The organism is Ferruginibacter paludis, assembly GCF_030409685.1.
Classification (GTDB): Bacteria; Bacteroidota; Bacteroidia; order Chitinophagales; family Chitinophagaceae; genus Ferruginibacter; species Ferruginibacter paludis.
In genome coordinates this window covers 173,015-230,685 of sequence record NZ_JAUFQJ010000013.1, presented here as the reverse complement: position 1 = coordinate 230,685, position 57,671 = coordinate 173,015, and the positions used below count along the sequence as shown (strand labels likewise).

Here is a 57,671-nt window from a genome sequence, read left to right as displayed (position 1 = left end):
GTAATTCATTTCAAAACCTCCACTAAGAAAAAACTGTCTTTTTAATTTCCAGTCTACGAAACTTCTTAACCCAACACCCTGGTGTGTTAAATGAATGTGTTCAATAGTTCCTAAGCCCGCCAGATAACTTGCGCCAATGCCGGCCGAGCTTTTCTCGTTAATCTGGAAACCAAGATTAAATCCAATATTTTCCTTAGCTGGCAGGTATGCATTGGCACCGATTGATTGCATGTCAACACTAAATTCAAGCCGCTGCTTAAATGTTTTTGTTTTGGTATTATCGGCTTTAAAGTCAGGTATTTCAGCATCACTGCTACTGCCACCTGCTTTTAGTACTTTGTCTTTGAGCTTGCTTAATTCACTATGAGCTGCCTGAAGTTGCCCGGTGATCTGCGACATTGCATTAGGCCCTCCGGCGGCAATCTGGTTTTGTATTAGGGCACTAACACTTGAACTTGTTTGCAGACCCGCAATGCTGGCGGCACTTCCGTTACTTGCAGCAGGAGCGCCAAACAAACCAGCGAGCATTGAATTTTGTTGTACAAAGGCTTGAAAGGCTGGTATTTTATTCAACATAGTCAAAGCGGCTTGTTCAGCTTTTTGACTATCTTTAAAAAGCTCTTTGAAGTTTTTTAAAGTTTGGAGATAATAATAAGTCTCCTGATTTATCTTACCCAGGTACTTATTGTTGCCCAGGTATTGAAAACACTCGCTGATAATTTGTCTTTTCCTTTCTTTAATTATTTGCTGCAATGCCTCTGATCGGTCCTCTTCTTCATTTAAAGAAGCAATTTTTATACTAGCGGAATCAAGTACATTGCTCAACTTACCATTGAGTTTTGATTTCTGATCCTGTAAATATTTTACGTTTGTAGTTAAGTGATCGCGATAGCTATCATACGCAGTTGGGTACTGAGAAACGACAGCTTCGCCGGCCTTCAATTTCTGCAGCATAGATGTAAAAGTCAACTGATTATTGCCAAATAATTTTTCTGCGGCAGTGGGGTTGGCTTTTTGCAATAATGTACGTATTTTATTTTCCCAACGGCTGAGCTTAGTGAGTGTTTTTTCTGTTTTATTGGTTACCTGGTTAGTGTACCTGTCTATCTTTTTATCAATACCAGTGATGTATTTCGTGGGAATGCGATTAAGATTATCAATAGCGCTGTCAGCAGCGGTTTGAGCCATGGACAAATGGCTTAACAGCAAGGTGAAAATACAGAGGTATAATTGCAGCTTAGGCATGTAATGTATGGGACAAAAATTAATTTAAATTGGCTAAATCAATGATATTGGATATTACTAAGTACAAAAGAAATTACAACGGGCCGGCACTGCGCAGATTTACAAAAACCGATTGCATTTTTTCATTCTCTCTGTCGCAAAAAGTTACTACATCAATCATTTTTTTCAACTCAAAGATATTCGTGCAAAATATCCCACAATCAAAATCAGAATATTTACACCACCACAATAAGCCCTTTCACGTAATTATTATCAAAAAAATTTAGCAACCGCTGGAATTTCAATTACTGATTTGGCATAGGATTAACCTTCCCGAAAATGGGGTTAGAAAATAAAAAGATTGAATTAGATTGGAAGTAAATCTGTAGCTTGAAAAAGAGTATTTTTTCGAAATGGCAATGCGTCAGGATATTGGACTATGCGAAATGGCCACCGTTTTTTAAAACAAGCCTTAGATCTTATATCCATGTTAAACGTAGTATATTTTTTTAAATCTTGTTGCCCTTCCCAATACTTCGTTAACGGCAAAAAACATTAAACCCTTTATGAATAAGGATTACATCCGAAAAAAAAGATTTCAACTTCATAAAATTGGGTATTTATACGCAATTAAAATACCGTATTTTCCACATGGTTTACTTTTTTCTTTCTACACGGCAAGCCGGGCCGTTGTGCTGATTCTTGTTTGTAAGCATCGATCTTGAAAATGTGCTTTTGGGGATTATTTCAGATTTTTTTATAAACAACTAAAGCAATTTAGTTATATTGATATCATTGTTTCTACTCGAATTGGACGATCACATTCTTTGCACGACAATTAAAAAAGGATAGTAATTCATTTGTAAATTTATAAATGCCAATTAAAAATCGTGATTTTTCGATACTTTGAATTTTGAATTGTCTTTATGAAAAATAAATTTTGTCTGATTTACTGCTTGCTGATTTATTTCAATGCAAGTGCGACTACCTATATTGTTATCAGCAATGCTGATAGTGGTCCTGGCAGTTTAAGGGAAGCTATGACCTTTTGCAACAGCAACGGCATTATTGGGAGAGATTCCATCGCTTTTGCAATACCATCCACCACAATTACTGCGAGAACAATCACTTTACTTTCAGCTCTTCCTAAACTTAGTTCCAATATGGTTATTTATGGAGCTTCTCAGCCCGGGAGTTCCATTGGAGTTAGTGACGCGAAAGTTGTGCTTTTACTTACAAACAACGGTGTGAATTTTAGCTTTCTTGACGCAACTGACTGTAGTGACGTTGGCATTTACGGTATTGCAATGGTAAGTACGTTTGCCAATGATTTTGTTTCACCGGTAACCGCTATCACCTACTTGAGGTGCCACAATCTTCAGATCGGTAAGGCTGGTGCAGGAAATTATATTTTGGGATGCGCAAGAGCGCTCTATTGCAATACAGGAGCATATTATAATTTCACTTACAGCGATACAAGCCGGCAACTTACTTTGCAAAGCAACATAATTGGTCTTGACGAAGAAGGAGGTTTTAGCAATACGTACCAGTCTCAAACAGTACCGCCTATTTATTTACCGATATACATTATAAGCACCGCTGACATACTTTTTGGAGGCGATAAGCCTGGCGAGGGCAATACCATTGCCATGAGCGTGAACCTACCCTACCCCAACTATTCTGTAACTGGAAATAACGTAATTATTGAAACCTGCAGGGATGCTGATAATGGATATTTAGTGATGAAAAATAATAAATTTGGTACCAAAAAAGATGGTTCCTGGCCTCCACCAACTGGTCCGATGCCAATCTTCATTTACATACCCAACAATTTTTATACTGACTACGAATTTAAATTTATAAACAATGTTTTGCAAGGGCAGCTGCTATTAAATGACCTTGGCAAATATTTTTACATACAAGGCAACACTATTTTTGCTCCCTATGTTAATACAGTTTATGATGCATCAATTACCTTGACAAATAATTATGGTGGAGGAATAGTGGGTGGTGATTCAGCTTATCAAACTAACACCATCTACAATAACTATACGGACCCTATTTATTACTTTAATAACTATGCAACTTTTGTAGCCTCGATAAGAGTTGATGCCGCATCTCAAACAACTATTAGAAATAATGTTACCTATTGCAACAGGTTCGCAGGATCGAGTATAATCAGCTATAATTACAATGGCTCAATCAATCCGAATTGTTGGGTTCGCATTGATTCAATGAATACAAATATTGTAAAAGGAAAAGCGAGCCCGAATAGCAGAATAGACGTGTATTTAGATGATGACTGTCTTGCTTGCGAAGGAAAAAAATTCCTGGGATTTACATTGTCAAATCCAGACAGTAGCTGGCAGTATACCGGGACATTTAGCGGCACTGTAGTCGCTACCGCAACATCAGGCTCTGGGCAAACTTCTGAATTTTCTACACCAGGTATTACAGATTACTACGTTAAGGTTAAGCAACCGAATTGCAGTAAGAAAAATGGATCAATAAAAGGGCTGTTAGTCTCTGGTAATACAAATGTAAAATGGCATTTACTTAAGCAAGTAAATGGCGTATGGAAAGACTCTTTGTATGCAACCACTGTAGATCTTGATAGTGCCGGCCCTGGGATCTATATTTTTGATGCCTGGATTGGAAATACCTGCAGGGGTGATTTTAAGCGATATGACCTATATGACCTAACGCCAAAATTGAATACATCTCTGGTTAGTTTGCAAAATCCGACTTGTGGCCAGAGTAATGGCTTTGTAAAGAACATCACTATCAATACCTATCAGGACATAAAAATCTCCTGGATAGATGCTTCCGGCACAGTAGTTGGAGATCAGCTTGACTTGATAGATGTGTTCACCGGTCAATATAAATTGATCGTTAAGGATACCGTTTCCGGGTGTTCAGATTCTACCGGCTTTTACACGCTTATTAATCAGTCCGGCCCTTCGATAAATACTATTAACATTGCAATAAAACCTTCCACCTGTGGCAAGAATAATGGAAGCATTACGGGAATTGTTGCTATTAATGTTTCCGGCACACCTTTTTATCAATGGATAGATTCACTAAACAATCCTGTAGGTAACACTCCTAACCTCTCGGGTATTTATAAAGGGAAGTATGCACTCAAATTCAAAGACCAAAGTAGTTGCGATACAATTCAAACACCATACTTTACGGTTACTGATAATGGAGATATCCTTATTGACACAGCAAGTGAATTAATAATTGCCAGCAAATGCAGTGCTAACACTGGAAGCATCCAGCAAATAAAAGTCACAAACGGAGAAGTTTTCACCTGGAAAAACACTGCCACAAACACCCTGACGGGTAACGCTTTAGACATATTTTCGCAACCTCCGGGCAATTACGAATTAAGCGTTAGCAATCATTATGGATGTTCAGCAACTTCACCACAGATTGCTATTCCACCTTCCAATTTTTTACCTATTGGAGTAACTGCATACACTTCGAAAGATGGCTTATGCCTTCGGAATAATGGATCAATCACAATCAATAATTTTAGTTCAAGTAGTTCCATGTATACATTCAATTGGATTGATAGTGTTTCCGGAATTGCTGCAGGCACCGGCACTTCTGTTAGTAATTTAGCAGCAGGAACTTACCAACTTTTTGCGACCGACAGCAATGGTTGTACCAACAAAATTTTTAGCGATTCAATCAAAGTGTTACCTGTACCTGTCTTTGATTATTCACAGGAGCAAATAACAAACGATGTATGCAACCTGCACCAGGGCAGTATCGCATCTATAAAAATAAACGGGCTTACAGGACCTTCGACCTATACCTGGCAAGATCAGAATAATAATATTGTCGGAAACACATTACAGTTATCAAATATTGGGGCAGGGAATTATATCTTAGAAGTACATGACGCCGGTGTATGTACGTTTCATTCCAATCCTATCATGATAGTTAATGCTGATTCAGCTTTAGCACTGCCGCAGTATGACTCACTCGTCATTCCAAGGTACTCAAGTGCCAATATCGTTTTAAAAAATCCAACGGTAGGGTCTTATCAGCTAATGGCCAACTTATCCGGACAACAGATATTGCAACAAAATAGCAGTGGTAATTTTAATGTTGCCAACATTGCGGCAGATACAAGTTTTTACGTTTTGGTGACCAACGGCACTTGCTCCAGTTCCATAGCGAGGGTATTTATTAAAGTGGTCGATAAATCTTTTATAGTGGTCCCAACTGCGTTTACTCCGAATAATGACGGCAAAAATGATTTTCTGTCGGCAAAATCAATCGGCTACATACAACTAGACTTTTTCAGGGTATTTAACAAATGGGGAGAATTGGTTTTTGAAACTCATCAACTTAATAATGGATGGAATGGACGATATAAAAGTCGGGTACAAAATACGGGAAGTTATATATGGTTTGCAGAAGGTAGGGATATCAATGGAAATGTTGTTTCAGCTAAAGGTATGACTACTTTGATAAGATAATACAAAGTGAGGTCTTACGATCCATTCCTTCCATAATTCATTTTCTTACCTATTGACTATATAAACCGATATTTTTGGATTCTAGTGTTACACAGAGTCATTTGTCAATCTCGTACGCCCAATACATCCGAAATTCAATCTGACAGTTAAATTGAATAATCGATCTATCTCGCCCCTTTAGATAGGTCAATTGTGCTATCGTAGCGAAAATCCTTAAAGGTTTAATCAAATCCCCCACCCCACCAAACTTGCTGTTTAAGAAAAAGTTGGAACCTAATAAACCTTTGAAAACCAGCTAAAACCTGGAGCGGCAGAAAAATCAACATGCTCATTCAATTTTTTACTGTAAATGTGGAATTAACCGGTACAAAAATTGATGTTTTTTTAGTAATTGATGTCCCCCTCATGACAAAAGCAGCCAATACTGATAGAGAAAGGATAGTTAATATTCTAACGGATTCTTTTGAAGACAACAAGAGCGTTAACTACATTATAAATCAGGATGATAAAAGAAAGCTGCGAATAAAACGCCTGATGGAATATTCTTTCGAAGTGTGCAAAATGTTCGGTGAGGTATTTATAACAGATGATAAAAAAGGTTGTGCCCTACTTATATATCCAGAAAAAAAGAAAACTACTTTAAAATCAATCTTACTGGATATTAAATTTATTACTACTTGTTTAGGTTTGGGCAATATAAAAAAAGCTATGAAGCGGGAGGCTGCAATTCATAAAGCTCATCCCGATGGTCTCCTATATTACTTATGGTTTATCGGCGTTGCGCAGAATGAGCAACATAGGGGAATTGGAAGCGACCTGATGAACAATATCATTACTGAAGCAGAAAAGCTTAACAGAACGCTGTGTTTGGAAACTTCGACGCTCAAAAATATTCCCTGGTACGAAAAATTTGGCTTGACAATTTATAAACAATTTGATTTTGGATATACGCTGTTCTGTATGAAAAAAGACTAAAACAATACATCAATATGCTTATACCCGGCACCCAAATGCATATTGTCACATTCATTTTTGTGTCCATAGAAATTGTTATCCTTTTCTATCTACTGATTTACAGGCTAGCCCGACCTGATGATACTACAGCCTATTTAAACATCGTTCTTATATTTCTTCTCCTGATGTATAATATCACTGGTGGATTGCTTCCTGATGAGAATTTACCAGGTTCATTTTTTTTGCAAAATGTGATTGCATATGCGACAGGATTTATTACTCCATGCTTTTTTCCATATTATGTTCACAAAGCGTTTGCATTGGAAAAAATGCGTTTCCATGCATTTAAAGGAGTCTATTTATTTCTTATTCTTCCTTACTTTTTGTTTGTAGTGGTTTTTGCAATAACGGAAAAATTGGAGGATGCAAAAGATTTATTGGCCCTACCAGTTGTTTATGCATTGTGGGTGATTATTTCAATGATAAAAGCGATCCGTTATAAATACAAAAAGGACTTCAGTTCGAGGGAATCCAAAGAAGAAATGACTGTATTACTAATAAGCCTAACTCCATGGGTAATGCTACCAGTAATTGACTTTTTCAATATGGGACAGGGTACAGAGGCATGTATAACAAACATCGGTTTTTTATCTTTATTCGCGTTGCAAATGAAAAGGCACATTCATGAAATGCGTGCAGAACATAACCGATTGGTAGAATCACAAAAAGAGCTGCAAAACTGGAACAGCAACTTAACAAATGAAGTTACGAAGAGAACAAAAGAACTGGAAATTATTAATCAACAACGAACAAACACCCTGGTCAACCTGGCCCACGAAACCAAAACACCTCTTACTTTAATTAATAACTACTTGGAAGAATACATTCAAAAAACAACTCCGTCTGAAGAATTGAATATTGTAAAACGGAACATCAATAAATTATCATCTGATATTGTTAACCTGTTTGACATAGAAAAATTCAATAAAGGATTTGCGGTGTACAATCATAACCAACTTTGCAACTTTAGCGACATACTAAAGGATAGCATGGCGCTGTTTGAAAAGTATGCAATAGACCTAGAGATTAAAATTGAAGTTTCGATTCACCAGGGAATTATAATACAGGCCGATCCGCTTTCTATAAATAGGATCATTAACAACCTGATTGAAAATGCAATGAAATTTTCAGAAGCAAATGATACTATTGAGATCGCTCTATCTAAGAATGATGACGGAGACATTCAATTCATTGTAAGCGATAGAGGCATCGGTATTCCGTTGAACATGCAGGCGAAAATATTTGAACCATATTACCAGCTCAATAGTCAAAAAGCCAACACACAGGGCATGGGGCTTGGATTGCCAATTGTAAAAAAAGTAGTAGAAGAGTTGAACGGTAAAATTTATATTAACAGTAATCCCCAAAAAGCAAGAGGTACAAAAATAAAGATTTCATTAAAAGCTTATAAGAATACCAATAGTGAACCACTGAATGCAGCAATTGTAAAGGCGCCATCAATACAGTTGCCGTTGTTAACGCCGACTGACAAGGTAGTTGACAAAGAGAGGTTTACGGTTTTAGTTATTGAAGACAATATTGCAATGATCAATTATCTCACCAATAAGTTGAGCGAAAAGTATAATGTCCTGGTTGCTATGAATGGAAGTGATGGGCTTAGGAAGTTAAAAGAAGTTAAAGTAGTACCAGATCTGATTGTAACAGACATTATGATGGACAAGATTGATGGTTATGAATTCGCGAAAATCATTTCAAAAAGTGAGCAGTTTGCTCACATCCCCATTATATTTCTTTCGGCGAAGGCTGCGCTCAAAGACAAATTACAAGGATTGAAATTAGGGGCAATTGACTATGTTCCAAAACCCTTTTCAATTGCAGAATTTCTGTACAAGGTTGATTCTATTCTAACATATGCAGGAAAGCAAAAACGCTCCATTCTGAATATGACGTTTGACCGAGTCAGTTCAAACGGTACATCGCATCAAAAAATCCAGGTAAGTAGTTTTGAGCTGAACTGTGATTTGTACAACCTTACTGCCCGGGAAAGAGATATTGCCAAACTCATTTGCCAGGGACAAAAGTACAAAGACATTGGCGGAGCTCTGTTTATTGCCGAAAGGACAGTTACCAAACATGCGCAAAATATATTTGAGAAGCTGCAGGTTTCAAACAAAATAGAATTGATTAATAAACTGGAATATTCACAAACTGCCTGACTTTTAGAATGGCGAGAAAATTGTTGATTGAGCTTTAATAACTTATACAAAGCATACTCATTTATGCGTAAGAAAATAGTATCAATTGCTTATACTAAATTTTGAATAAAGGCGTAGACTTTGATGGACACGGGAAAAGGCCACGGCTCCCGTAAATGAAAAATACTCCCGCTAAACAAATACCTATACTCTTCAGCCAATGGAAGATCAATGGTGAGAGTGAATTGAGAATCAATTCGCCCTCCATCATTTTAGATAAATGGACGGGTTTGCTTAACGGCAAACTTAATCCCAACATTATTGACTTAAGTACAATAACAGCCGGATTTGTAAAACAAATGATTTATGATTCTGAAACTGACCATGAAACGCTCAGGGCACTATTGATTGAAGACTTAACAGGCAAAACGACTTTTAGGGACAAGGAGCAATATGTAAAGCTTCACCAGTCCTTTTTAATCAGGCTATTGGATCTTATTTTTCAAAATAGGATGGGCTGCAGTAATGAGGGAAATCTTTCCGCCCTCTATGACGGTATTTGCAACCATTTGCAGTGTACCCTTGATTTTATGGAAGAATTCTTTGGTAATTATTTCGACCTAAACGAAAAAATACCGGAACCGTATTTTACAATAGCAAAAGAGGATTTAAGGAAGCAACTGAAGCGTTTCAAAATAGCTGCATCAAAACAAAGCGCTATAGATAGTGCATTATTCAACCACATCGCAAATTGTATTAATCAGGTAATTAATAAAGATGTTGAGTTTATTACTTATCGCCAACTCAATTACTTTAAAATTTTGATGAATGAACTGCTTACACTAAAAACGAAGCTATCATCGAAAACTATTAGTGACACGTTGTTTTTTCTAAATTTCAATGAACCCAATTTTATTATGTCTGAATATTCCCGGCTACAACAGTTGATCGAAAATGAAGTAACAAACAACGCCAAAATTGAAGTCTTGCGCTTTGAACAAAAAATAATTAATCAACAGAGTGTAAAGTTGCATTGCTGCTTCAGTCAGGATATGCCTTCTTTGAAAGAGCAGATGAATGGCTGGATCATCGAAGAAATAAGATATTTGGAGTCTATGCCCTTGCCTGCCGCTATATCAGAAACAGTACAAGAAAATGAAAACAAAATTCATACGTCCTTGTCAGTCGCAAAACTTGCAATCATTATACGTTTACTGGTAATTGACAAAATTATTATTAATAGAACGGTGGCCCCAATGCTTCGGGTGGTTGCCAAAACGGTTACGACATTGCAAAAAGATGAAATTTCATTTGGCAGCCTGGAAACAAAATATCATGCGCCTGATAAAAATACCGTTAATGCGGTGAAGGATATGTTATTTAAATGGATTCATATTTTAGACAAGTTGTGACTTACTGAATTTTAAAAAAAATCAAAAGATTATTACTTTTTAGAAAATTCCATAATTCCTGGTAATTATGATAGGTGAAATGCTGGTGCGTTAGCAACACACTTGCAGGCCAAAATAATATATCCTTTAAAGTTCTAAAATCGTTCCGTTGTGCCATTTGCTTAAACAGCTCAGATAGCGCGAGTTCCCTGATGGGAATTATTAGTATTGCGGCAGATGTAATTGAATGTTGCATGGAAAAAATCTTTGGTTTATTTATCGTTGCGGCCTTATTAGACCGCAATATTAATGCCTGATTTATCCATCTTGCTCCGAAATGAGCAGGGGAAGCAATAACGCAAATCTTAAAAAGCTTGGAGTGCATATTAAAAGACTTAGGGAATCAAAAAACCTAAGCCTGCGGGAGCTATCTTATGAATGCGATCTTGATAATAGCAAAATCTCGAAAATTGAACAAGGACAGATAAATATTACATTCTCCACTATTCTACAATTGGCCAAAGCATTGGGTATAACTCCCTCCCAACTTCTCCAGACCGATTTTGACTAATTTCTAAAACTTACTGGCTTCATTTTCAACATTCTTAGGGAGGTTGTCCTACCTCGTTTACCCACCTTCAGGCCTCTTTTGGAAAAATATTTGCAACTAATTTACTGACGACTTCTTTGCAGTGAAATTGATTTGTGAACAAGAAAAAATAAGAGTTATGTTTAGTTCAATTACCTGGGGACAATATTTAATTGGTATTGCTCTCCTTTTACTTTTTTATTACGTCTTTGTTGCCTTTAAGTATTATAAGTGGGAAATTCTTGGCGTCATAGGAATCAAAAAGATTGATGGCAGTTCAGTTGCCATTCCCTCAATGGCCGAATTTAAATCTTCAATGGAAGGTGAAAAACACGAAAAATACCTGCCCAAGAACGAACAAGCAGTCGACATCTCGCCACTAATTCAATCCTTCAGGGATGAGATAAAAGGTTATCTACAGGATGCTGTTCCGTGGATTGAAAAACAAGATTTACTTGACGCTTTGAAATCAATTACATCAAAGTATCCGGCACTAAAAACAGCAGATTGTTTAACTGAAATTTCCACCATAATTCTTTTTGAAGTCAATAATACTTACCCTGATATCATTGAGCCAAATGATATTGAAAATCTCTGGCAGTGATATGAAAAACTATGCTTCATTGTGCGGTGTGGATTGATTATTATGTGGGGTTGGGCACGGTGGAGCATTCTTTTAAATCTTCATCATTAAAAATATGAGCGTATGAAAAGTGTGAGAGAAAAAAACAAAATCTGGCGACTACTGACTATAGGAGTAACAGGTATTTTAATGTTGTTATCATTTTGTGCCGCTGCACAAGATGGGAATGCTGGTATCAATGAAGCAAACACCAAAGTGCGAAGTTATTTTGCTTCAGGTATGAATTTGATGTACGCGGTGGGTGCGATAGTAGGTCTTATCGGTGCAGTCAAGGTGTACCAGAAATGGAACAGCGGCGATCATGACACCGGAAAAGTCGCTGCTGCCTGGTTTGGCAGTTGCGTTTTCTTAGTAATAGTGGCAACTGTTATCCGGTCATTCTTTGGTGTGTAAAACGATTTATCATGAGCAACAGTATCTATCAAATCAACAAGGGCATAAACAAGTCCATCGAGTTTAAAGGACTAAAAGCGCAGTACATCTGGCACCTTGGCGGTGGGCTTGTTGTGTTGCTCATTTTCTTTGCCATCATCTATATTATTGGCCTGAATATTTTCTTTTGCCTTGCACTTATCGTAAGCTTGGCAACAGCCCTGTTCATGTATGTTTATAAACTGAGCCGAACGTATGGGGAACATGGCCTAATGAAAAAGGTAGCAAAGAAGGCAGTGCCAAACGTCATTAAAAGCTATTCCATAACTCTTTTAAGAAAGCAACTACAGCATGAAAAACTTGTTTGATATACTACCAATATACGGTGTTGAACACAATTCCATTTTATCAAAAATGGGCGACATCACAATTGGCTTCAAGGTTGAATTGCCTGAGTTATTCACCATGAGCAATGACGAGTATGAAGCTTTTCATCATGCCTGGATTAAAGCTATCAAAGTACTGCCAACAAATGCATTACTTCATAAACAAGATTGGTTTACGGAAACAAAATATGGCGCTGATTTTTCAAATGATGATACCAGTTTTTTAACCAGAAGCAGTGAAAGGTTCTTTAACGAAAGGCCTTACCTCAATCATGAATGCTATATATTTTTGACTAAGAAGCCTGCCAACAGAAAGGCTTCATCTTCCGTTTTTTCAAGTTTATTAAGAAAGACAATTGTTCCTGAAGAAACCTTACAGCCAAAACACATCCATGAATTTTTGAACCATGTTGGGCAATTTGAAAAAATATTATCTGACAGTGGATTTATCTCATTAAAAAGATTGAATAATGCAGAGTTGATTAATGTAGTAATTCAGTATCTCAACCTGCAGACCGACGGTGAAGTGATTCGGGATATTGAATTTAAACCCGAATGGATGATTGGTGAAAACCATTGCCAGTTGTACACAATGGCAGATGCGGAATTTGTACCGCCTTTGTGTGGTTCAAGAATCAATTACGATAAATATTCAACAGATAAAACAAAGTTCAGCGTTGGCTTTGCTTCGCCCATTGGCCAGTTGCTCTTCTGCAATCATATCTACAACCAATATGTTTTTATTGAGGACGTTCAAAAAACCATGCAAAAGTTGGAAGGAAAAAGATTGAGGCTTCAATCCCTATCAGCATATAGCAGGGAAAATGCCATTGCGAAAGATGCTACAGATAATTTTCTGAATGAAGCAATAGCGGAACAGCGGCTTCCGGTGAAAGCGCATTTTAATTTATTGGCCTGGACGGATAACAGGGAGGAATTGAAAAATATCAGGAACCTTTGTTCATCGGCATTAACTCAAATGGATGCTACGCCGAAGCTGGAAACTGAAGGATCTGCACAAATTTATTGGGCTGGTATTCCAGGCAACGCTGCCGACTTTCCGATGAATGATACATTTGATAGCTTCTCTCCACAGGTCTGTTGTTTTTTTAACCTGGAAACTAACTATCGCTCCTCTGTAAGTCCTATTGGCATCCGGCTGGGCGATCGTTTGAGTGGCCGGCCAGTACATGTGGATATTTCAGACGAGCCAATGGAGAAAGGAATCTGTACGAATCGCAATAAGTTTATCCTTGGTCCCTCTGGTTCCGGCAAGTCCTTTTTCACCAACCATATGGTGAGGAGCTACTATGAAAAAGGCACACATATTGTGCTGGTAGATGTGGGCCATTCTTACAAAGGGTTGTGCGATATGGTGAATGGCTACTACTTTAATTATTCAGAAACCAATCCTATTAAGTTCAACCCGTTTTACATTGGCGAAGCCGATACGCTGGATACAGAAAAAAAGGAAAGCATCAAAACCCTATTGCTTGCCCTTTGGAAGAAAGACAATGAAACCTTCAACCGTAGCGAATATGTTGCCCTTTCAAATGCCTTACAGCTATATTTCGATAAAGTAAGTGTAAACAAAAACTTGTTTCCGTGCTTTGATAGCTTTTATGAATTTTTAAAGGATGAGTTTGTTGAAGTGTTGAAAGGCGATAATGTAAAGGATAAGGATTTTGATGTTTCAAATTTCCTGTACGTGCTGAGGCCTTATTATAAAGGAGGTGAATTTGATTACTTGTTGAATGCAAGGGAAAATTTGGATTTGTTGCAACAACGGTTTATTGTTTTTGAATTGGACAATATCAAAGATCATCCAATACTCTTCCCTGTGGTAACCATTATTATCATGGAAGTGTTTATTAGCAAAATGAGAAAGCTGAAAGGAATACGTAAAATGATCTTGATTGAGGAGGCATGGAAAGCAATTGCGAAAGAAGGAATGGCTGAATACATCAAATACTTATTTAAAACAGTACGAAAGTTCTTTGGTGAGGCTATTGTCGTAACCCAGGAAGTGGAAGATATAATTTCCTCGCCGGTGGTAAAACAGGCAATCATCAATAACAGTGATTGTAAGATTTTATTAGATCAAAGTAAGTATCAGAATAAGTTTGACCAGATACAGGAATTGTTAGGATTGACAGATAAGGAAAAGGCGTTGGTATTGTCCATTAATAAAGCCAATGACCCAACAAAAAAATACAAAGAGGTATTTATTTCGCTTGGTGGCGTATTAAGTAAAGTGTACAGGACAGAAGTGTCGCCGCAAGAATATTTGGCTTATACAACAGAGGAAAAAGAAAAAGTGAAAGTGCAGGCTGCCGCCCAGAAGTTTGGTAGTATTGAAAAAGGAATCGCATCGTTAACAATTTAAAATATAGGTTATGAAGTACGTTTTTATTTGTATCCTGATTTTTATTTTTTCTTGCCGTAGTTCTGAAAATAGCGCCGCTTTAGATGGAATTTATACAGCTTCGTTTGAGCATGAATTTGCAAAAACGGATGATACATTAGTTCTTAAAAAGGCAAACGAAGGGAATGGGGTTTATCAAATTGTCAGGCACTCCGGTGTCATAAAAAAGATGGATGGCAAGACCTTTCCAAAAGAAGTACTAAATGATACCTGGACATTAGACTACAATCCAGATAAACAAACACTCACAGAAGTGAGGAATGGCAAAACACTTATTTGGAACAGTGGCAATCTAACCCTCCAGTTCGGAGAGACAACTTATAAGAAAATAGCTAACTGACAAAGAATTGGTTTGCTAAGAATAGAGTATGAATTGTGAAATTGAAAATGTGGAGTATGAAAAAACTACTAATTGTTACAGGAATTATCCTGCTGATAAGTCTTGCGCCTGTCCAAACAATTCATGCGCAAATTCCAATTCTGGAAATTATCAAAGCAGGTGTAAAAAAGGTAATTAAGGCCATCGACCTTAAAATTCAGCGGTTACAAAATAAAACCATCTGGCTGCAGAATGCCCAAAAAACATTGGAAAATGAAATGTCAAAGCTGAAGCTCAAAGAGATTGGAGATTGGGCAGACAAACAAAAGCAATTGTATTCAAAGTATTTTGAAGAATTGTCAAAAGTAAAAAGTGCGATAAGTACCTATCAGGCCGTAAGAGATATTGTCAGCAAGCAAGGTCAGTTGGTGAGGGAATATTCAAGAGCCTTTAACCTGTCTAAACAGGATCAGAATTTTACAGCCCAGGAAATTGAGTATATGGGACAAGTTTATTCCGGCATATTAGAAGAAAGCCTGAAAAATATTGAACAGGTGCAAATGGTTGTGACGGCATTTGCAACCCAGATGACGGACGAAAAAAGATTAGCAATTGTCCATAATGCTTCGGATAATATAGACCGCAATCTAGGCGACCTTCGACAATTTAACCAGCAAAATATCAGAATTAGTTTACAGCGTTCGAAAGAAAGAAATGATGTTGATGTAGTGAAGAAACTCTATGGAATAGAGTAGTAATTATTTGTGTGAAAGTGAAAATGTGAAGTATGAAAAAAATAATTGCGATAGCAATGTTGCTGTCATTAACAAAACCTGTGTCTGCACAAACCTTTGCAGAATGGTTCAGGCAAAAGGCAACTCAGAAGAAATACCTGATACAGCAAATTGCCGCATTACAAGTTTATATCGGCTATGTGTCAAAGGGCTATTCTATTGCAAAAAAAGGCCTCAACACCATCCAGGATATCAAGCACGGCGATTTTGATCTTCATAAAAACTATTTCAGTTCCTTAGCATCAGTAAATCCAACTATTAAGCGATATACCAGGGTAGCAGACATTATTTCCCTCGAAATAAATATTGTCAGGCAAACTGCATCCGTCATCCGCTATTGCAAAGAATCAAAACAACTCACCCTTTCAGAATTAACCTATCTCCAAAATGTTTTTGATCAACTGTTAAGTGATTGTTCCAAATCACTCGATAAACTTTTTGCAGTTATTACAGATGGAAGCCTAACGATGAAAGATGACGAGCGAATCGAAACTATTGATAAAATTTATGATGATTTGGTTGATAAGCAAGCGTTCAGCAGATCGTTTGGAAATACGACAAAAGGGCTGTGCATACAACGAATGAATGAACAAAATGAAATTCTATTCTCAAAGAAATTAAATAACGTAAAATGAAAAGCTTACTTATCTTATTACTGCTGACTGCCCAAATTTCCAGTAATGTACTCTATGCACAGTCAACCGAAGCACAACAACTATTGCTAAACGTAGAAAAATTAGCCCAGCTTAAAAAGATTCTCAGCAATATGAAAAAAGGCTATGAGATCGTAAGTACAGGCTACAATACTATCAAGGACATTTCCCAAGGAAATTTTAATCTGCATGATGCATTCTTAAATGCATTGTTACAGGTAAGTCCTACTGTAAGAAAATACAAGCGGGTTGCCGATATCATTAGCTGTCAATCTCAGATAGTTAAAGAATACCGATCTGCCTTTAATCGCTTCAAATCTACCAACCTGTTTAATTCTTCCGAAATGACATACATGGAAGATGTTTATAAAAATCTCTTTAATAAAAGCCTTCAGAATCTTGATGAATTGGGGATGGTACTCACAGCCGGGAAGTTAAGAATGAGTGATGATGAAAGGATTGCGGCAATAGACAGAATTTATAAAGACATTTCAGACAAGCTGGTTTTTTTGAGAAGCTTTAATAATGAAGGATCTGTGCTGGCAGTTCAAAGAGGAAGGGAAATGGTTGACACAAAGCTTTCTGAAAAATTGAATGGCCTTTAGTTTATAATCGATTAAAAAGTTGTGTATGAAAAAGTGCGTGAGTGTAATCGTTTTCTTTGTTGTGGCATTGATGCCCAATTTATTGTTTGCTCAAAATGGAGGATTTGCTGATGAAGTGAAAAGCCTGCATACGGTTTTGGAGCAACTCTATACAGAAATGTTGCCGCTGTGCAGCAAGTTGATCGGTGTTGGTCGTGGTATTGCCGGCTTTGCAGCTACCTGGTATATAGCGAGTAGAGTTTGGCGGCATATTGCTAATGCTGAACCCATTGATTTTTATCCGTTGTTCCGTCCTTTTGTTCTAGGTTTTGCAGTAATCATATTTCCGTCTGTTATCGCCATGATAAACGGGGTAATGAATCCAACGGTAACCGGCACTGCCTCGATGGTTAATGATTCTAATAAGGCAATAGCCGTGTTATTGCAAAAAAAGGAAGAAGCCATCAAAAAAACTGATGTATGGAAAATGTATGTTGGTGAAACTGGTAGTGGTGATAGAGACAAGTGGTATAAATACACACACTTAAACGAAGATCCTTCAAAGGAAGGATTTTTTGAGGGGATTGGCAATGACATCAAGTTTGCCATGGCAAAAGCCTCCTACAATTTCAGAAATTCAATCAAACAATGGATGAGTGAAGTGTTGCGAGTGCTGTTTGAAGCCGCTTCACTCTGCATAAATACTATAAGGACATTTTATCTTATTGTTCTTGCTATACTCGGCCCACTAGTCTTTGGCATTGCGGTCTTTGATGGATTCCAGCATACACTGACGGTTTGGATAGCCCGGTACATCAATATATTTCTTTGGTTACCGGTGGCCAACATCTTCGGCAGCATCATTGGCAAAATACAGGAAAATATGTTGAAGGTTGACATTGCCCAGGTGCAGGATTACGGAGACACCTTCTTTTCTCCAACGGATACGGCCTACCTAATTTTTATGATCATTGGGATCGTTGGATACTTTACTGTACCAAGTGTAGCCAACTATATCGTTCATGCTGGTGGTGGAAATACATTACTGTATAAAGTCACAAGTCTTACATCAAGTAGCTCACGGAGCATTGTGAATTCCGCATCATCTGGCGCAGGGATGGTTGCTGATGCTTTTGGTAATGCCAAATCAAACATGAGCGGAAGTGTTGCTTCAAACAGTGTAAGCGGAGGATATTTTAAGCAAGATGGGGGTAACAAAACAAATGGTTACATGCAGGATAAATTATCTGGTAAATCTTAAGCTATGTTCAAACAAACAAAAAATATCGATGCGTCATTCAGGCATATAAAGTTTTTCACTTTACTACTGGTTCTTGGGTGCTTTATCCTTTGCGGTTTTGTGTTGTATAAAAGTTATGAGTTATCTGCAAAGGTTCAGGACAGGATCTATATTCTTTCAGGTGATAAAGCGATGGAGGCGTTTGCATCAAAAAGGAAAGACAATATCGAAGTTGAGGCCCGAAGCCATGTTGCCATGTTTCATACCGATTTTTTTACGCTCGACCCAGATGAAAAAGTAATTGAATCTAATATTAAGAAGGCGTTATACCTGGCTGATGGTTCTGCTAAAAGACAATATGATAACCTTAAGGAAACCTCTTACTATTCAGGTATTATCTCCGGCAATATCAGCCAGCAAATTGTTGTAGATAGTATTTCATTAAGCATGAATGCCGAGCCGTATTTGTTTCATTGCTACGCCACAATTAAAATCATAAGGCCCAATAGCGTCGTTACCCGCAATCTAATAACGCAGGGCTATTTAAGAAATGTTTCCCGCTCTGACCATAATCCTCATGGATTCTTAATCGAAAGATGGGAGACCATTGAAAATAGGGATATAAAAACTGAAACAAGATGAAAATAATGAACAGACAAATCAATAAAGAAGCAATGACAGATAAAGCTGCTAACGGAATAGCGAAAGGCATTTTAAAAACCCAAAGTGCTTTTGAAAAATATATGCGGTCTTTATCAAAAAACTGGAAGGGTAAACAGCAATGGATCTTTCTGTATTTGGTCTGCTTGGTTTTTGGTGGCCTAAGCATTGCCGCTATTGTCAATCCCTTTAGAGCTAAGGACACTAACAGCAGCCTGATTCCAAAGCCCATTGCTGTTCCAAAAAGTATCCATCAACAAAGAAATGGTTTTGCAATTACAGAAAACGAGTTTCAGCAAGTGCAGGAGTATAAGGCGAAGCATCCAAAACTGCAGACAGAACGGCCAGGCCTTTTTGATAGTTTGACCTTGATTGAAGAAGTCTATTATTCACAAAAAAAATAACACAATGGAAAACAAACATTCAGTAAAGTTTTTGAGGCAAAGAAAAATGATGGTGGTATTACCATTGTTGGTACTTCCATTTATCACAATGGCTTTTTGGGCATTGGGTGGCGGTAAGGGAACTGGCAATGATGCCGATAAAAATAAAGTGGCTGGCCTTAATCTTCAACTGCCCAATGCGAATCTTAAAAGTGATAAAAATGAAGATAAGCTTTCATTTTATATGGAGGCTGATGCTGATTCATTGAAAAGAGCAGAGCTTTTAAGAAGTGACCCTTTCTACAAGGACTCATTACAAACAAAGGTTTCTTTGATGGACGCTACACAGCATTTAAATAATCCATCAACATCAAGAAATGGGTTAAACACTTCAGTTTATCAATCTGGAACCGATGCCAATGAACAAAAGATATATCAAAAGATAAATGAAATCAATAAGCAAATTAATGCTCCGGAAACTATTGCATCTTCTTCAAACAATGCGGGTGCACCTTATCAAAACAATGAGCAGTTTACAAACGATGTAGACAGGATGCAGCAGATGATGCAAATGATGGATGACAAACAGGAAACGGACCCGGAAATGCAACAATTAAATGGAACGCTGGAAAAAATTTTAGACATCCAGCATCCGCAAAGAGTCAAGGACAAACTGAAAGAAAAATCGTTGCAGCAAAAGGAAGTCGTCTTTGTAGTTTCAAAAACACCAGCCCAGGATAACATCAGTTTGTTAGATACAATAAAGCATAGATCAACATCGACGGTGGGTTTCTATGGAACAAGTGAAACTTCCAATAATTCAAATGATGAACCGGCAGTAGAGGCTGTTGTTCATGCCAATCAAACCCTGGTCAATGGGGGTATTATCAAACTCCGCTTATCTACCGATATCTACATCAACGGCACATTAATTCCGAAGGGAAACTTTGTCTATGGTTCCGCTTCGCTAAATGATGAAAGGCTTGAAATAGAAATCAATTCTATCCGGTATGGTACTTCTCTTTTTCCTGTGAAGCTGGAAGTTTATGATCTTGATGGACTACCCGGCATTCATATTCCTGGTGCCATTACTCGTGACGTTGCTAAACAATCCGCAGACAACAGTTTACAATTAATGGAACTTTCTTCTGTTGATCCATCATTCAAAGCACAAGCCGCCGCCGCTGGCATCAGTGCTGCCAAAGGCTTGCTAAGCAGAAAAGTTAAGCAGGTAAAAGTACTGGTTAAAGAAGGCTATAGAGTACTCCTTAAAAGCAAGAGCAATCAATAATATTTTTCAACTATAAAATAAAAACTATGAAAGGATTAGTGTGGTTGGCATTGATGAGTTTGTTTTTCTTTTCTCTTAAGGCACAAACATCGCTTTGCATTTCAACCGAAAAAACGACTAGCCTTGTATTTCCGTTTTCGATACTTCATGTAGATCGGGGTACACAGGCAATATTGGCTCAGCAGGTAAAAGAATCACCCACAATATTATTAGTGAAAGCAGCTGAGAAAGGCTTTCCAGAAACGAATCTCAGTGTCGTAACGGATGATGGAAGTGTCTATTCTTTTGTTGTATGCTATGACAATGACCCGGCAACCTGGGTCTATCACCTGCCAACAAACAAGTATGCGACGTTGGCAACGTATGCAAATGGGATCTTGGACAATCCCAGGACAATGCACGGCATCAAAGACGAACAATGGGATATTAAAGCGATGGTCTCTGGTATTTACATAAAAAATGAAATCATGTATTACCAACTCAATATTGCTAATAAAAGTCCCGTTGACTATGACATTGACGTGCTTCGCTTTTTTATTAGGGATAAAAGGAAAGGTAAACGTACTGCTATTCAGGAAACAGATTTAAAACCACTTCACATCTCCGGTAATACTTCCCAAGTAAAAGCGAATAGCACTTCCTCCATAGTTTTTGCATTGGATAAATTCACAATTCCCGATGCCAAATACCTCGCTGTGCAGATTATGGAGAAAAATGGCGGCAGGCATTTGTCTATGAAAGTGAGCAATAAAAAAATAATGCATGCAATCATCTTACCTGATTTGAAATGAACAACGAACATCCCATATCTGATGAGGTATTAGAACTGGCTCAGTTAGCACTTAATAAAGGTGAGCATTGGATGGCTTATAACAACTCACTTTATTTTATCGATAAAAGCGATGTGTATTTTTTTAGTTCAAAGGACGAAGCAAATGATTTTGCAGATAATAACATCAGTGACAGAGATCACTTCCATGTGCTTCATTTTGAATCTATCCTTAATATCTATAAAGCGATTCCTTATGCAAAAAATACCGTTCCTAATCCAGATGCCAACGGCCTCTACAATCATGAAGGCAACGATTTTACAGATGCGCTAATAGATCACATAGAACAACAACAATCATTATTTAAATCACAATTAAAAACAGATATTATGAACAATGAAAATTTTCAGTATTTGGGTGACAACCTCAAGTACATGGGTTTCGGTGAAAACCTGAAACCGGAATTGGAAAAGAATCTGAAAGAGGGCAAAGGGGAGTTCCAATTACACTACAAGGCAGAAATCAATAAAAAGCCTTTTGAAGTAACAATGAACTTCCGTAAATCCGATTCTTCAGATATGTACTTCTTTAACAATTATAATGCTTCGCTTGGAAAAGCCAATGGCGAAAAAGAAGAACAAACATTCTACCTCAACAAAGGAAAAGGCGTTACTGGCAAGGAAGCATTCAATTTGCTGGATGGCAGGGCCGTTCACAAAGACCTGGTCACAAGGGAAGGCCAACCTTACAAGGCCTGGATTCAGCTTGACTTTGAAAAAAAAGACAAGAACAACAATTCTGAAGTAAAGCAGTTTCATGAAAACTATGGTTTTGATTTAAAGGCCGCTGTTGAAAAGTTTGCAATAACTGAACTTAAAGAACCCGATAAAGAGAAGGCATTGATGCAATCACTGCAAAAAGGAAATGTTCAGTCTGTTTCCATTGAGAAGGATGGAAGCAGCCATAAAATGTTTATCGAAGCTGATCCGCAATTCAAAAAAGTGAACCTGTATGATTCCAATATGAAAATGGTGGCAAAGGAATCTTTAGACCAATATAAAACAGGAATAGACAAGGGAGCCAAAGCAGTAAAGGAAGATGTGGCAGATGATAAAAAAAAAGAAGTGAAACAGGACATCAAGCCTGAAAAAGACAAAGTAGTTAAGAAAAATGACAAAAGCCTTTTACCTAAAAAAAGGGAAGGCAATAAGAAAGGTTTGGGAGTTTCATAAACTCCTAAACCTTATTTTTTATTTATTAAAAGTATTATGATGGATATTCAAAATATTACAGCGCTTTCCAACAAACTTGAAGCATTGGGGTTTGACCACTTGGGATACCTGCTATTAAAGAAGATTTCATTCAGGCTACAGAGCTTTTGCCTTCTGTCAAAGGCTAATCATCTGAATAGTGACTTGAACTTTCAATTATTTATTCAAAAGAATCTAGTAACTGATAATTATGAGCTTTTGTATTATGATGCCACCCTTCAAGTAAGTTCAGATACGAATGAGCAATTCATAAATGGTATTGATATTGGCGAAGTCAAAATAGCAATGGCAAAGATAGACTGGAAAAATGCTTTTGATTTAACAACGGGGAGGAACTTGCCAGTCAATGAAAAATCTGAATGGAAAAATGAAGAGGAAATAGAGTTAGTGGTCGAAAAATTAGAGGCATTAGAGAAATCTGAAAACGGTAAATCAATTGCTACTGCTCTGAAATTGGAATTTTGGGCTGGCTTGCCATACCAGGATTTGTTTGGAAATATTGCACCAGTTAAAAATAAATATGAAATCTCCCAACGATTCTATTGTGCAACAGGACAGCCTTGTATTTCAGTTAATGAAGCATACAGATTTTTGCAAAACAGGTTGTTGGAAAAGCAAATTTTGCTTCGAAAAAAACAGCCCGAAAATTCGGAGGTGGCTGATGATGCAGTTGATAGCCTGCCTTCATCAAGTAGTGGGTTATTAAGGAAGAAAAGAATCAGTGGAAAACGAGTTACAAAGAAACAGCATCAATAAATTAGATTAAGATTATGGAACTAGTTCCAGCGTTGAGTAGATTTTATGAAACCATTGAAAAAGATTCAAGAATTAATAGTACTCATATAAGTCTGTACATGGCTTTATTGAGACATTGTAATATTAATGGTGGCAAAAATCCCTTTCCAATTGAAAGAAGTGTCATTATGAGATATGCAAAAATAAATGCCAGATATACTTACAGCAAGTGTATAAATAACCTAAAAGACTTTGGTTACGTGCAATACAAGCCGTCTACGAACGCTGTCAACTCCAGCACAATATATTTAATTGACTTGTAAAGATTCTCTTACACAGAGAATGATTTGTGAAGAATGATAAAAAAGTGAGGTGTAAGATGGAAAAATTAAAACCAGAAAAAGCATTAGAGATGCTAAGGAAAAAAGGTGTGGATATCTCGTTGGAGCAAGCTGTTCAGGTTCTGGAATTACTTCGGAAATTTGCTAATATCATGGTTTCACAATATTTAGACAGCCAAAGAAGGGCGTAAGTGAAATTTTTAGTAACCTTCAATTTATGATCTATGAAAATAGCAGATTTATATATCCGGGTTAGTACAGATGAACAGGCCGACAAAGGCTATAGCCAACGAAGTCAGGAAGAATTTCTAAGAAAATATTGCGAAATCAATAATCTGTCAATTAGAAAAGTAATTTTCGAAGATCATTCTGCCAAAACATTTAATCGACCTGAGTGGAAAAGATATCTGGTCGAACTTCGCAAACATAAATGCCAGGCAGATTTCGTCCTTTTTCTGAAATGGGATCGCTTTAGTCGAAACGCAGGTGATGCCTATCAAATGATAAACCTGCTACGGAAATTAGGCGTGGAACCACAAGCTATAGAGCAGCCTTTGGATCTATCGATACCAGAAAACAAAATGATGCTGGCATTTTATTTAGCAGCCCCTGAAGTGGAAAATGACCGGCGAGCATTGAATGTTATCCATGGGATGCGTAGGGCAAGAAAAGAAGGTCGCTATATGGGGTTAGCTCCCATCGGTTATAGTAATAAAACTGATGAAGCTGGAAGAAAATATATAGCTCCCGAAGAAAAGCAGGCAAAAGTTTTACAGTGGGCATTTAGTCAAATAGCTGAGGGGGTATTTAATACGGAGCAGGTTTACAAAATGGCAAAGGGAAAAGGCTTTTCTGGTACAAAAGGGCTGTTTTGGTTTGCCATACGCAATCCTATTTATTGTGGCAAAATCTTTATTCCAAAATACAAGGATGAAGAAAGTTGCTTCGTCAAAGGATCGCATGAACCTATTATTTCAGAAGCTTTATATTACCAGGTTCAGGACGTCCTAGACGGTAGAAAAAGACATTATCGGCTTAAAGTGGTCTCTAATGCCTCATTACCATTACGGGGCTTTTTAATATGCCCTAAATGCAATAAATTATTAACTGGTAGTGCTTCCAAAGGAATGACTAAATATTATTCATACTATCACTGCACAGATGGTTGTTCATGCAGGTATAGGGCTGATAATGTCAATACTATTTTTAGTGCCGAGCTTAAAAAGTATATTCCACGCCCGGAAATGATAGAATTATTTAAAATAACCTTATCCGAAGCATGGTACGACCAGACCAATCATTTGCAGGATGATAGTAAGCAGTTGCAGTTGCAAATTAAAGAATATGAGGACAAGCTTTCTTACATCAGGGAATTACTTTCTTCAAGGCAATTAGAGCCTGCTGATTTCAGGGAAATGAAAGCGGAGTATTCCGCTAAACTTGAAAAACTAGAGGCGAAATTAAGCGCTACTAATCATGATAAGTTAGACTTTAATGGCCTGTTAACTAAGGGAGTAAATAATCTCTTAAAACTCGATTATGTGTATGAAACTGGTGATATAGAAAAGAAAAGGGAGGTAATTAGTTCGATGTACCCCGAAAAAATGACTTTTGACGGATTTTCAGTTCGAACTAATCGCATCAATGAAGTGGCAAGGCTAATATACAGTATGGACGTGGGTTCTAGCGAAAATAAAAACAGGACAAGTGGAAATAATTCCAGCTTGTCCTGTGAAGTCGGGATGGCAAGATTCGAACTTGCGACCTCCTGGTCCCAAACCAGGCGCGATAACCGGGCTACGCTACATCCCGAACTACTCAACTTATATTATACCATTTAGCTTTGATGCAGGCATCTTGTCTATTGGGAATGATGTAATAAATTGTAAGAACTTGTTGCGGAGAGAGTGGGATTCGAACCCACGGTACAGTGTTACCCGTACGACGATTTAGCAAACCGTTCCTTTCGGCCACTCAGGCATCTCTCCTACCTGCCCTTAACTTTTATAAGGGGTTGCAAAAATACACTTCAACATTGTAATACCCAAAACTAAATGGAAATATGTTGAAATAATTTGAAAATAATTTTTAAATCACTTTTTAATCCCGAATTAATGTCAGTCATTTTTACCGATGCACACATGCCGGTAGCGGATATCACCAATGCTTCTCACTGCATGCTTATCTCATAAAAAAACGGGTTCGTTTAAGAACCCGTTTTAAATATTTTATGGTTACGATCATGCTACATAGCGGCGAGTTGAACCTTTTGCTGCAACTCCATTACACTTTCTTTAAAAAGGCTGTCAGTATCCATTAAATCTTTCACTGTTTGGCAGCTATGAATTACAGTCGTGTGATCTCTGCCTCCAAAATGCTCGCCAATTGTTTTTAAGGAGTTTTTGGTAAAGGCCTTTGCGAGGAACATGGTGATCTGTCTTGCCTGTACAATTTCTCTTTTGCGGGTTTTCTGTAAAAGTTTGTCATAAGGAACATCAAAGTACTCACATACCATTTTTTGGATGGCGTCTATAGTTATCTCCTTGCTGGAAGATTTTACAAAATTTCGTAGTACTTTTTTTGCCAATTCAAGATCTATTTCCCTCTTATTTAGCGAAGATTGTGCCAACAATGATATCAATGCGCCTTCCAGTTCCCGAACGTTACTGCTGATATTGTAGGCTATATATTTTACCACTTCTTTAGGCATTTCAAGCCCGTCGTTCTTCATTTTCTTTTCTAATATCTCAATCTTGGTATCATAATCCGGCACCTGCAAGTCGGCGCTTAATCCCCACCGGAAACGGCTTAATAAACGCTCCTGTACCCCTTCCAGATCTTTGGGAGGTTTATCGCTGGTGAGTATCAGTTGTTTTCCACTTTGATGCAAATGATTGAAAATAGAAAAGAATGCATCCTGCGATTTTTCTGCCCTGTTAAAAAATTGCACATCATCAATAATCAGAACATCAATCAACTGGTAAAAATGTATAAAATCATTGATGGCGCCATTGCGGCCGTGATCTATAAACTGGTTAATGAATTTTTCTGAACTTACATACAACACCACTTTATTGTTGTGAATGCGTTTTACTTCGTTACCTATTGCCTGTGCCAAATGCGTTTTACCCAAGCCTACACCACCATAAATTACCAGTGGGTTAAATGAGGTTGTACCAGGTTTTTCTGCAACTGTTTTACCAGCCCTTCTTGCTACCCTGTTACAATCACCCTCGATAAAACTATCGAATGTATACGCATGATTTAACTGCGGATCTATCTGCATCTTTTTCAGACCAGGAATTACAAACGGGTTTTTAACCGGGTTATTTATCACAAGTGGAAAATCCATTTCGTTATTTGAATATGATTTAAAACCATGACCGGGAACATCCATTGTAAGCGGCTTATTTTTACTGTTACCGCTATCTACCATTATCCTGTATTCTAAACGGGCATCCTTACCTAATTCTCTCTTTAAAGTTTTTGCCAGTAAACTAATGTAATGCTCTTCAAGGTATTCAAAAAAGAATTGACTGGGTACTTGTATCGTTAATACTTTTTCTTTGAGGGCTACGGGTTTAATAGGTTCGAACCATGTTTTAAAATGCTGCCATTCTACAATGTCTTTGATTATCTCTAAACAATTAGACCATACCTTATCAAAAACTTTATCCATTATTCCTTAAGCAATTTACGAATTTATAAAATTATCCACAGTCAAAATATTCCAGAACCGTCTGTTTATAGTAAAATGTGAACCTATATTTGATGGGGAGAGCGAATATCAAAATAATTTGTTGAAAAAAAAATTTTTTATTCCCTTGTTTTTTACCGTATTACCACAGTATGGTAGTTTATGAAATTTTATTTTCCTTCTTTTATTATTAGCGAAGAAGTGTTTGCGCTGTAACCCTTTACCATACTGCATTTCATTGCAAAACATGATTCTTCAACGTACTTTTACGCTAATTTTGATTTTGAAAAAAAATACTTGTTTTTGTCTCTTAAAAAAGTATGCAAATTTGCTCAACTTTTAAGCAATCATTCAGTTGTTTAAACATGAATACAATTAACAGAAACTGTCTGGTTATGAAGAAAATATTTTACGGCTTATTGGTTTTGTACCTGCGCAAGTAACATGGTTGTCATCTTAAGAAATAACACTGCAATTTTTTTATGAAAATTTTTGCCAGGTTACCCTGAAAGATTTTGATGAGAAAACCAAAAGAAAGACTTTTGTTCAATAAAAGTTATGAATCAAAAAGTCAAAAAAAATTATTGGTAAATAAGTTTACTTTTACAATATAAACATTACAAACATGAGTTACGAATTAACCGGTAAACTGGTTGCAAAATATGATACTGTTCAACGTACAGGAACGTTCAAAACAAGAGAATTTGCAGTTGAAAAAACAGAAGATATTGGTGGCCGCACAATTACCAACTATGTAAAATTTCAGTCGGTACAGGATAAAACCACTATGATTGATAAAGTAAACATCGGTGACGAAATAAAAGTATCTTTTAACATCAAAGGAAGTAAATGGGAAAAAGATGGCAAGGTAAATTACATCACCAATTTGGATGCATGGCGCATTGAGCAAATATTATCTCCAGGCACTGACAAGGGAGTTACTGATACCGAATATATGGAGCCTCTGGATACTTTTTCATCTACCTCACCTGATGCAATTGATGATCTGCCTTTCTAAAAAAACACGCTAACGTAAAGTTATTTAAATAACACCTCCCATACAATCAATGGTTTTGATAAAGAGTTGCCCTTAATGCTCTTTTTCATTTTTCTAACGGAATTCAGGAGTATGCAACAAAAAATTTCGCTCAAATTACTTCCTGAGCAGGCTGCCGATCATGAAGCAATTATGCATGCGCTTGCAAACACCACCGGAAAAACCGCAGGCGGAATAACGGGTTTTCAGATTCTCAAAAAATCAATTGATGCAAGGGGAAAAACTATCTGGGTAAATCTTACTGTTAACGCTTTTATTGACGAGCCTTTTCACAATAGAACAATTGAAACCTTCAATTTTAACACGGTACGCCCCGGAACAAAAAAAGTGGTGATAATTGGCGCAGGCCCTGCAGGTTTATTTGCGGCACTACAGCTGATAGAAATGGGTATTCAACCGGTATTGCTTGAAAGAGGTAAAGATGTAAGGGCAAGAAGAAGAGACCTCGCCATGCTTAATAAAGAAGGCACTTTAAACCCCGACAGCAATTATTGTTTTGGAGAGGGTGGTGCAGGCACCTACAGCGATGGTAAATTGTATACCCGCAGTAATAAACGTGGAAATATTGACAGAATCTTACACCTCTTTGTACATTTTGGTGCCGAAGAAAAAATATTATACGAAGCTCATCCGCATATTGGCACCAATAAATTGCCTTCCATTATCACAGCCATGCGGCAAACAATTGAAGACTGCGGAGGTGAATTTTTATTCAATAAAAGGGTTACAGACTTTATAATCAGCAACGAGAAATTAAGTGCTGTTAAAACAGCTGATGGAAATGTATTTAACGGCGATGCTTTTATTTTGGCAACAGGTCATTCTGCCCGCGATATTTTTGAATTGCTGCATCAAAAAAAAATACAGGTTGAAGCCAAACCTTTTGCCCTGGGTGTAAGGGTAGAACATCCGCAAAGTTTAATTGATACTGTACAATATCACTGTGCAACCAGGGCCGGCTATTTACCTCCGGCGGCCTATACCCTCGTACAACAGGTAAACGGCCGTGGCGTATTTTCATTTTGCATGTGCCCGGGAGGTATTATAGCTCCGGCAGCAACTTCGCCCGGGCAATTAGTAGTAAATGGATGGAGTCCTTCTAAACGCAACAATCCATATGCAAACAGCGGCATTGTAGTACAGGTGGAATTAAAAGATGTCATCAGCAAAAAAATAATTAATACCAGCAGTGATCTAGCCATGTTGCAATTTCAGCAAAACGTAGAAGAAAAAGCTTTTGCTGCCGGTGGCGGAAAATTTGTGGCCCCCGCACAGCGCATGGTTGATTTTTCAAACAAAAAGTTATCTGCAAATTTACCGGACTGCTCTTATCAGCCTGGCCTAAATGCGGCACCGCTGAACGAAGTGTTACCAGATTTTATTTATGATGCACTTGCAAAAGGGTTTGTTGCATTCGGAAAAAAAATGAAAGGATATTTTACAAATGATGCGGTTGTAGTTGCTACTGAAAGCCGTACTTCTTCGCCCGTAAGAATTCCCAGGGATGCAGAACGCCTGGCGCATCCCCAACTTAGTAACTTATACCCTTGTGCTGAAGGCGCTGGCTATGCAGGTGGAATTGTGAGTGCTGCTATGGATGGCGAACGCGTTGCACTGCAAATTGCAGCCGTGCTGACGAAGTAAAATATTGTCACCACACAACCGCTGGCATTGCGGAAAGCACAATTTTTATTTCTTGAGGCGTTAAGTTTACCACTCATAAAACTTTGATGTACTTTGTATAATTCTCTATTAAATTTTTAGTAATCTTACACCTCAATAAAATAACCCAATGAATATCCTGGAGCTAAAAAATGTACAAAAATATTTTTCCACACAGAAGGCCGTTGACGACATAAGTTTTACTATTGAACAGGGCAGTATATTTGGCTTGCTCGGTCCGAATGGTGCAGGCAAAACTACTTTGTTAAGAATGATCACTGGCATCTTTTATCCCGATAACGGCGAAATATTTTTAAAGAACAGGCATTTTGACCCGGTGAATGATGTGCGCTACATTGGCTATATGCCTGAAGAAAGAGGCCTGTATAAGAAAATGAAAATCGGCGAACAGGCCCTGTATCTTGCGCAGTTAAAGGGCTTAAGCAGAAGTGATGCGATGAAAAAAATAAAAGCCTGGTTTATAAAATTTGAAATGGAAAGCTGGTGGAACAAGAAGGTAGAAGACTTAAGCAAGGGTATGAGCCAAAAACTACAATTTGTTACCACTGTTTTACATGAACCTGAATTGATTATACTGGATGAGCCTTTCAGTGGATTAGACCCAGTAAATGCCAACCTGATAAAGGATGAAATTTTTAATCTGGCTAAAAATGGCAGCACAGTTATATTCAGCACCCACCGCATGGAACAGGTAGAAGAAATTTGCGACCACATTGTATTGGTGAATAAAGGTAAAAAGATTTTAGATGGCAGTGTGGCAGATGTAAAAAATCAATTTAAGCAAAACGTTTACCGGTTGGGCGCCAGCACGAACGCACATAATTTAATGACTTATATTTTTGAAGTAATTAAACACCAGCCAAACGAATTGTTATTGAAATTACTGCATGACTCCACTACCAATGATGTATTGAAATTTTTCATCAGCCAGGACATCCAAATCCACTCATTTAATGAAGTACTACCTACACTCAATGAGATTTTTATTCAGTTGGTAGAAGGCACACCTTATGCAAGACAGTTTGAAAAAATGAATTAATTTTTAAGTAGCATTTATCCAAAAAACATGAATAAGATCTGGCTCGTACTAAAAAGAGAATACATAACCCGGGTGCGCAATAAAACATTTTTATTGTCTACCTTTTTACTGCCTATTGTAATGTTACTTTTTATTTTTGGCAGTGCTTTTTTTGCCATGTCATCTAAAGAAAAATTAAAAAAAATAGCGGTTATCAATGATCCCGGTACTTTCAGGGCTAACTTAAAAGGCGATTCCGCCAGTTTGATTTTTGATTTTAAAGACAATATTGACAGTACAAATTTTTCCACCAAAGGCTATGATGCTGTATTGAATTTAAACAATGATTCTGCATCACGAAAATTTACTATCCATTCAAAAAAACAATTGGGTATAGATGCGCAGGGACTGATAGAATCCACGCTGGACAGGGCTTACGAAATTAACCAGTTACAGAAAAAGGGTATCCGCAAAGAAACGCTCGACAGTATAAGTAAGCAATCAAAGGGGGCATTTAAGGTAGAGAACCGGTTAACCACAGCACAGGGAAAATCGCAGGAAGTAAATGCTCAGCTTAACTACGGCGTTGGATTTGGAAGTGGCATTCTGATCTACATCACCATGTTTATTTTTGGCGCCATGGTAATGCGGGGTGTAATGGAAGAAAAAACGAACCGCATTGCAGAGGTTATTGTGAGCAGCGTAAAACCGTTTCAATTGATGATGGGGAAAATATTAGGTATTGCAGCGGTTGGACTTACACAGTTTTTTTTATGGATTGTTTTGATACTGGTTTTATCTACTGCCATTGGCGCATTTATTCCGCACGAGCTGGTGCAACAGGCTGGTGAGGTGAATAAGAATATACCTATGGGGGGTAGCAGCGCCATGGCCATGAAATTAATGGATGTTAAGCAAACTGCCAGCAATGTAAACTGGTCGATGATTATTACTTGTTTTATATTTTATTTTCTCGGAGGATACCTTTTTTACGCTTCGCTGTTTGCTGCTATCGGCAGTGTAATAAACGAAGATCCGCAGGAAGCACAATCGCTTATGTTGCCGATTACGATGCCCATTATTTTTGCCTTTATTATTATGACAAGCAATTTAAACACGCCCGACAGTACCATTATGGTATGGGCCAGTATGATACCGTTTACATCACCTATCGTTATGATGGCTCGTATACCGAGTGGAGTTCCGTGGCAACAGCTGGTTGTATCAATGGCATTACTGATTGCCGGCTTTTTATTTACTACCTGGCTGGCTGCTAAAATTTATAGAACAGGCATTTTAATGTATGGCAAAAAGGCGAGTTGGAAAGAAATGTTCAAATGGGCATTTAGAAAATCATGAGGCGGGGGCTTCTTACTGCTCATCACCAAAAAGACTTTTATAAATTTCAGCTTTTGTAAAAGCATACAACAAGCCTGCTATTAAGAAAAAGATACAAATTAAACTACCAGCAATAAAGCCGCCAATACCCAGCAATACAGAAGAAGTTTTGGACATTGCAAATGGCTCGGTTGGTTTATCCAATACTGAAATGATTGGAGTGGCTTTTTGTAAACGCCAGGTGGCCTCCTCCCTGTTGGTTACAGACTGGTCACGCTGCCGTACAATCCTGCTTTTTTCCATTGACAAATTTTCTTTAGGCAAGTCATATTCCAACCTGTCTGTTGGAGTAAAGAAAGTAGTGTTCTGCATCGCTATTGCCTTCTTATCTACCCTGCCTAAAATTCCTTCCAGCGAATCTATTTTCTTCACGGTAAAATTATAATCTGCAAGTGCTTTGGAAGTTTTAAGATCAATATAAAACTGCGACAGTTTATCTATCAGCACATTTGTTATTGGAGTGATCAATGGTTTGTTGGCGTTGCTAAAATATATTTCCAGTACTTCAGTCTTACTCATCTTTGCGGTAAGGTAGTCGTTTAAAATTTCCGCTCCCACAGAAGCCAATGCAATGGTGTCGTCCGGCATTTTTAGTTTCTTCTGCCAAAAAAAACTGTGGTCATTTATATCTTGTATCAACAATTCGGCTATTGTTTTATTACCAAATTGAGGCAATCGTGTTGCCGCAACCTTTTGTCTTACGTTGCGACTCATGGTAAGTTCCACGATATTAATGGCAGCTTCACTGCTAAAGCTTTTTGAAGTACCTTCAATACCTAAAATTCCACTTAATGCGCTTGTTGAAAGCGTATTTTCAGATTGATTTGTTAATGGAAAAATAGTTGCTTTTGCAGTATAGACAACCCTGTTGTGGCGTCCGTAAAAAAATAACAAAAGTGCAAATGCAACACCAACCCCTGCAATGAGAAGCTTGTATTTTCCCAGCTTATAAAAAATGCTTCTTAACAGTACTGTGCTTGTCAATTTTTTTTATTTAATCTTAAAAATCAGGTAAGTAATAATTAAAGGTATAGCTGTTGTAAGTGCTGTCGCCATAGCATTGGAAAAGTCCTTATTTTCCGGACGCGGTGGTACAGTAATAGTAGATCCCTCTTCTACTCTTGGATAAATATGAAAAAAGAAAATATTTTTGGTGCGCATGCTTTTTCCATTGGCGTAGGTTACATACACTCTTTTGCGCCATGGCCTGATACCGAAGCCGCCTGCCCTGTCGATATAGTAACTGAGGTTGGTGTGTTCTTTATCAAAAGTAATTTTTAATGGCGATTGCACTTTTCCGCGAACGGTTATAAATGGATTTACTTCCGGAATATATATAACATCATTTTCCTGCAGTATAATATCGTGTACAGAATTAGGTGACTTTATCGCTTTGTATAAATCTATACTAACCGGCTCTTCAAGATTTGCTAATGTACTGTCTTTAATAATATTCCCCAGCGAGTCCCTCTTTGGTTGATACACGATCTTTTCTCTTAAAAAATCGGTTTTTTTCCTAAACAAAATTGCGCCGCCAATATTAGCATTTTCTAATACTCCGCCAGCCCTTTGAATATAGGAAGACAGTCTTTCATATTTATCAAGTCTGGAATAAGCCCCTGCATATTTTACAAGCCCCAGAATTTGTACATTTTGCTGCAGCTCGAAAGTTGGATTTTTTCTTACAAATACCTGGTCATAGGGTTTTAAAATAATATGGGCTGCCACAGAATCCAAAATCAAATTAGGTTGAATGGAAAAAGACTTGATGATGTTGCGGGTAGGTTTCAGCCCTTTTTTTGCAGAATCGATATCTACGATACTGGAAATTTCCAGTCGCCCAAATTCAGCGGATTGCTTTAAACCACCGGATAAATAAAGCAGGTCCTGCAAGGTCATGCCGCCGTATTTCCTGACATGCCCTTCTTTTCTAACTTCTCCGAAAATGTCAACAAATTCCTGGTCACCAAACTCATTACTTGAAAACAATTGAATTATATCGTTTGGCATCAATAATACATTACTGCTGCTTGATGCGGAATTATTGTTCTGTAAATCATTCAAATCAACTTCCAACTTATCTGATTTGATAGCGGTTGAATCACCGGCTCCGCGAAATATATAGGCCCGGGCCAGGTAGGTGTTCCTGGTAATTCCACCCGCCCGGTTAATCACATCAAACAGGCGGTCGTTTTTCCTTAGCTCATAAATACCGGGATATTTTACCGGTCCTTTCACTTCCAGTTTATTTACCAGACCGGGCTTCACCAAATCTGCTCTTACAATATCCCCATCTTCCAGTTTATAGTCAGTATCGGGAATTTTTATAATACTGGTCGCATTCACATCATGAATCACCTGGTCTTCGTTTTCTGTTCGGATAACTTTTACTGCAGAAGTTAACGCTTCGGATGTAAAACCGCCTGAAAATTTAATCAGTGCTTTTATGCCTTCGTCCTTTTTAAGTTGGTAGTACATTGGCCTTTTGAACTGTCCTGTTGCCAATACTTTTATTACTTCATTACCCACAAATACAAAATCATTGTTTTGCAAATAAATCCGGCTGCCCATTTCGCCGGTTGCCAGGTATTTGTACACGTCGATGGTTTCTATCACCTTTCCGCTACGTTTAACCTGTATATCTCTTAAACTGCCAAAATCTGTAATACCACCAGCCAACCCAATTACATTGTATGCATTTGAAAACGCTGAAACTGTTACAGGGCCGGGATTTTCAACCTCCCCGCCAACATTCACATTAATGGTTCTGGGCTGTCCCAAGGTTACTTGTATATTAGTATTGGCCGGTACAACACTCTTAAATCTTGCATAAATTAATGAGCGGGCCATTTCAAAAGTCAATCCCTGAACTGATATTTTGCCCAGGCTGTTGGGAAAAATAGCTCCATCCCGTGCCACAATATAGTCTTCCTGGTATTCGCCCCCACCCCACAAGGCTACAACAATATGGTCGCCCACTCCAATTGGATAATCCAGCGGAGGTGTAGATAACTCACCGATGTCGTACATAGATGAATTTTTAAAAACGTTTGCGCCGTAAGTATTTAAAGCATTATAGGATGCGTTCTTTACATTGTCATTTAAGGTGCTATCTTTATCTACCACCTTGTTGTCAAATTTCTTGGCCGCAGCCGAAGCGCTTTCCCTGCTTCGGTCGGTACCCTTTCTGCTTGGTTGATTATTATCCTTAAAGTAATTTTCAAAGCCCGATTTGGTTAATTGTGTGGGATCCACATTGGGCAATAATTCCTGCAGGTTTTGTGGAGTGGGTTCTATCGTTTGTCCGCAGACAGTTAAAGAAATAAAGGTTACACCAAATAACACCGTAGCAAACTTCTTAACAAAAAACTTAAAAATACACTCCATTTTGGGTGGGTTAATGAACAATAATTTTGAAACTAAGCAAATATAATAATTTATTTCAGTGGATGCCGTAATGCCAATTCAAACTCACTCCATAGCTCATTCACTATATCAGCAGCGGGTTGAACGCTTTTAATCAGCGCACTTACCTGCCCTATTTCGAGCTCGCCATTTTCAAGATCCCCTTCAAACATTCCTTTCTTAGCTCTACCCTTTCCTAATAATTTTTGTAATATGTCAACAGAAACGCCATTCAGTTCTGCTTGTTGTACCTCATCGAAAAATTTATTTTTCATCAGCCTGACAGGCGTTAGCTGTTTCAGTGAAAGTTGGGTCCCACCTTCAACAGAATGAATGACAGCCTGTTTAAAATTATCATGCGCTGATGCCTCATTACTGGCAACAAACCGGCTTCCGGCCTGGATGCCTTCGGCACCCAATACCATTGCGGCCAGCATCTGCCTTCCTGTAGCAATGCCACCGGCAGCAATCACAGGAATATTGACAGCACTACAAACTGCCGGAACAAGTACCAGCGTAGTTGTTTCCTCCCGTCCATTGTGACCACCGGCTTCAAAACCTTCAGCTACAACAGCATCGCAGCCAGCCTGCTGTGCTTTTAGTGCAAACTTACTGCTGCTGACTACATGCACTACTTTTATACCTGCCTGTTTTAAAACAGCAGTCCAGGTAGCGGGATTACCGGCAGAGGTAAAAACAACCGGTACCTGTTCATCTATAATTATTTTGATGTGCTGATCAATATCGGGGTACAGGAGCGGTACATTTACGCCGAAAGGTTTGCTGGTGGCTGCCCTGCATTTTTGAATCTGCTCTTTCAATACTTCCGGACGCATACTGCCGCTGCCGATTAAGCCAAGCGCCCCGGCATTGCTTACCGCACCCGCCAGACGCCAGCCACTGGCCCAAACCATTCCCGCCTGGATAATGGGATAATCAATACCAAAAAGATGAGTAATTCTGTTGGTGAAAGATGGCATTCGTTTGGTGCTTTTTATCAACTTCCTTCAATTCAAAATGCCTGTATAGCTGCTGCATTATCCAAGATCTATATCTGTGTTATCGCCAATATTAAGTGATCTCGTTTCGCCTTTTATACCCGTATCGCTGCCAATTAATGAATCATCCAGCACCACATCATACAATTTTGAAAACGATCCTATAATAGAATCTTTTACAATTGTATAATTTAACAACGTACTATCGCCGATGGTAACATTGGGACCAATAACCGAGTTTTTTATATCACATCCTTCGCCGATACTAACCGGCGGGATGATAATTGTATTTTCATACCTGTCCAGCTCAGGAATTTTGCCGCCAAACTTTTTCAGTAAAGTGGCGTTAGATTCCAGTATCGTTTCCTTCTTACCACAATCAAACCAATTTTGTACTTTGAACGATTTGAAGGTTGAACCGCTCTGTATCATGCATTCCAGCGCATCTGTAAGGCTCAGGTCATTGCGTGCAATGTCTTTCTTTTCAATTATTTTTTTGAGGCAAGTAAATAACAAATCAGTCTCCATTATTTTATAAATGCCTACCAGCGCCATATTGCTTTTTGGTATCGCAGGCTTTTCTACCACGCGGCTTATAAAGCCGTCTTCTTCAATTTCTGCCACGCCAAAATTGCGGGGATCGTCTACTTTTTTTACACCCAGCATAGAATAAGGTGAGCTGAGCATTTGTTTAATATCATATTCTGCAATCGTATCTCCCAGTACTATAAATACTTCCTCGCTGCCAATAATCTCCTTAGCAAGATCAATCGCATGACCTGTACCGTACCGTTCATTCTGGTAAACAAAATGGCAATTAAGATGGGGATATTTTGCTTTTACATAATCCTGTATTTTTTCGCCCAGGTAACCCACGATAAATATAAAATCGTTTATCCCGGCTTCGTGCAATTGATCAACTATGATACTTAAAATAGTTTTACCTGCTAAGGGTATCAACGCCTTGGGCTGTGTGTAAGTATGTGGACGCAATTTTGTGCCTGCGCCGGCAACCGGGATAATAGCCTTCATTGTAAAACCTTACACCTGCTAAGTGCTACATTTTTATTGGTAATTATGATGTTGCTTATTTTAAACAGGTTGTGAAAGTAGTGAATTTTGTGTAAACGGTACACCATAAAAAATGTCATTATTTTTACTACCTCCGTTAAAGTTAGTGCGGGTTTGTATATTTGCACCTTAAAAATAACGCATGCAAAAAGATACATTGGTTTTTGATTTAATAAGGCAGGAAATGGACCGTCAACGGCACGGGATTGAACTGATTGCTTCGGAAAATTTTACTTCTTTACAGGTGATGCAGGCATCAGGCTGTGTTATGACCAATAAATATGCGGAAGGCTACCCCGGCCGCAGGTACTATGCGGGCTGCGAAATTGTTGACCAAACGGAACAACTGGCTATCGACCGTCTGAAGCAGATCTTTAACTGCGATTATGCCAATGTACAACCGCACAGTGGTGCACAGGCCAATGCTGCGGTAGCCCTGGCTGTATTGCAACCGGGTGATATTATCTTAGGGCTGGATTTAAGCATGGGCGGCCATCTTACCCATGGCTCTCCGGTAAACTATTCCGGTAAATTGTATGAAGCCCATTTTTATGGTGTGGTAAAAGAAACCGGTTTAATTGATTATGATACACTGGAAGAAAAAGCAAGAACATTAAAACCGAAATTGATTTTTTGCGGCGCCTCCGCCTACAGCCGCGACTGGGATTATGCCCGCATAAGAAAAGTGGCGGATGAAGTAGGTGCTTTTGTACAATGTGATATGGCACATCCGGCCGGTTTAATTGCCAAAGGATTATTAAATTCCCCTTTTGAACATTGTCATTTCGTTACTTCTACCACACATAAAACATTGCGTGGTCCAAGGGGCGGCATTATTTTAATGAAAAAAGATTTTGAAAATCCTTTTGGTTTAAAAGATGTAAAAGGCAATACCCGCCTGATGAGTAACCTGATGGACATGGCTGTTTTCCCGGGAATACAGGGCGGACCATTACAACATATTATTGCTGCAAAAGCTGTGGCATTCGGCGAAATTTTAACGGATGAATTTACGGATTACGCTAAACAGGTAATTGTAAATGCACAGGCCATGGCAAAAGCTTTTGTTGAAAAAGGTTATGAATTAATCAGCAACGGTACAGACAATCATTTAATGCTGATTGACCTGCGCAACAAAAACATCAGTGGTAAAAAAGCAGAACAGGCGCTGGTAAAAGCAGATATTACTTTAAACAAAAACATGGTGCCCTTTGATGACAAAAGTGCATTTGTTACCTCAGGCATTCGCGTAGGTACAGCCGCCATCACAACACGTGGTATGAAGGAAGAGCACATGCAGTTTGTTGTAAACGCACTGGACAATGTATTAATGAACGCAGACGATGAAAAAGTCATCAGCACCATCCGTGGCCAGGTGAATGAATTTATGGGACAGTTTATTTTATATCCTGAATTGGGATAGCATCAAAAATTTATTTGTATGATACAGCGCATTCAATCCGTATGGCTTTTAATAGCATCCATTGTTACTTTTCTTACGTTAAAATTGTCCTTTTACAGCGGCACTTATCTGCCTGATAATTTATACCACCAGTTAAATGGTACGGAAAATTTTACATTAATGATACCGACCATCGGCTTGGGTGTGCTAACCCTGATCACGATTTTTTTATTTAAAAACAGGGTTACTCAATTATGGCTTTGCATAGCCGCCATTGCGCTGGATGTAATTTTGGTGATCCTATATTACATGGCAACCAAAAATTTTTCAAAAGGTGACTATGCCTTTACAGCGGTATTGCATGCAGTTATTATCGCTGCATTATTGCTTGCAGCAAGCGGCATTAATAAAGACGAAAAATTGATAAAAGACAGTAATAGGTTGAGGTGATGAACGCCACTTATTTAAAAAAGAGGCTGTCTCAAAGCATGAGCAGCCTCTTTTTCGTTAGATGATATCTAATAATTGTTCTAAGATTAAACATACCAGTTGCATTGAAAAGTATAAAAGTTAACTGCTTGGTTTTTATTTTTGATAAAGGCTCTTTTTTTAAGCCAGCAATAATGCTTTAGCTATTTTCAGCCATGCAGTGACAATATTGATGCATTAATTTAGACGTACACCAAAGGCTAATTATTGTTTGCAAAAACGTTCCCGGTATTCGTTGCAATTTGATGGGTTTTATTATATTTTTATAAACGGATTCGGTTATTAATTTTAGATAAATACCAATGAAAATACTGTTCGATCTTTTTGATCCTTTATTGTGGCTATTTATATTGGGACCTTACATCCTGGTCCTCTTAACCATTTATATCATCTTGAAAATGGCTAAGCAAATATTTAAAGAAAAATAGTTGCACGTTTAACTGAAAAAGCTACTTTTTGAATATTACAAAACTGTGACTATAAAAACTTTCCCGTATAACTTTCCTTACATTTCTTCAAGTCAGCTGGCTTTCCTGCAAACACCAGGTTTCCTCCGGCATCGCCTGCTTCAGGTCCCAGGTCTATTACCCAGTCTGCAGACTTAATAACATCTGTATTGTGTTCAATCACCAGGATAGTATGGCCCTGTTCTATTAAGGCATTAAACGATGCAAGCAGTTTTTTAATATCATGAAAGTGAAGCCCCGTAGTAGGTTCATCAAAAATAAAAAAGATATGCCCTTGCGATTTGCCCTTGCCTAAAAAAGAAGCCAGCTTCACCCGCTGCGCCTCGCCGCCACTCAGCGTATTGCTGCTCTGGCCCAGTTTTACATAGCCTAAACCCACATCACTCAAAGGTTGTATTTTCTTTGCAACATCGGCCTCTTCCTTAAAAAATACAATGGCGTCATCCACACTCATATCCAGCACTTCATAAATACTTTTTCCTTTGTAAGTTACTTCCAGCACTTCTTCCTTAAACCTTTTTCCACCACACACTTCACAGGTTAAATGCACATCTGCCAAAAACTGCATTTCAACAATCTGTTCGCCTTCACCTTTGCAGGCATCGCACCGACCCCCATCTACGTTAAATGAAAAATGCTTTGGCAAAAATCCCCGCATTTTACTGAGCGGTTGTTTACTGTACAATTCCCTTATTTCGTCGTATGCCTTAATGTAAGTAACCGGGTTGCTGCGGGATGATTTACCAATGGGGTTTTGGTCAACCATTTCAATTTGTGAGATGGCATCCAGATCACCCGTAACAGATTTATGTATTCCTGCTTTATCAACGCCTTCCCCTTTAATTTTTTGTAGCGCAGGATATAAAATTTGTTTTACCAATGTTGTTTTACCGCTGCCGCTTACGCCACTCACCACACAAAAAACATTCAACGGAAATTCAACGTTGATGTTTTTAAGATTGTTTTGCCTGGCACCTTCTACCGTAATACTCTGGTTCCATTTACGCAAATGTTTGGGTGCATCAATGCTCAATTCTCCTTTAAGGTATTTACCGGTAAGACTGTTTTTATCTGCGATCAATTCCTTGTAATTGCCTGCTGCCACCACTTCTCCGCCCAGGTGACTTGCCAGCGGCCCCATATCAATAATATAATCGGCTTCCCGCATCATCATTTCATCATGCTCCACTACAACCACTGTATTTCCGAGATCACGCAATTCTTTTAACACCCTGATCAGTCTTTCGGTATCCCTGCTGTGCAGACCAATCGAAGGTTCATCAAGGATGTAGAGAGAGCTGGTTAAATTACTTCCTAAGCTTCTCGTCAATTGAATACGTTGGCTTTCGCCTCCGCTCAAAGAATTGGCCAACCGGTTTAGCGTAAGGTAACCAAGGCCCACATCTGTCAATGTTTTAATCCGGTGATGTATTTCTATCAGAATTCTTTTGGCTACCTTTTCATCATAAGCACTGAGCTTTAAATTATCAAACCAAACCTGCAAATCTTTAACGGGCAATTCGCACAATTCACCAATGTGTTTGCTACTTACTTTTACATACAAAGCTTCTTTGCGTAAACGATATCCTTTGCAATCCGGGCAAAGTGTTTTGCCACGATAGCGGCTTAACAAAACGCGGTACTGTACCTTGTATAAATTTTGTTCTACTTCTTTAAAAAAATCGTTGATACCATTGGCGTAACTATTTCCTTCCCACAACAGGCGGTATTGCTCTTTTGTAAGATCTATAATGGGCGTATGAACAGGGAAATTAAAATTTTTGGCGGCTCTGATAAACTGATCTTTCCACATGCTCAATTTTTCTCCCTTCCAGGGTGCTACCGCTCCTTCATATACACTTAATTGTTTGTTGGGAATTACAAGGTCCGGATCAATCCCCAGCACCAGTGAAAATCCTTCACAGGTGGGACAGGCTCCAAACGGATTATTAAATGAAAATAAATTAGGAACAGGTTCTTCAAACTGTATTCCGTCCAGTTCAAATTTATTGCTGAAGTGTATTATTTTTTTCCCATTTACTTCCAGCATCAGTGTCCCTTCGCCTTCATAAAATGCAATACCAACGGAGTCGCTGATGCGGTGCGTATCATCTTCATCAAATTCTTTAACAACCAGCCTGTCTATCAATAAGCAGGTTTGCGCTGGCAATTTCAAATTATTGTCTTCAAGCAAATCTTCAATACGTTGTGCCTCAAAAGTCCCGCCAATGGCAGCATTCGGAATGGCTACTCTTGAAAAACCCTTCTGTATTAATATATTCAGTTCTTCCTTTATATCTCGATTGGCATGCAGTTTAAATGGCACCAGCAATAGTACTTTATCTCCCTCTTTTAAACCAGCGATGGCTTTTACTACGTCCGTAACATCATCTTTTTTTACTTCCCTTCCGCTAACCGGCGAAATGGTTTTACCGGTTCGTGCAAATAACAACCGCAGGTAGTCATAAATTTCCGTCATGCTGCCAACGGTGCTCCTTGGCGTACGGGTAATTACTTTTTGCTCAATCGCAATGGCCGGGCATAAACCCTTGATATAATCCACATCTGGTTTGTTCATGCGTTGCATAAACTGCCTTGCGTAGGCGCTTAAACTTTCAGCATATCGCCGCTGCCCTTCAGCAAATAAAGTATCGATGGTTAATGAAGATTTGCCCGATCCGGACACACCCGTAACTACTACGAGTTGGTTGCGTGGTATCGTTACCGTTACGTTCTTCAGATTGTGTACCCTGGCGCCTTTTATAAAAATACCGTCAGTATTATTTGCGGGATTAAGAGGCTTTTTTTTATTGATAGATTTCGTTGTAGTCATATATAGAAATGCAAAAATAAGCCGTTCTTTTTTGCTGTAGTGATATTGTGAAAGTATTGCCAAAATCCATCCAGCAATATTTACCGTACATGAATTATATTATTTTTATTAAACAATATGTCAAAAAAAAATTTTAAGAAATATTTGGCAATTCAAAAATTATTCATACTTTCACATTCCAATATCCAATAAAGTGAAAAGCCAAGAACGCCTATCTAAGAACTTCTACGCTCATCCCATCTTATTGGTTTCCAAACAAAAGTCCTAAACCAACAAAAACTGTAGAAGTTTATGAAATGCCTTATCAATTTAACCGACCAGCAGTTAGTACATCTTTACATGGATGGAGACACTGACGCTCTTTCAACACTTGTAACACGTTACAAGGACCGAATTTACACTTCAATTTATTTGCTTGTAAAAGACAAGTACCTGGCAGAAGATCTGTTCCAGGATGTGTTTATCCGTATCATCGATACGCTGAAAGGCGGACGATATACAGAGGAAGGAAAGTTTTTGCCATGGGCACTGCGCATTGCACACAACCTTTGCGTAGATCATTTCAGAAAAGTAAAACGCAGCCCGAGTATCAAAACAAGTGACGACCGCGACATTTTTGAAGTGCTTAATTTCTCTGAACCAAGTGCAGAACACCGTATGATGCAAAGCCAAAGTCACGACAGGGTTCGCAGAATGATTGATATGCTGCCTGAAGATCAGCGTGAAGTAATCATCATGCGCCACTATGCAGACCTGAGCTTTAAGGAAATTGCAGATCTTACCAAATGCAGCATCAATACAGCTTTAGGCCGTATGCGCTATGGTTTAATCAACATGCGCAAAATGATGGCAGAAAAACAAATTGCTTTATAAAGTTAATAAGTAACCCCCTTTAAAAGTAAAACCCTTCACAATTGAAGGGTTTTACTTTTATACACAGTTCCAGAATGTTAAAGTTGCTTTTTATATATACCCAATACTTTGTCGAGATGGGCTGCAAATTCTTTTGCTCCTTTTGTCGGGTCATAGCCATAACCGCCTGGCACCAATAATTTGCCTTCGCTGTCTACAAACACATAATTTGGCTGGCCGCTGGCCTGTATCAATTGTTGTTGTAAATCTTCATTTCTATCTCCTACCGTTACCACCTGCCCGTTTAATACTTTGGAAAAAAACTTTTCATTGTCGGGCAATTCTTCGTCATCATAATCGCTGAATAAAGACACCACAACAAAATCATTTTTCATTTTACTGATCACTTCTTTATCCGGCCAGATAGATGCTTCAAACTTCCGGCAATTGACGCATTGGATACCCGTAAAATCAATCATCACCGGCTTGTGCAGCAACTTGGACGCAGCAAGCGCCTCTTTGTAATCGTAGTAAATGGTCAGGTTATTTTGTTTGGCTGCCAGCGGCTCATAATTGCTTAGACGTTTTACATATTTTACAGGCGGCAGCGCCGCTGAAGCAGGCTGACTATTATCAATAGTTAAGGCTGATTTTTCTGTTTGATTGTACAAAATAAAATCCTGGGTACCCATTGCGGGAACAAAAGCAGAGACTGCATTTAAAGGAGCGCCCCACAAACCCGGTATTAAATAAACAGAAAATGCAAATGAAGCTATGGCCAGCATCAACCTTGGTATAGGAATGTATTGTAACCCCCAATCATTCTTTGGCAATTCACTATCATGCTTAAAAGTCAGTTTACCCAACAAGTAAAACCCCAGCAGGGAGAAAATTACCACCCATAATACAATAAATACTTCCCTGTCCAAGATGCGCAGGTTTTTTGCCACATCTACGTTGCTTAAAAACTTAAGAGCAAAAGCCAGTTCTACAAAGCCCAGTGTTACTTTCAAAGCATTTTGCCAGCCACCACTTTTGGTTAATACGGTCAACAGCCTGGGAAAAAAAGCAAAAATGATAAATGGAAATGCCAGACCAAACCCAAAACCAAACATGCCACTGACCGGGCCCAAATTGCCCGCTTTACCGCCCGCCAATCCTAAGATGGAGGCCACAAAATTACCCGTGCAGCTGAACGAAACAACCACCAAAGTAAAAGCCATAAAGAAGATGCCAGGATAACTGTTGGAATTACTTTTGCTATCCAGTCTATTGGCCCAGGAAGATGGAAGATTGATATCGAAAGCACCTAAAAAAGATAGTCCAAAAACAAGGAACATCAAAAATAAAAACAGGTTGAATATCCAATGAGTAGATAAATTATTCCAGAATGTTTTTGGTACCACCGAAGCCAGCGCACCGATGGCAGAATAAATAAGGATGATAGATACCGCATAAAATAATACATTCTTTCTTCCCTGCAAAGGCGTTTTGCTTCTTTTTAAAAACAGACTAACGGTAACGGGTACCAGCGCATAAACGCATGGCGTAATAAAAGCCAGCAGCCCGGCTCCCATACCCAGCATCAGTAATATTATCCACGATTTGTTGGCAAATCCTTCATCTGCCACCACCGCAGTTTTTACGTCAGAAGTGTTTTCTTTATATTCAAACTGCATGGAAACCGTTTGATCGGCGGATTCCACGCTTTCACCCTTTTCATAATAATAATTAATGTTAGCTTTTATGCGGATACTGTCTCCTGAATTTAATTTTACTTTCTGTAACCATTCTACCGAATCGGTATAAAAATGAATGGCAGCATTATTTAACGCCGCATCATTTTTCGTTTGCATATGTCCTTTCTCAACAATACTGTCGGCTAAATAGTTTTGAACAGTTGAATCAAACTGAATAGCAGTATTTACAGGTAACTCAGCAGAAATTTTCTTAATTGAAAACAATTTTATGCCAGGGGATGGCTTAGCTGCAATATGCAAAATGAATTCTCCTTTGCCTTTCTCTTCCTTGCTAAAACTAAACTGCACAGGTTGTTGGTCCTGTGCAGTAATGGCGAGTAATATAAAAAAACTCAATCCCGATAATACGATATGTTTTATCATTTTAAAATTGTAACTGCTAGTTTAATGCGATATTGAAATTTTCAGTTGTAGGCGGCATACAGGTTCTGTCATTACAAATCATCGACTCAACAGTTCCGCTAACATTGGTCTTGATCTTTCCCTTTACCGTAACCGTTTTAACAAAATCAACCTTACCTTCAAAATACTTCACATTTACTTTAAAATTTTTATCAAAGTAAGATACCAGCTTGCCTACTTCCTTCGGCTTTGCAGCTGCAACAGTAACCAGCCCGTTATTGGTAAATTTAAATTCTGTGGGTATCGGGCCGCCTTCCGGAGTTGTTTGTGAGTAAACATGCCAGCCAGAAGGTGGTGTTGCTGTCATGTGTAGTTCGTACCTGTTATCAGCCAGTTTTTTTGCTGTGAAGCTCCAGCTTATTTTTTGCTGTGCCGTTGCCACGTTTAATAATAGGGTTAATAAAATACCAGTTACTATTTTTTTCATTTTTGTTATCTTTTAAGTGGAGGTACAACAAAGTAACGGCCAATTAGTTTTTAAAGATGTTAAACACTGTTAAACAGTTGGGTTAAGCAGCTGTTAATTAATTCCAAATAAGTGAGCGAATATTTTTTTGCCATCTTCATTACCTAATACATTGCTGCAGGCCCGCTCTGGGTGAGGCATCATGCCAAATACATTTCTTTCCCTGTTACAGATTCCTGCAATGTTATGGATAGCTCCATTGGGATTGGCTTCACTGTTAACAGTACATTTATCATCACAATAGCGGTAAATAATCTGGCGATGCATTTCCAGCTCTTCAAGTGTTTTATCATCCGCAAAATACCTGCCTTCACCGTGTGCCACGGGAATTTTAAGCGCTTCACAGGTTTCAGATGCCGCTTCTTTTATAAAAACATTTTTACAAACAAATTGCTGGTGACTGTTTCGTAGCAGTATGCCTGGTAATAAACCGCTTTCGCACAAAATTTGAAACCCATTGCATATACCAAGCACCTTACCACCTTTATTGGCGAATTCAATCACACTTTGCATCATCGGGCTAAATTTGGCGATGGCGCCACAACGCAGGTAATCACCATAACTAAAACCGCCCGGCAACACAATGCAATCATCAGTAGTAAACATGCTAAGGTCTTTATCCTTGTGCCAAAGCTCCACTACTTCCTGTTTAAGGTCGGTTTTAAGAGCTTCTATCATGTCTCTATCGCAATTACTGCCGGGAAAAACTACTACGCCAAATTTCATACTAGTGTTTGTGTTTAATTTTTATTGAGAAAGCTTTGCCTTGATTTTATTGTAAATCAGGAGCAAAAATACAATTACATTTTAATTATTGTTCGAAGTAGCTGAACGCAATTACAAAACCTACCATCAGCCAGTGCAATAGCAACGGAAACCATTTTTTTTGAGGATACAGAAAAGCGCTTCCCACAAAGGCTGATAGCGGTACAGCACACAATATCCAATACTCAAAACTATGAGCGGTGTTTATAAAGGGAATAAATATAGCTACGATCAAATACAAAAATACCAGCGTCCAGCTTTTACGGGTTTGCACAAGCTGGCGCCTGAAATTTTGTTGTACGTAGAATATTCCGATTACGGTAGCAAACAGTACTATAATCATGGCTGCGGAGGCCCAGTAAGATTTGTAAAAAACAGGCAGACTTACAGAAAAGCCGGGCAGCTTATATCCTTTCCATTTATCTGCCAAAAAAACGTAGGATAACAAAAAATAATAAGGAGTAATAATACCCAGCAATGCAATCAGCCACTCTGCCAATTTAAAGGGGCGTGTTAAGGTAAGACCGACAATAATTAAAATAGCAAATGCGATAGAGGGAAAGTAAAAAAAAGTAGAAATTCCTATAATAATACCGATGTTAAACAGGGCCGACCTTGCATTTTTGTTATTGTACAGCCCGCTCATACTCGCCCAAACCCATATCAGCAGCGTATTCACAATAAGCGGTGCAGATAGTACATTCCATTCTTTAAAGAGTGAAGTTATCAGAAGGTAGGCCATTCCAGCCAGGTAATTTGGCTTTTGCATTAAACGCTGGTCGTTAGCCAGTTTATTGAAAGTGATGGCCTGCGTGTACAAAAAAATAAAGCTGATAAAAGAATAAATTACCGGCACATTTCTTCCTAAGGGTGCAAGCTGGGCCAGCAGTGTCTTAAATAGAAAACCATCCGTTTGTTGGGGAATTGGTATGGTGGGATGCAAAAAAACAGGCAACTTCAGCAGCAGCCCGTATACCAGCAGCAAAAATGTATTGTAAGGATTGTTGGCCTTGAATGTGCCTGTCACGTAAGGATCTGTTTTATGCACTGCAAAAGTGCACATTAATTGTGGCTTTAAAAAATCATTCCAAAACTAATGGCAGTGCCTAAAAATCAATTTTGGCAAAACATATCTGCTGGCGGTAAGAACAAGGCACAATCATTTGCCGGGCGCCGGTTTGTTTGGCATACCGTATCATAAATTCATAACCTTTGTCATAACTTTTCAGGCTGGGATTCCTGGTTAAAGTACCGTCACCGGCTATAACATTGTCAATCAGCAACGGGTTTCTTTTATCTGAATTATTGAATAAGAAATGAATTCCTGCGCCGGTATTAAAAGTAGCGTAAGACAAATAATTATCAGTTATATCTGCAAATTGTTCTTTATGAATGATATTACTCCATTCGGTTACGCCTTTGTTATCTATGCTTTGCACTAAAATATTATAATAATAATACCGGTTATTGTAATAATTATTAAAACTATTATACGGCCTGTAATAACCACCATAATATGGGCTGTAAAAATTGTAATAATAAGGATTGGAGAAAGGAGAGTTATAGAGGTAGTCCCACCGGTTCCACTGATTGTTACCCGTACTTTGGGCCGAAAAATCTTCAGCTACCAACAAATATCCACCATCTTTTTTTAAGATGAGGTTGCGGATAAAAAAGTCGTTAAAGGCATATTTCAACCCGCCTTTTTCTTTGGCGATACTCCGCACACTATCCGGCAGCGGATTAAAAACACTTGTATAGATACTATCCCCTTTTATATCCCAAACAGAAGCATAAATGCCAGTTATATTACCACGACGTTCTCCATAATAAAATGAGCTGAGCACGTACCTTTTATTGACATTATCCACTTTAATTTTCACTTCGTCTATATACGTTTTATTCAACGGCAGCACCCTGTAAGTAAACGTGTCCTGCATTGCAGGTTTGGTAACCAGATCGAGCGTACCAATATCATCCCTGGCACTCGACTTAATTGATTTTGCAAATACAAAAGTTCCATCGTTGTCTACAAAAAAATCGCTCAGGACATCCTTTCTTTCATTGTAGTCCATTATCTGGCGGCTTTTATGTATGGGCTGCAGTTGATTGTCATATAACAACGTTGCAAAATTAAAGCGGTCGTCTTTTTTCTGTATTTTGAAAACCATTATTTTTTGCTTGTCTTCACTGGCTACCACGTTGTAAATTTTATTATCGCCAAATACACCTACCTGCGTGGTATCCAGTAAAACAGGCTCATTTAATTTTTTAACATTGCCGTCAATTTTAGCAGCCATACAATATACCACCCCCCTTTTTTGGTATTGGTATATCAGGTAAAAAAAATCAGGATACACAACAAAGTCAACATTAAATGCTTTGGAAGGAATAAAATCAAGGTCCACCTTTTCCTTTAGTTCCATATCGCCCTGGTAAACAGAAATCGCATACCTTGAACTCACATTTTTGAATACAAGTATATTTCCGCTTACTTTACCTACAATTTCAAAATCCATGTCGCGGCTATTCTCTTTTAACACATCCGAGTAAGAAATTTTTTGCGCCTGCAAAAACAGGGGCAACAAAAACAACATGGTAATAAACGAGACTCTTCCTTTCATGGTAATGCGGCAATTTTATAATTTAAAATTAAGCTATAATCTTTTAATAATTTGTAAACAAGATGGCGGAACTTTTGTTTTTACATAATTATAACCAGTGTTTTATTTATGTTAAAAATTTACCGGCGGTATAAGTATGCTCATTCACCTACGCTGTTTTTTCATCTTCAAATAGCTATCTAATAAAATTTTTATGCAGACAGTATTAATAACGGGCGGCACCGGAATGATTGGTAAAGCTATTACGCACCAGTTGTTACAAAAACATTACAGTGTAATTGTATTAAGCAGGAAACTGCCTGATGAAATTGTGAAAACCCCGGGCCTGTCCTATGCAGTGTGGGATGTTAAAAAACAAACAATTGATATGGAGGCGATAAAAAAAGCGGATCATATCATACACCTTGCAGGCGCTGGTGTGGTTGATAAAAAATGGACTGAGGCTTATAAAAAAGAAATACTGGACAGCAGAACAGATAGCAGCAGTTTATTAGTCAGCAGCTTAAAAAAAACTGCTAATAAAGTTAAAACTGTTGTAAGCGCATCTGCCATTGGTTGGTATGGTGCAGATAAAAGCGGCAAGCCATTTACGGAAACAGATCTGCCCGCAAACGATTTTCTCGGCAATACCTGCAGGTTGTGGGAACAGAGTATTGATGCTGTTATGGGCCTGGGGATACGACTTGTAAAACTTCGTACCGGGATTGTACTAAGTAACACTGGTGGAGCGCTGGCAGAATTTAAGAAACCGCTTCATCTTGGCGTGGCTGGCATATTAGGTGAGGGAAAGCAAATGGTTAGCTGGATACATGTGGATGATCTTTGCAGGATGTATATCTCCGCGATAGAAAATGAATATCTGTCAGGCGTTTATAATGCAGTGGCTCCTGCGCCCGTTACCAATAAAGCCTTAACGATTGAACTGGCAAAGCAAATGAACGGTAAATGGTTTATACCAATTAAGGTACCTGTAATGGTGCTAAAATTAATGATGGGCGAAAGAAGTATTGAAGTTTTAAAAAGCACTACAGTAGGCGCTGCAAAAATTCAACAGGCTGGCTTTTCCTTTTTGTACCCTTCTATCAGCGGTGCTTTAAAGCAATTGTGTCCCAAATAACAGTCCCCCAAAGAACGCTAAGTATACAGGGAACGCAAGGGTTAATATGTTGCGTCAAATGTTTTCTTTGTTCCTCCTGGAGTGAACCCATCTATAAATCGGTTTTAATAATCCGGTTATAACTCCACCAGCAAAACAGTACCAGGTAAGCAGCGCACAATACCATTACTACCGGAGTATAATTAGTTGGCAGCACACCCCTTGCCAGGCTTTTTACGGGATTATCAGGAAAAGTCAGTAAGCCGTCAGCTGCGTTCATGGGCAGGTAATCGCCCATACTGCCAAGATCAATGGTATTGTCTCTTCTTAATTTGATGCTCCAGATATCGAGAAGCTGTGACACGAAATTTTCAAAACCCATGTAGATAAAAAACATACCGGTCGCAAAACCTGTACGCCTTATCAGTACGCTGATTAACAAAGCCACCATATTATATGTAAGAGCCTTTAAAAAGAAAATTCCGGTGATTGAAAATCCTTCCAGCGAAAAAGAGGTGCCCGATGCCAGGCCAAAAACCAAGGCAGTCAGGATGACTAACGCCGTGCTTGCCAATGCGGCAATTATTGCTAACACAATCTTGACTTCAATAAACTGTTTCCTGCTCCATCCGTCGATGATATTTTGACGATGCGTGCGATAGGTGAATTCGTTTGTAACCAGCATAATGATTAATAAACCAGGCAGCAGCAAAATGCAACCGGCAAAATAACTTGTTGTATGCCAGGTTCTGTCAAAATCATATGGCGAAAATGAGCTCATCATTTTTGCTGCGTTTACCTCGCTAATCATGTTTTTATATACGCTGAAAGCCACATAATTAACGGCTACTACGCCCAATGCAAAAAAACTGCTTAGTATAATGAAGGCATTGTAATTTTTAATTTTCAGCCATTCTATCTTCAATAATTGTATCATAACAAACAACTGTTTTAATTAGTCAGTTCAAAGAATTTAGATTCCAGGCTTTTCTTTTTTAGTTGCATATAATTCAGCACCACCCCGTTTTCAAAACAATAACGGTTAATGCTTTCCAGGTTGGTAGTGCCAACCGGATAAAACAACTGCAACAAATTATCATGTTCTTTCATATCGTTGTAACCGGTTAAACGGCCAATAATATTTTTTAGCTTTTCCATATCGGGTGCTCCCAATTCAACAATATCGTCATTGGCTAAAATTTCATTTACATCGCCGGCAGCAATGAGTTTCCCTTTTTTCAAAATCGCCACATGCGTGCATACTTTTTCCACTTCGTCCAGTAAATGGCTGGCCATAATAATAGTTTTTCCTTGCTGGCGTAATTGCTTTATCAACTCCCGTATTTCTGCAATGCCCACGGGGTCAAGTCCGTTGGTTGGTTCATCAAAAATCAACACATCCGGATTACCCAATAAACAAGCCGCAATGGCGAGCCGTTGTTTCATCCCCAATGAATAGGTACTAAAACGGGAATCTTTACGCTCTGTAAGATTCACTGTTTCCAGTACCTGCAGAATATCCTCATCACCTCTTTGTTTAATGGCAGCAGTAATTTTTAAATTTCTGACAGCAGATAAATAATGATAGAAGTTAGGAGTTTCCAAAAAAGTACCAATCTTCCTCCGGCTGTTTTCATCCGGTGTGGTATCAAATAAAGTGTAACTGCCCGCAGTGGGTTTTAGAATGTCCATGATAATACCGAGCATGGTGGTTTTACCGCTTCCATTAGGCCCCAGTATACCAAAGACCGAACCTTTCGGGACACTGAATGTAACGCCATTCAGGGCTTGCACTGCTCCATAATTCTTACATAAGTTATCAACAGAAAGAATCGACATAAGTTATTTGCAATTAGGGTTTGAAGATAAGGGATTTTATCACCGTGGAAGGACGCAAATGGGACCAGTGGCAATTACCGTTCGTGTTGCTGATGCCAGATATTGCTGAAGTTTCCGATCATGGCAATGCCGCTCCAGTTATAAGCAAGGCGTTGTAACTGCAGGTTGTCGATATCTTCCTGCAACACTTTCCTGGTAAAGGGATTGATGGTTCCGCCAGGGGCCAGCGGCGCTGCTACAGGGCTGTACTGAAATTGCGGATCAACAATTGTACCTCTCGGATACATAATACCCGGCGTTCCCTTACCACGAATATCCAACATGTCCGGATGATCCAGGCCGATAGTATGGCCATATTCATGCGCCGCTGTAGTGGAATTGTTGAGCAGGTTATCCAGTAAAAAATACCCTGTATTACATCCTACTCCATCTACAAAAGAAATATTACCACTGGCAAATGCTTCAACCCTGAAATAATTATTGCGACGGTTGGTGTTTTCAAAAATCATCTCAGGCGTTAACGACTTTGCCCAGATGCCTTCAATATTAAAGACCACGTTATACACAGCATTTTTAATCTTTACTTTTCCTCCGGCTTCGTTCCAATGTTCGGCTATATCTTTCGCAATAGCCAGGCTAAGTGCGTCATTAGCCGCATCGCCATAAAAAAACAATGTGGAATAAATGCAAAGCTGCTGGCTGGCTGGTTTAATCTCTGCTTCGCCCATGATGTAAAATTACACTTTTATTCTTCATCTTGAAGGGCGGAATAAGTGAAGACAAACAATTGCCACACACCTTTTACTATCGCTGTTGTCTAATCATCCTGGAGGTCAAGAACTTGATTTTAAGAGATTATTTACCCGGGTTGAGATTATATTTTTTAACTTGGGTAAATTTGTTTTATGAGCAACTACTGGGTACACCCCAACATAGCCAAAGCCAGTACCATTTCAACTGATGTGTACACCAGTAAAATAGTATTTGACGCCGCGAAAGAAAAAATATTTGCTCCTTCCTGGCAATTCATTGGCAGTAAAGAAATGGTAAAATTTAATGGCGACGTACAACCCTTTACCTTGCTGGAGAATTATATGAATGAACCGCTGATGCTTACAAAAGATTCGGATGGCGGGGTGCATTGCCTGAGTAATGTATGTACGCACAGGGGGAATTTGATTGCTTACAAGCAATGCAGTAAGGCCACTAACCTGCGGTGCAAATATCATGGACGTCTTTTTGAGTTATCCGGCAAATTCATTTCAATGCCCGAGTTTAAAGAGGTAGAAAATTTCCCCGCCGAGGCTGACAACCTCCCGGTATTACCCTTATTTAGCTGGGGCAATTTGTTGTTTACCAGCCTGCACCAAAAAGAAACTGCTTCCAATTATTTTAGTGAGATGATGGAGCGCATGCATTGGTTACCAATTCATGAGTTTATTTATCGTCCTGATCTGGATAAGACTTTTAACATAGATGCTAATTGGGCCTTGTACTGCGAAAATTACCTGGAAGGCTTTCACATTCCTTTTGTGCACGCATCCTTAAACACTGCATTGAGTTTTGGCGATTATACAACAGAACTTTATGCCAAAGCCAGTCTGCAACTGGGCGTAAGTAAAGACGGTGCAGCGTGTTTTGATTTACCGGAAAGTTCTGTTGATTATGGTACCAAAGTAGCAGCTTATTATTTTTGGGTATATCCCAATATGATGTTTAATTTCTATCCCTGGGGTTTGTCGGTAAATATCGTTAGTCCGGTAGAAGTAAATAAAACCAAAGTTGCATTTTTAACTTTTATATGGAAAGAGGAATTGTATGATAAAGGTGCCGGCAGCGACCTGGATAAAGTTGAAATGGAAGATGAAGAAATTGTACAAAATGTTCAAAAGGGTATTGTATCAAGGTTTTACCAGCAGGGCCGTTATTCTGTTACAAGAGAGCAGGGCACGCATCACTTCCACCGTCTCCTTGCGGAGAGTTTAAATCGATGAGCTGCCCTACCGTTGTGACTGTTGCTAGTTGCGAAGCGGCTTACCGCTCTTCAAAATACTCTGTATTCTTTCAAGCGTTTTTTTCTCTCCGGTAAGGCTTAAAAACGCTTCCCTTTCCAGGTCTAAAAGATATTGTTCGCTTACCAGGGTAGGTTCGCTTAAATCGCCTCCGCACATTACGTAGGCTAATTTTTTAGCTACCGTAACATCGTGTGCAGTGGCATAGTTTGCTTTGTTCATTCCATTAATACCCGCCAGCAAAGTACCTAAAGCAGAGCGGCCCATCACTTTAATATCCGTGCGTTGTACTGGCATAATATAACCATCGCTGTGCAGGTCAATCACGGCCTGTTTGGCTTCAGCAATTCTCCTTCCGGGGTTGACGCTTACCTGGTCGCGGCCTTTACGATAAATGCCCATCTCAAACGCTTCTGCAGCAGAGGTTGCCACTTTGGCGGTTGCAATGGTAAGGAAACGGTTTTGTATGGTAAGAATATCTACTTCACCTTCCTGTGTTTCATCAGCCGCCCTCAGCACAAATTCTTTGGTACCTCCACCGCCGGGTATTACACCGATGCCCGCCTCAACCAGGCCCGTGTATGTCTCCGCCGCAGCGACCACTTTATCAGCATGCAGGCAAATTTCACAACCTCCACCCAAAGCCAGTCCATGTGGTGCCAGCACCACGGGTATGCCTGAATAACGCACCCGCATCATGGTATTTTGAAACATCCGGATGGCCATATCAATCTCATCATAATCCTGTTCAATGGCCAGCATAAAAATCATCCCAACATTTGCGCCTGCACTAAAATTGGCACCGTCATTAGCAATCACCAGGCCTTTATACTTATCTTCTGCCAGTGCAATTGATTTTTGAATGCCCTCCAATACTTCCCCGCCAATGCTGCCCATTTTTGTATACCACTCCAGCCCAAGTACATCATCTCCCAAGTGGTAAGATCGACAGGCGCTGTTTTTCCAGATGGTTTCATTGACAAAATTTTTCATTACAATAAATGCATCGCCCCCTGGTACGGGCTTATAATTTTTTGAGTTAACATCGTAGTATAAACGTTTCCCATTTTCAATTCTGTAGAAGTTAACTGCACCAGAAGCCAGCATTGTTTCCACCCATGGCGCAACATGGAAACCAGCCGCCTTCATGGCTTCTACAGTTTTAGCAACACCCAGCGCATCCCAGCTTTCAAATGCACCAATCTCCCATCCAAAGCCAGCCATCATGCCGTCATCTATGCGGTACAACTCATCGCTTATTTCAGGTATACGGTGAGAGATATAGGCAAATAAATGATAGTGAAACAAGCGGTAAAATTCACCTGCTTTATCTGTACCGGCACACAATGCTTTTAACCGTATTTTTAAATCGTCGATTGGTTTGGCAGTTTCAATTGTGGCAAACTTTGGCTTTTTGCGGGGTTCATATTCCAGTGTTGAAAGATTCAGCACCTGTATTTCTTTTTCGCCGCCAGCTGTTGCCGGCATCTTTTTAAAAAATCCCTGCCCGGTTTTATCGCCCAGCCAGTTATTCTCTACCATTTTATTTAGCCAGGTTGGGATTACAAACTGTTCCTTCGCCTCATCATCGGGGCAATTATCGTATACACCTTTGGCCACTTTTACCAGCGTATCAATACCTACCACATCAGCGGTGCGGAAAGTGGCTGATTTGGGGCGACCGATAACGGGGCCGGTAAGTGAATCAATTTCATCTACCGATAACTGCAGTTTTTCCATGGTGTTCATTATCGCCATCATGCCAAATACACCAATGCGGTTGGCGATAAAGGCCGGCGTGTCTTTACATAACACAGTGGTTTTACCCAATTGCAGGCTGCCGTAATCCATCAAAAAGTCAACCACACCAGGATCAGTAAAAGGAGTCGGAATAATTTCGAGTAAACGCAAATAGCGGGGCGGATTAAAAAAATGCGTACCGCAAAAATGTTTTTTAAAATCATCGCTCCGGCCTTCGGCCATCAGGTGAATAGGAATACCCGATGTATTGGAACTTATCAACGTTCCGGCTTTGCGGTATTTTTCAACTTCTGTAAAAATCGTTTGTTTAATGTCCAGTCTTTCTACCACTACCTCAATCACCCAGTCGCAACCGCCAATGTCTTTCATGTTATCCGTGAAATTACCAGTTGCTATTTTTTTAACAACATCCTTTGTATACACCGGCGAAGGATTTGATCTAATCGCTGCGGTCAGTGCATCATTCACAATTTTATTTTTGTCAGCAAGCTTTGCATCCGTGGGTAAATCCTTTGGTTGTATATCAAGCAATAAAACCTGCAAGCCCACACCGGCAAAGTGACAGGCAATGCGGCTGCCCATTACACCACTTCCTAATACCGCTACTTTTTTGATGATTCTTTTCATATGTATTTTTTAGCCCGTTGGGGATTGGGAAAATTAGTTAGTTAAACAACTATTTTGAAATTCGAAGGTAGCATTTTTAAATTATGCGAAAAATAAAAATCACTGCATAAAAATGTATGATTGGAAACTAAATCAATTAAGTGAATTGGCTCATTGTCCAAAAACGGATAGCTGGTTATTGCACTAAATTATCAGGGATAAAGTACAATTTTAAC

At 38.8% G+C, this 57,671-nt stretch carries 47 protein-coding genes, 2 tRNA genes and 1 pseudogene (2 of these 50 running past the window's edge); 31 read left to right on the top strand and 19 right to left on the bottom strand.

The window, feature by feature from the left end; all coding sequences use genetic code 11:
- Positions 1-1,188 carry the 5' portion of a hypothetical protein gene (locus tag QWZ08_RS19340; protein ID WP_290339178.1) on the bottom strand. The gene continues 201 nt to the left of window position 1, outside the view, so 1,188 of the gene's 1,389 nt are visible here — the first part of the coding sequence; the start codon lies at positions 1,186-1,188; its stop codon lies beyond the left edge, outside the window.
- 962 nt (positions 1,189-2,150) lie between these two features.
- Here QWZ08_RS19340 and QWZ08_RS19335 point away from each other — a divergent pair.
- The 22 genes and pseudogenes from QWZ08_RS19335 to QWZ08_RS28245 all read left to right on the top strand — a co-directional run.
- On the top strand, positions 2,151-5,717 hold the full coding sequence (locus QWZ08_RS19335) for a T9SS type B sorting domain-containing protein (RefSeq protein WP_290339177.1): 3,567 nt from the start codon (positions 2,151-2,153) through the stop codon (positions 5,715-5,717).
- A gap of 324 nt (positions 5,718-6,041) precedes the next feature.
- Positions 6,042-6,692 (top strand): GNAT family N-acetyltransferase, encoded by a 651-nt coding sequence (locus tag QWZ08_RS19330; protein WP_290339176.1) that lies wholly within the window; start codon positions 6,042-6,044, stop codon positions 6,690-6,692.
- A gap of 164 nt (positions 6,693-6,856) precedes the next feature.
- Positions 6,857-8,908: an ATP-binding protein gene (locus QWZ08_RS19325; RefSeq protein ID WP_290339175.1), complete on the top strand. Its 2,052-nt coding sequence runs from the start codon at positions 6,857-6,859 to the stop codon at positions 8,906-8,908.
- Between the two features lie 383 nt (positions 8,909-9,291).
- Positions 9,292-10,299 carry a hypothetical protein gene (locus QWZ08_RS19320; RefSeq protein WP_290339174.1) on the top strand — a complete coding sequence of 336 codons (1,008 nt, stop codon included), beginning with the start codon at positions 9,292-9,294 and terminating at the stop codon, positions 10,297-10,299.
- Positions 10,300-10,615: 316 nt separating this feature from the next.
- Entirely contained in the window at positions 10,616-10,849 is a 234-nt protein-coding gene (locus tag QWZ08_RS19315) for a helix-turn-helix domain-containing protein (RefSeq protein WP_290339173.1), read from the top strand.
- A 157-nt stretch (positions 10,850-11,006) separates the two neighbouring features.
- Positions 11,007-11,471 (top strand): hypothetical protein, encoded by a 465-nt coding sequence (locus QWZ08_RS19310; protein ID WP_290339172.1) that lies wholly within the window; start codon positions 11,007-11,009, stop codon positions 11,469-11,471.
- A 102-nt stretch (positions 11,472-11,573) separates the two neighbouring features.
- Entirely contained in the window at positions 11,574-11,903 is a 330-nt protein-coding gene (locus QWZ08_RS19305) for a DUF4134 domain-containing protein (protein ID WP_435387619.1), read from the top strand.
- Between the two features lie 11 nt (positions 11,904-11,914).
- A complete protein-coding gene (locus tag QWZ08_RS19300; RefSeq protein ID WP_290339171.1) occupies positions 11,915-12,250 on the top strand; it encodes a DUF4133 domain-containing protein in 336 nt (111 codons plus the stop codon).
- The gene (locus QWZ08_RS19295) at positions 12,234-14,654 is read left to right on the top strand and encodes a TraG family conjugative transposon ATPase (protein ID WP_290339170.1); all 2,421 of its coding nucleotides are present in this window, start codon (positions 12,234-12,236) and stop codon (positions 14,652-14,654) included. The genes QWZ08_RS19300 and QWZ08_RS19295 overlap by 17 nt, the downstream gene beginning before the upstream one ends.
- A gap of 10 nt (positions 14,655-14,664) precedes the next feature.
- Entirely contained in the window at positions 14,665-15,033 is a 369-nt protein-coding gene (locus tag QWZ08_RS19290; protein WP_290339169.1) for a hypothetical protein, read from the top strand.
- A 56-nt stretch (positions 15,034-15,089) separates the two neighbouring features.
- Entirely contained in the window at positions 15,090-15,767 is a 678-nt protein-coding gene (locus QWZ08_RS19285; RefSeq protein WP_290339168.1) for a conjugal transfer protein TraI, read from the top strand.
- A gap of 32 nt (positions 15,768-15,799) precedes the next feature.
- On the top strand, positions 15,800-16,441 hold the full coding sequence (locus tag QWZ08_RS19280) for a hypothetical protein (RefSeq protein ID WP_290339167.1): 642 nt from the start codon (positions 15,800-15,802) through the stop codon (positions 16,439-16,441).
- Positions 16,438-17,064, top strand: a complete 627-nt coding sequence (locus tag QWZ08_RS19275; protein WP_290339166.1) for a TerB family tellurite resistance protein — start codon at positions 16,438-16,440, stop codon at positions 17,062-17,064. Before QWZ08_RS19280 ends, QWZ08_RS19275 begins: the two co-directional genes overlap by 4 nt.
- 25 nt (positions 17,065-17,089) lie before the next feature.
- The gene (traJ, locus tag QWZ08_RS19270; protein ID WP_290339165.1) at positions 17,090-18,304 is read left to right on the top strand and encodes a conjugative transposon protein TraJ; all 1,215 of its coding nucleotides are present in this window, start codon (positions 17,090-17,092) and stop codon (positions 18,302-18,304) included.
- Positions 18,305-18,307: 3 nt separating this feature from the next.
- Positions 18,308-18,925, top strand: a complete 618-nt coding sequence (gene traK, locus QWZ08_RS19265) for a conjugative transposon protein TraK (protein ID WP_290339164.1) — start codon at positions 18,308-18,310, stop codon at positions 18,923-18,925.
- A gap of 5 nt (positions 18,926-18,930) precedes the next feature.
- Entirely contained in the window at positions 18,931-19,347 is a 417-nt protein-coding gene (locus QWZ08_RS19260; RefSeq protein ID WP_290339163.1) for a hypothetical protein, read from the top strand.
- Positions 19,348-19,351: 4 nt separating this feature from the next.
- Positions 19,352-20,617, top strand: coding sequence for a conjugative transposon protein TraM (traM, locus tag QWZ08_RS19255; RefSeq protein WP_290339162.1), 1,266 nt, complete (start codon positions 19,352-19,354; stop codon positions 20,615-20,617).
- A gap of 26 nt (positions 20,618-20,643) precedes the next feature.
- Entirely contained in the window at positions 20,644-21,408 is a 765-nt protein-coding gene (locus QWZ08_RS19250; RefSeq protein WP_290339161.1) for a DUF4138 domain-containing protein, read from the top strand.
- The gene (locus QWZ08_RS19245) at positions 21,405-22,619 is read left to right on the top strand and encodes a hypothetical protein (protein WP_290339160.1); all 1,215 of its coding nucleotides are present in this window, start codon (positions 21,405-21,407) and stop codon (positions 22,617-22,619) included. The genes QWZ08_RS19250 and QWZ08_RS19245 overlap by 4 nt, the downstream gene beginning before the upstream one ends.
- Positions 22,620-22,655: 36 nt before the next feature.
- Positions 22,656-23,414 (top strand): hypothetical protein, encoded by a 759-nt coding sequence (locus QWZ08_RS19240; protein WP_290339159.1) that lies wholly within the window; start codon positions 22,656-22,658, stop codon positions 23,412-23,414.
- Between the two features lie 358 nt (positions 23,415-23,772).
- Positions 23,773-23,925 carry a hypothetical protein gene (locus tag QWZ08_RS19235; RefSeq protein WP_290339158.1) on the top strand — a complete coding sequence of 51 codons (153 nt, stop codon included), beginning with the start codon at positions 23,773-23,775 and terminating at the stop codon, positions 23,923-23,925.
- A 33-nt stretch (positions 23,926-23,958) separates the two neighbouring features.
- Positions 23,959-24,741 (top strand): annotated as a pseudogene (locus QWZ08_RS28245) (recombinase family protein); the annotation flags it as partial.
- A gap of 730 nt (positions 24,742-25,471) precedes the next feature.
- Here the strand turns inward: QWZ08_RS28245 and QWZ08_RS19230 are convergent.
- From QWZ08_RS19230 to dnaA, 3 genes are all read right to left on the bottom strand, one after another.
- Positions 25,472-25,546: transfer RNA gene (locus QWZ08_RS19230), tRNA-Pro, on the bottom strand.
- 87 nt (positions 25,547-25,633) lie between these two features.
- A tRNA-Ser gene (locus QWZ08_RS19225) sits at positions 25,634-25,722 on the bottom strand.
- A gap of 257 nt (positions 25,723-25,979) precedes the next feature.
- Complete coding sequence (dnaA, locus tag QWZ08_RS19220; RefSeq protein WP_290339157.1) at positions 25,980-27,413, bottom strand: chromosomal replication initiator protein DnaA; 1,434 nt, start codon at positions 27,411-27,413, stop codon at positions 25,980-25,982.
- 643 nt (positions 27,414-28,056) lie between these two features.
- Between dnaA and QWZ08_RS19215 the strand changes: the two genes are divergently transcribed.
- The 4 genes from QWZ08_RS19215 to QWZ08_RS19200 all read left to right on the top strand — a co-directional run bounded on the left by QWZ08_RS19215 (position 28,057) and on the right by QWZ08_RS19200 (position 32,548).
- Positions 28,057-28,449, top strand: a complete 393-nt coding sequence (locus tag QWZ08_RS19215; protein ID WP_290339156.1) for a DUF3127 domain-containing protein — start codon at positions 28,057-28,059, stop codon at positions 28,447-28,449.
- Between the two features lie 111 nt (positions 28,450-28,560).
- The gene (locus QWZ08_RS19210) at positions 28,561-30,132 is read left to right on the top strand and encodes an NAD(P)/FAD-dependent oxidoreductase (protein WP_290339155.1); all 1,572 of its coding nucleotides are present in this window, start codon (positions 28,561-28,563) and stop codon (positions 30,130-30,132) included.
- Positions 30,133-30,280: 148 nt separating this feature from the next.
- Positions 30,281-31,210, top strand: coding sequence for an ABC transporter ATP-binding protein (locus QWZ08_RS19205; RefSeq protein ID WP_290339154.1), 930 nt, complete (start codon positions 30,281-30,283; stop codon positions 31,208-31,210).
- A 27-nt stretch (positions 31,211-31,237) separates the two neighbouring features.
- Complete coding sequence (locus QWZ08_RS19200; protein WP_290339153.1) at positions 31,238-32,548, top strand: ABC transporter permease; 1,311 nt, start codon at positions 31,238-31,240, stop codon at positions 32,546-32,548.
- Positions 32,549-32,560: 12 nt separating this feature from the next.
- Here the strand turns inward: QWZ08_RS19200 and QWZ08_RS19195 are convergent, their stop codons facing one another.
- The 4 genes from QWZ08_RS19195 to QWZ08_RS19180 are packed head-to-tail and all read right to left on the bottom strand — an operon-like array spanning position 32,561 to position 38,022.
- Positions 32,561-33,571: a GumC domain-containing protein gene (locus tag QWZ08_RS19195; RefSeq protein WP_290339152.1), complete on the bottom strand. Its 1,011-nt coding sequence runs from the start codon at positions 33,569-33,571 to the stop codon at positions 32,561-32,563.
- 6 nt (positions 33,572-33,577) lie between these two features.
- Entirely contained in the window at positions 33,578-35,974 is a 2,397-nt protein-coding gene (locus tag QWZ08_RS19190) for an SLBB domain-containing protein (RefSeq protein ID WP_290339151.1), read from the bottom strand.
- Between the two features lie 50 nt (positions 35,975-36,024).
- Entirely contained in the window at positions 36,025-36,972 is a 948-nt protein-coding gene (locus QWZ08_RS19185) for an NAD(P)H-dependent flavin oxidoreductase (protein WP_290339150.1), read from the bottom strand.
- A gap of 57 nt (positions 36,973-37,029) precedes the next feature.
- Complete coding sequence (locus QWZ08_RS19180) at positions 37,030-38,022, bottom strand: sugar phosphate nucleotidyltransferase (RefSeq protein ID WP_290339149.1); 993 nt, start codon at positions 38,020-38,022, stop codon at positions 37,030-37,032.
- A gap of 181 nt (positions 38,023-38,203) precedes the next feature.
- Between QWZ08_RS19180 and glyA the strand changes: the two genes are divergently transcribed.
- The gene (glyA, locus tag QWZ08_RS19175; protein WP_290339148.1) at positions 38,204-39,484 is read left to right on the top strand and encodes a serine hydroxymethyltransferase; all 1,281 of its coding nucleotides are present in this window, start codon (positions 38,204-38,206) and stop codon (positions 39,482-39,484) included.
- Positions 39,485-39,502: 18 nt separating this feature from the next.
- Positions 39,503-39,913 (top strand): DUF4293 domain-containing protein, encoded by a 411-nt coding sequence (locus tag QWZ08_RS19170; protein ID WP_290339147.1) that lies wholly within the window; start codon positions 39,503-39,505, stop codon positions 39,911-39,913.
- A gap of 516 nt (positions 39,914-40,429) precedes the next feature.
- On the opposite strand, the gene uvrA is transcribed toward QWZ08_RS19170, so the two are convergent.
- Positions 40,430-43,252 carry an excinuclease ABC subunit UvrA gene (uvrA, locus tag QWZ08_RS19165; RefSeq protein ID WP_290339146.1) on the bottom strand — a complete coding sequence of 941 codons (2,823 nt, stop codon included), beginning with the start codon at positions 43,250-43,252 and terminating at the stop codon, positions 40,430-40,432.
- A gap of 291 nt (positions 43,253-43,543) precedes the next feature.
- Here uvrA and QWZ08_RS19160 point away from each other — a divergent pair, with 291 nt between their 5' ends.
- Entirely contained in the window at positions 43,544-44,125 is a 582-nt protein-coding gene (locus tag QWZ08_RS19160) for an RNA polymerase sigma factor (protein ID WP_290339145.1), read from the top strand.
- Between the two features lie 77 nt (positions 44,126-44,202).
- On the opposite strand, the gene QWZ08_RS19155 is transcribed toward QWZ08_RS19160, so the two are convergent.
- From QWZ08_RS19155 to QWZ08_RS19135, 5 genes are all read right to left on the bottom strand, one after another.
- Positions 44,203-46,227, bottom strand: coding sequence for a protein-disulfide reductase DsbD family protein (locus QWZ08_RS19155; RefSeq protein ID WP_290339143.1), 2,025 nt, complete (start codon positions 46,225-46,227; stop codon positions 44,203-44,205).
- Between the two features lie 16 nt (positions 46,228-46,243).
- Positions 46,244-46,693 carry a protein-disulfide reductase DsbD domain-containing protein gene (locus tag QWZ08_RS19150; protein WP_290339142.1) on the bottom strand — a complete coding sequence of 150 codons (450 nt, stop codon included), beginning with the start codon at positions 46,691-46,693 and terminating at the stop codon, positions 46,244-46,246.
- Positions 46,694-46,786: 93 nt separating this feature from the next.
- The gene (gene purQ / locus QWZ08_RS19145; RefSeq protein WP_290339141.1) at positions 46,787-47,458 is read right to left on the bottom strand and encodes a phosphoribosylformylglycinamidine synthase subunit PurQ; all 672 of its coding nucleotides are present in this window, start codon (positions 47,456-47,458) and stop codon (positions 46,787-46,789) included.
- 85 nt (positions 47,459-47,543) lie between these two features.
- On the bottom strand, positions 47,544-48,560 hold the full coding sequence (locus tag QWZ08_RS19140; protein WP_290339140.1) for a DUF6427 family protein: 1,017 nt from the start codon (positions 48,558-48,560) through the stop codon (positions 47,544-47,546).
- A gap of 43 nt (positions 48,561-48,603) precedes the next feature.
- Complete coding sequence (locus tag QWZ08_RS19135) at positions 48,604-50,121, bottom strand: hypothetical protein (RefSeq protein WP_290339139.1); 1,518 nt, start codon at positions 50,119-50,121, stop codon at positions 48,604-48,606.
- Positions 50,122-50,314: 193 nt separating this feature from the next.
- On the opposite strand from QWZ08_RS19135, the gene QWZ08_RS19130 reads away from it, so the two are divergent.
- Entirely contained in the window at positions 50,315-51,238 is a 924-nt protein-coding gene (locus tag QWZ08_RS19130; RefSeq protein ID WP_290339138.1) for a TIGR01777 family oxidoreductase, read from the top strand.
- A gap of 91 nt (positions 51,239-51,329) precedes the next feature.
- Here the strand turns inward: QWZ08_RS19130 and QWZ08_RS19125 are convergent, their stop codons facing one another.
- The 3 genes from QWZ08_RS19125 to QWZ08_RS19115 form a co-directional block, all read right to left on the bottom strand.
- Positions 51,330-52,154: an ABC transporter permease subunit gene (locus QWZ08_RS19125; protein ID WP_290339137.1), complete on the bottom strand. Its 825-nt coding sequence runs from the start codon at positions 52,152-52,154 to the stop codon at positions 51,330-51,332.
- 14 nt (positions 52,155-52,168) lie between these two features.
- Positions 52,169-53,056, bottom strand: coding sequence for an ABC transporter ATP-binding protein (locus tag QWZ08_RS19120; protein WP_290339136.1), 888 nt, complete (start codon positions 53,054-53,056; stop codon positions 52,169-52,171).
- Positions 53,057-53,130: 74 nt separating this feature from the next.
- On the bottom strand, positions 53,131-53,784 hold the full coding sequence (locus tag QWZ08_RS19115; protein WP_290339135.1) for a zinc metalloprotease: 654 nt from the start codon (positions 53,782-53,784) through the stop codon (positions 53,131-53,133).
- 177 nt (positions 53,785-53,961) lie between these two features.
- On the opposite strand from QWZ08_RS19115, the gene QWZ08_RS19110 reads away from it, so the two are divergent.
- Entirely contained in the window at positions 53,962-55,050 is a 1,089-nt protein-coding gene (locus tag QWZ08_RS19110; RefSeq protein WP_290339134.1) for an aromatic ring-hydroxylating oxygenase subunit alpha, read from the top strand.
- Positions 55,051-55,074: 24 nt separating this feature from the next.
- Here QWZ08_RS19110 and QWZ08_RS19105 read toward each other — a convergent pair whose 3' ends face one another.
- Entirely contained in the window at positions 55,075-57,456 is a 2,382-nt protein-coding gene (locus QWZ08_RS19105) for a 3-hydroxyacyl-CoA dehydrogenase/enoyl-CoA hydratase family protein (protein WP_290339133.1), read from the bottom strand.
- Between the two features lie 191 nt (positions 57,457-57,647).
- Positions 57,648-57,671, bottom strand: the 3' end of a protein-coding gene (locus tag QWZ08_RS19100; RefSeq protein ID WP_290339132.1) for a hypothetical protein. Its footprint extends 777 nt past the window's final position; the window shows 24 of its 801 coding nt (coding positions 778-801); the start codon falls outside the window, past its right edge — the gene reads right to left on this strand; its stop codon occupies positions 57,648-57,650.

Coding starts and splice junctions, on each gene's coding strand:
- QWZ08_RS19335 (WP_290339177.1), top strand. CDS start 2,151: ATGAAAAATAAATTTTGTCTGATTTACTGCTTGCTGATTTATTTCAAT.
- QWZ08_RS19110 (WP_290339134.1), top strand. CDS start 53,962: ATGAGCAACTACTGGGTACACCCCAACATAGCCAAAGCCAGTACCATT.
- QWZ08_RS19235 (WP_290339158.1), top strand. CDS start 23,773: ATGGAAAAATTAAAACCAGAAAAAGCATTAGAGATGCTAAGGAAAAAA.
- QWZ08_RS19275 (WP_290339166.1), top strand. CDS start 16,438: ATGAAAAGCTTACTTATCTTATTACTGCTGACTGCCCAAATTTCCAGT.
- QWZ08_RS19305 (WP_435387619.1), top strand. CDS start 11,574: ATGAAAAGTGTGAGAGAAAAAAACAAAATCTGGCGACTACTGACTATA.
- QWZ08_RS19240 (WP_290339159.1), top strand. CDS start 22,656: ATGATGGATATTCAAAATATTACAGCGCTTTCCAACAAACTTGAAGCA.
- QWZ08_RS19245 (WP_290339160.1), top strand. CDS start 21,405: ATGAACAACGAACATCCCATATCTGATGAGGTATTAGAACTGGCTCAG.
- QWZ08_RS19185 (WP_290339150.1), bottom strand. CDS start 36,972: ATGCCATCTTTCACCAACAGAATTACTCATCTTTTTGGTATTGATTAT.
- purQ (WP_290339141.1), bottom strand. CDS start 47,458: ATGAAATTTGGCGTAGTAGTTTTTCCCGGCAGTAATTGCGATAGAGAC.
- QWZ08_RS19150 (WP_290339142.1), bottom strand. CDS start 46,693: ATGAAAAAAATAGTAACTGGTATTTTATTAACCCTATTATTAAACGTG.
- traK (WP_290339164.1), top strand. CDS start 18,308: ATGTTCAAACAAACAAAAAATATCGATGCGTCATTCAGGCATATAAAG.
- QWZ08_RS19170 (WP_290339147.1), top strand. CDS start 39,503: ATGATACAGCGCATTCAATCCGTATGGCTTTTAATAGCATCCATTGTT.
- QWZ08_RS19310 (WP_290339172.1), top strand. CDS start 11,007: ATGTTTAGTTCAATTACCTGGGGACAATATTTAATTGGTATTGCTCTC.
- QWZ08_RS19160 (WP_290339145.1), top strand. CDS start 43,544: ATGAAATGCCTTATCAATTTAACCGACCAGCAGTTAGTACATCTTTAC.
- QWZ08_RS19135 (WP_290339139.1), bottom strand. CDS start 50,121: ATGAAAGGAAGAGTCTCGTTTATTACCATGTTGTTTTTGTTGCCCCTG.
- QWZ08_RS19190 (WP_290339151.1), bottom strand. CDS start 35,974: ATGGAGTGTATTTTTAAGTTTTTTGTTAAGAAGTTTGCTACGGTGTTA.
- traJ (WP_290339165.1), top strand. CDS start 17,090: ATGAAAAAGTGCGTGAGTGTAATCGTTTTCTTTGTTGTGGCATTGATG.
- QWZ08_RS19290 (WP_290339169.1), top strand. CDS start 14,665: ATGAAGTACGTTTTTATTTGTATCCTGATTTTTATTTTTTCTTGCCGT.
- QWZ08_RS19280 (WP_290339167.1), top strand. CDS start 15,800: ATGAAAAAAATAATTGCGATAGCAATGTTGCTGTCATTAACAAAACCT.
- glyA (WP_290339148.1), top strand. CDS start 38,204: ATGCAAAAAGATACATTGGTTTTTGATTTAATAAGGCAGGAAATGGAC.
- QWZ08_RS19180 (WP_290339149.1), bottom strand. CDS start 38,022: ATGAAGGCTATTATCCCGGTTGCCGGCGCAGGCACAAAATTGCGTCCA.
- traM (WP_290339162.1), top strand. CDS start 19,352: ATGGAAAACAAACATTCAGTAAAGTTTTTGAGGCAAAGAAAAATGATG.
- QWZ08_RS19300 (WP_290339171.1), top strand. CDS start 11,915: ATGAGCAACAGTATCTATCAAATCAACAAGGGCATAAACAAGTCCATC.
- dnaA (WP_290339157.1), bottom strand. CDS start 27,413: ATGGATAAAGTTTTTGATAAGGTATGGTCTAATTGTTTAGAGATAATC.
- QWZ08_RS19285 (WP_290339168.1), top strand. CDS start 15,090: ATGAAAAAACTACTAATTGTTACAGGAATTATCCTGCTGATAAGTCTT.
- QWZ08_RS19330 (WP_290339176.1), top strand. CDS start 6,042: ATGCTCATTCAATTTTTTACTGTAAATGTGGAATTAACCGGTACAAAA.
- QWZ08_RS19215 (WP_290339156.1), top strand. CDS start 28,057: ATGAGTTACGAATTAACCGGTAAACTGGTTGCAAAATATGATACTGTT.
- QWZ08_RS19250 (WP_290339161.1), top strand. CDS start 20,644: ATGAAAGGATTAGTGTGGTTGGCATTGATGAGTTTGTTTTTCTTTTCT.
- QWZ08_RS19315 (WP_290339173.1), top strand. CDS start 10,616: ATGAGCAGGGGAAGCAATAACGCAAATCTTAAAAAGCTTGGAGTGCAT.
- QWZ08_RS19325 (WP_290339175.1), top strand. CDS start 6,857: ATGTATAATATCACTGGTGGATTGCTTCCTGATGAGAATTTACCAGGT.
- QWZ08_RS19130 (WP_290339138.1), top strand. CDS start 50,315: ATGCAGACAGTATTAATAACGGGCGGCACCGGAATGATTGGTAAAGCT.
- QWZ08_RS19140 (WP_290339140.1), bottom strand. CDS start 48,560: ATGTGCACTTTTGCAGTGCATAAAACAGATCCTTACGTGACAGGCACA.
- QWZ08_RS19295 (WP_290339170.1), top strand. CDS start 12,234: ATGAAAAACTTGTTTGATATACTACCAATATACGGTGTTGAACACAAT.
- QWZ08_RS19105 (WP_290339133.1), bottom strand. CDS start 57,456: ATGAAAAGAATCATCAAAAAAGTAGCGGTATTAGGAAGTGGTGTAATG.
- QWZ08_RS19260 (WP_290339163.1), top strand. CDS start 18,931: ATGAACAGACAAATCAATAAAGAAGCAATGACAGATAAAGCTGCTAAC.
- QWZ08_RS19125 (WP_290339137.1), bottom strand. CDS start 52,154: ATGATACAATTATTGAAGATAGAATGGCTGAAAATTAAAAATTACAAT.
- QWZ08_RS19115 (WP_290339135.1), bottom strand. CDS start 53,784: ATGGGCGAAGCAGAGATTAAACCAGCCAGCCAGCAGCTTTGCATTTAT.
- QWZ08_RS19120 (WP_290339136.1), bottom strand. CDS start 53,056: ATGTCGATTCTTTCTGTTGATAACTTATGTAAGAATTATGGAGCAGTG.
- QWZ08_RS19210 (WP_290339155.1), top strand. CDS start 28,561: ATGCAACAAAAAATTTCGCTCAAATTACTTCCTGAGCAGGCTGCCGAT.
- QWZ08_RS19155 (WP_290339143.1), bottom strand. CDS start 46,227: ATGATAAAACATATCGTATTATCGGGATTGAGTTTTTTTATATTACTC.
- QWZ08_RS19200 (WP_290339153.1), top strand. CDS start 31,238: ATGAATAAGATCTGGCTCGTACTAAAAAGAGAATACATAACCCGGGTG.
- QWZ08_RS19205 (WP_290339154.1), top strand. CDS start 30,281: ATGAATATCCTGGAGCTAAAAAATGTACAAAAATATTTTTCCACACAG.
- uvrA (WP_290339146.1), bottom strand. CDS start 43,252: ATGACTACAACGAAATCTATCAATAAAAAAAAGCCTCTTAATCCCGCA.